The organism is Bacillus sp. MYb56 (genome assembly GCF_002976445.1).
GTDB classification, from domain to species: domain Bacteria; phylum Bacillota; class Bacilli; order Bacillales; family Bacillaceae_G; genus Bacillus_A; species Bacillus_A mycoides.
In genome coordinates this window covers 57672-115066 of sequence record NZ_PCOH01000013.1, presented here as the reverse complement: position 1 = coordinate 115066, position 57395 = coordinate 57672, and the positions used below count along the sequence as shown (strand labels likewise).

Below are 57395 nucleotides of genomic sequence, written 5' to 3'. Positions count from 1 at the left end.
CTCAAGAAACACGCGTTGTCATCGGGATGTCCGGTGGCGTCGATTCATCTGTAGCAGCTCTTTTATTAAAAGAGCAGGGTTATGATGTAATCGGAATTTTTATGAAAAACTGGGATGATACAGATGCAAATGGTGTCTGCACAGCAACAGAAGATTACAATGATGTAATTGAAGTGTGTAACCAAATCGGCATTCCGTATTATGCAGTAAACTTTGAAAAACAATACTGGGATAAAGTATTCACGTACTTTTTAGATGAGTACCGAGCTGGTCGTACACCAAACCCAGATGTAATGTGTAACAAAGAAATTAAATTTAAAGCATTTTTAGAGCATGCAATTGCACTTGGTGCTGATTATGTAGCAACAGGTCATTATGCACGCGTTGCTTATATGGACGGCGAATATAAAATGCTTCGCGGCGTTGATGACAATAAAGATCAAACATATTTCTTAAATCAATTAAGCCAAGAGCAACTATCAAAAACAATGTTCCCATTAGGTGAATTAAAGAAACCACAAATTCGCGAAATGGCGACAGAAGCTGGTTTAGCGACAGCGGCGAAGAAAGATAGTACTGGTATTTGCTTCATCGGTGAGCGTAACTTTAAAGATTTCTTAAGTAACTATTTACCGGCGCAACCAGGTGTGATGCAAACATTATCTGGTGAAGTGAAAGGGAAACATGATGGTTTAATGTATTATACAATTGGACAACGTCATGGCCTTGGTATTGGTGGTAATGGTGATCCGTGGTTTGCTGTGGGGAAAAACTTGAAAGAAAACATTTTATATGTTGATCAAGGATTCCATAACGAACTTCTATATGGTGATGAAGTTATTGCTACGAATGTAGGCTGGGTAAGTAATAAAGCGAAGGAAAAAGAATTTACGTGTACAGCGAAATTCCGTTATCGTCAAGCAGACAATAAAGTAACGGTTCAAATCGTTGATGAAAATACAGTTCGTATTCTTTGTGATGAGCCAATTCGTGCGATTACGCCAGGCCAAGCAGTTGTTTTCTATGATGGAGATGAGTGCTTAGGCGGCGCTACAATTGATGAAGTATATCATAGTGGTAAGAAATTAGATTATTTAGGATAACACGAGAAGCCTCTGCCGATTAGCGGTTAGAGGTTTCTTTTACATAAAGCGAATTTTTGTTCGCTTGGAAAATACATTCTTTGTTATAATTTGTTGTAGAGGTGAAGGATATGTCAAACAAACTTGAAACAGGTATTAAATATATGCAAGAAGGAAACTGGGAAGAAGCAGCTGAAAATTTCACAGAAGCAATCGAAGAAAATCCGAAAGATGCGCTTGGATACATTAACTTTGCGAATTTATTAGATGTATTAGGTGATAGTGAGCGAGCAATTTTATTTTATAAACGTGCATTAGAATTAGATGGTAAATCTGCGGCTGCTTATTATGGCTTAGGAAACGTATATTACGGTCAAGAGCAATTTGCAGAGGCGAAGGCTGTATTTGAACAAGCGATGCAAGTGGGATTACAATCAGCTGACGTAACATTTATGTTAGGTATCACACATGTGCAACTTGGAAATGATCGTCTTGCACTTCCATTTTTACAAAGAGCGACGGAATTAGATGAAGGCGATGTAGAAGCTGTTTTCCAATGCGGACTTTGCTTCGCACGACTAGAACATATTCAAGAGGCAAAACCTTATTTTGAAAAGGTGTTAGAAATGGATGAAGAGCATGCAGATGCGTATTATAATTTAGGTGTTGCGTACGTATTCGAGGAGAATAACGAGAAAGCTCTTACTTTATTTAAGAAAGCGACTGAAATTCAAGCAGACCACTTTTTAGCTGGTAATGGTATTCGTTTATTAGAGCAAGAAGCTGAATAAAGTGAAATTATAGTTTAATGCGCAGTTACCCCTCATCTAAAGATTGTGAAAGAGGTGGGGGATGTACTGCTCATTAAAGTGAAAAGAACTCGGAAAGGAGAGGAAATATGGGAAATCAACATGCAATGGATTTGTTTGAGGAAGAAAAAAAATTTATAAAAGCGCAAGTTCTTCATACCATTTTCCACAACGAAGAAAACCTCTATTCCGTTGTCAGTATGAAAGTCATTGAAACGAATGAAACATACGACGAAAAAAAAGTAATGATAAACGGTCATTTTCCCCGTATGCATGAAGATGAAGTGTTTACATTAACAGGTCATTTTAAAGACCACCCAAAGTATGGAAAACAATATTTAGTTGAAACGTTTAAAAAAGAATTGCCACAAACAAAAGCAGGTATGGTGCAATATTTAGCGAGCGATTTATTTAAAGGGATTGGAAAGCGTACAGCCGAAAAAATCGTGGACCATCTTGGTGAGCATGCGATTTCTAAAATTATGGATGATCCGGATGCGTTAAGTGGTGTTGTAAACAAGCAAAAAGCGCAGGAAATATATGAGACGATTATTGAGCATCAAGGGCTCGAGAAAGTGATGAGTTTTTTAAATGGTTACGGTTTTGGAACAAAACTTTCTATTAAAATTTATCAGCAATATAAAGAGATGACATTAGAAGTGATTCGTAATAATCCGTATAAACTTATTGAAGAAGTGGACGGAATTGGATTTGGAAGAGCAGATGATATAGGGCGTGCAATCGGAATAACGGGCAATCACGACGACCGTGTACGTGCAGGGTGTTTTTATACGTTAGAGAATATTTCATTACAACTCGGTCACGTGTATATGGAAAAAGGTCAGCTTGTAAGAGAAACGATGTCACTTTTAAATAATCAAGAAGGCAGAGTGACTGAGGAAGATATTGTAGGCTGCGTTGAAATGATGCAAAGCGAAGGGAAAGTCATTATAGAAGAAGAGCGAGTGTATTTAGCTTCTTTATTCTATTCTGAGAAAGGCGTTGTAAAGTCAATTCGTCGTCTTATGAATCAAGAAGAAACCCCTGCATTCCCTGAAGCAGAAGTGTTAAAAACATTAGGAGAAATTGAAGAACAGCTAAAGGTACAGTATGCGCCGCTTCAGCAAGAAGCAGTTCAAACTGCACTTCATAAGCCGATGATGTTATTAACAGGTGGACCAGGGACGGGGAAAACAACAGTTATTAAAGGAATTGTTGAAATGTATGCGTCACTTCACGGAGTATCATTAAATCCGAATGAATATAGTGATGATAATCCATTTCCAATATTATTAACGGCCCCAACTGGAAGAGCGGCGAAGCGCATGAGTGAATCGACAGGACTTCCAGCTTGCACAATTCATCGTCTGCTTGGATGGACGCCAGAAGGATCTTTTCAGCGCAATGAAACAGACCCTATACAAGGGAAGCTCCTTATTATTGATGAGTTTTCGATGGTAGATATTTGGCTTGCAAATCAATTGTTTAAATCCTTGCCGACGAACATCCAAGTAATCGTTGTAGGTGATGAAGACCAATTACCATCGGTAGGACCTGGACAAGTGTTGAAAGATTTATTAAATGCAGGTGCCATTCCAACGGTAAAACTCACAGAAATTTATCGTCAGGCAGAAGGTTCGTCTGTTATTCAGCTTGCCCATGCGATAAAAGACGGGACGCTCCCGCCAGATTTAGCACAAAATAAAAAAGATCGTTCATTTATCAGCTGTGCAGGTGCTCAAATTGTTGAGGTTGTTAAAAAGGTTTGTGAAAATGCTAAGACAAAAGGCTTTAGTGCAAGAGATGTACAAGTATTGGCACCAATGTACCGCGGACCAGCAGGTATTAATGTGTTAAATGAAGCTCTTCAAGAAGTGTTTAATCCGAAAAAAGAAAAGAGTAAAGAAATTGCCTACGGTGACGTTGTATACCGGAGAGGTGATAAAGTACTTCAATTAGTCAATCAGCCGGAAAGCCAAGTGTTTAATGGTGATATTGGAGAAATTGTTTCAGTATTTTATGCGAAAGAAAATGTCGAGCAACAAGATATGATTATCGTTTCATTTGATGGAATTGAAGTAACATATACAAAGCCGGATTTAAATCAAATTACGCATGCCTATTGCTGCTCGATTCATAAATCGCAAGGTAGTGAATTCCCAATAGTTATTATGCCAATTGTAAAGAGCTACTACCGTATGTTACGTCGTAATTTAATTTACACGGGTATTACAAGGAGTAAGAAATTCCTTATTATTTGCGGGGAGGAAGCAGCGTTTCAATCCGGTGTAAATCGCCTTGATGATGCAATGCGTCAAACGACTTTAGCTGGCCGATTGCAAGAATCACAAGGAGAAGTGCAGATGGTGACAGTTAATGGTGAAGAAATGGACGTGGAAAACATTTCACCGTATGATTTCATGTAACAAGGTGAAATTATATAGTGAACCTTTCAAACGTATAACGTTGAAAGGTTCTAGCAATGTATAAATGAATGCAGTTTGGACATAATGGCGAATAGAATCTGGGAGACTGTAAGGAGATGAAAGCCATATGTTCAGTTGTCCAAATTGCAAAGGGAAAGACATCGGAAAAATAGGTGTCAACCAATTTTATTGCTGGAATTGTTATATCGAATTATCGGTTTCAAAGGGGAAAATCCATACACATCAAGTAGAGGAAGATGGTTCATTAAGCTCTCTTGATGATTTATTTGATGATAATGAAAGAACGATCGGATAACGAAAAGGGGGATTTACTTTGAATCTACGCAATTCATTAATCGCATTAGGTGTTGGAGCTGCAGCGTATCAATATGCTCGCAAACAAGATGTATTCTCAAAACGCAATGTGAAAAAAGCACGTAAGATGATTAAGTCCTATTTATAAGGCGTAAAAAACTCCCTTTATGATAAGGGAGTTTTTTTATGCGCTTGTATGCAAATATAAAAGTCCGATTTCAGAGAAGAGATAAGATAAACCGTAGCATCCAACGCCAAGCATTCCATAATGCCATAAGTGCTTAGCTCTTTCCTTTCGTGAGGAACGAATAAAGAAGCCTTTCCAAATACCAAACCCGATACAAATCCATTCAAGAAGCATAAAAAGTGCGGATAATGCAAGCATAAATAAGATCATTATGAGCCCTCCTGATTATATTTTGACATTTTGTATTTTCAAGGGGTGGTTGTCCTTATTATGTTAAATATATGTACGTCTTTAAAAAACAGTATGGTCTGTATAAAAAGATTTTAAAACTTTTGCACATAACCTAACCTATTTATTTTCAAAATAAAGGTGGAGGAGGTTTTTCGTGTGAAGAATCTTAAAATCATTTGGATATATCGTTTAGGATTATTGTTACTCGTTTTTCTTTGTTTGCTCGTCTTTTTAAAAATTAAGCCACTATGGGCACCGATTATTTTTGTATTTAAAGTGGCGATCACACCGTTCCTTATTGCTTGTTTTATTGCTTATTTATTACACCCTTTAATTGAAAAAATCCATAAGGAAGGAATGCCACGCACACTTGCTATTTTGCTCATTTATATTCTTTTCTTTGGCGGAATTGGCTATGGAATTTATAAAGGAACGCCAGTTGTTATTAAACAGTTACAAGAAATTAATGAACAATTTCCGCAGTTTACAAAAATGTACGATTCTTGGATGGATGGAGTTACAGAACAAACAGCGAATTTCCCATCATTTATTCATGAAAAGGTAAAGCAAATTTTCGTTGGTGTAGAAATGAAGATACAAACGCTTTTAAATAAAGTTATGAGCACAGCACGTGGTGTATTGGATTCATTGCTCATTATTTTCTTAATTCCGTTCATTGTATTTTACATATTAAAAGATTACGGTGAGTTTTATCATATTTTTTGGAAACTAGTTCCGAGTAAGTGGCGTAGTACGGGTCAAATGCTTGCGAAAGAAATTGATAAGTCACTCGGAAGTTATATTCGAGGACAGTTATTTGTTTGCTTAGTATTAGGGGGAGTATCTGTTCTTTCTTTTTGGTTTATCGGTATGAAATATCCATTGCTGCTCGGCATTATTATTGGGGTAACGGATATAATCCCGTACTTTGGTCCTATTTTAGGGGCGATTCCGACGTTGATGATTGCGGCAACGGTATCAACGAGTTTACTCATTAAGGCGGGGATTACAATTGCTATTTTGCAATTTTTGGAAAGTAACATTTTATCGCCTTACATCGTTGGTAAGTCGCTTCGTATGCATCCTGTGATCATTATGTTTGCATTACTAGTAGGGGGAGAAGTTGCGGGGATTGTAGGATTACTAATATCGGTTCCTATTTTAGCGGTCATTCGGACAGTGGTCGTTCATGTGAGGCCTCTTTGGAAAAAAGAAGATGTGTAATATGATAGCCCTCTACTTATAAAAGTAGAGGGCTATCATTATTTAGAGAGTTGCTCGTGTATTTGTTGAACGAGAGAGCTTACATCATTTGTTTGAATATGTTTTATTTTTTTCCATTCATTATCGTACATAAATATAATTTGATTGCTGAAAAGACGCTTTTGCTCTTTTAGATTAGAAATGTTTGCAAAAGAGTACTCTTCAAATATTGGGTTCTTACTTACATCTGGTCCATAAAAGAAGAGCCGTTTGTTCGTTAAAATTAACAGTCCTGGTCTTGCGACGGAACGATATATAAATATATTTAATGAGCATGCTGCATAAAAAAGGATTTTTTCATCAGTTGTTAACATTTCTTTAGCTTGATTCAATAAGGTTGTCATTGTAATCGCTCCTTTATTGTTAATAATTTAATTATAACAAATAATGTAATGTTTAGAAATTTGTATAAAGTATTTTTTGAGAGGAGATTCCTATTTAGTAATAAATGCATAATATATTTAAAGGCTGTTAAGAATGAATAGTAGAATAACTATGATTAATAAGCAATTGATACAATATAAATGATTATCTACATTGACAAACTTAAGAGAATTCTATTATATTTAGTCATATAATACATTAAATCAATGACGGAACAAGTACGTTACAGTCCATTTATAGAGAGAAGCTTCCAATGGCTGAAAGAAGCTTTAAATGAAGGGTAACAGAAAGCTAATCCTGAGAGCAGCTAACCACTGCCGTCTTGCCACGTTACGGCACCATGAGGTGATGAATTGATTGTTATAATAATCAATTCATAATTAGGGTGGTATCGCGAGTTAACTCTCGTCCCTTTTATTAGGGGCGGGAGTTTTTTATATTTAAGGAGGAAAATACAATGAAACAACTAACAGGCGCACAAATTCGTCAAATGTTTTTAGACTTTTTCCAAGAAAAAGGACATGCAGTAGAACCAAGTGCATCACTAGTTCCTCATGAAGATCCATCTCTGTTATGGATTAATAGTGGTGTAGCGACATTAAAGAAATATTTTGATGGTCGTGTAATCCCACAAAATCCACGTATTACAAATGCACAAAAATCAATTCGTACAAACGATATTGAAAACGTTGGGAAAACGGCTCGTCACCATACATTCTTTGAAATGTTAGGGAACTTCTCAATCGGTGATTACTTCAAAGAAGAAGCAATTACTTGGGCTTGGGAATTTCTAACGAGCGACAAATGGATCGGATTCGATAAAGAATTACTATTTGTTACAATTCATCCGGAAGATGAAGAAGCATTCACAATTTGGAATGAGAAAATGGGTGTTCCAAAAGAACGCATCATCCGTTTAGAAGAAAACTTCTGGGATATCGGTGAAGGACCAAGTGGACCGAATACAGAAATTTTCTATGACCGCGGTGAATCTTACGGTAATGACTTTAGTGACCCAGAATTATATCCGGGCGGAGAAAACGAGCGTTACTTAGAAGTATGGAACCTTGTATTCTCTCAATTTAACCATAATCCAGACGGTTCATATACGCCACTTCCTAAGAAAAACATCGATACAGGAATGGGTCTAGAGCGTATGACATCTATCGTTCAAGATGTACCTACGAACTTTGATACAGACCTATTCATGCCGATGATTGGTGCAACAGAATCAATTTCTGGTGAGAAATATCGTAATGGCGATTTAGAAAAAGATATGGCGTTTAAAGTAATTGCTGACCATATCCGTACAGTAACATTCGCTGTTGGTGACGGTGCTCTTCCATCTAACGAAGGCCGTGGTTATGTATTACGTCGTTTATTACGCCGTGCTGTTCGTTATTCTAAGAAATTAAACATCAACCGTCCGTTCATGTTTGAATTAGTACCGGTTGTTGGAGAAGTAATGAAAGACTTCTATCCAGAAGTACTTGAAAAGAAAGATTTCATCGCAAAAGTTGTGAAGAATGAAGAAGAGCGTTTCCATGAAACACTTCATGATGGTGAATCAATTTTAGCTGAAGTAATTGCAAAAGCGAAAGAAGAAAAAACAACTGTTATTTCTGGCGTAGATGCGTTCCGCCTATACGACACGTACGGTTTCCCAATTGAATTAACAGAAGAATATGCAGAAGAAGCTGGTATGACAGTTGATCAAGCGGGCTTTGAAAATGAAATGGAGAAACAACGTGAGCGTGCACGTGCTGCTCGTCAAGACGTTGATTCTATGCAAGTTCAAGGCGGTGTACTTGGTGAAGTTAAAGTAGCGAGCGAATTCGTTGGTTACGGTACAGTTGCAACAGAAAGTAACGTTGTTGCCCTTGTGAAAAATGGTGAGTATACAGATAGCTTACAAGCAGGTGAAGAAGGACAATTAATGCTTGATGTAACGCCATTCTACGCTGAGAGCGGTGGGCAAATTGCAGACCGTGGTTACCTTCTTGCTGACGGCGTGAAAGTTGTTGTAAAAGACGTACAAAAAGCACCGAATGGTCAAAACTTACACAAAGTAGTTGTGGAAGAAGGTACATTAACGAAAGATGCGGCTGTAAAAGCTGTTATTGATACAAAGAACCGTAGTAGCGTTGTGAAAAACCATACAGCAACTCACTTACTACATCAAGCATTAAAAGATATACTTGGAACGCATGTTAACCAAGCTGGTTCTCTTGTAACATCTGAACGTTTACGTTTTGACTTCTCTCACTTCGGTCAAGTACAAGCTGATGAATTAGAAAAAATTGAGCGTATCGTAAACGAAAAAATTTGGGAAAGTATTGATGTTGCGATTTCTCAAAAAGCAATCGAAGAAGCGAAAGAAATGGGCGCAATGGCATTATTCGGTGAAAAATACGGCGATGTTGTACGCGTTGTGCAAGTAGGCGATTACAGCTTAGAGCTTTGCGGTGGTTGTCACGTTGATAACACAGCTTCTATTGGTATTTTCAAAATCGTTGCTGAGTCTGGTATCGGTGCAGGAACTCGTCGTATTGAGGCGGTAACTGGTAAGTCTGCATACGAATTAATGAACGATCAAGTAGGTTTATTAAAAGAAGCAGCAGGAAAAATGAAAACAAATCCAAAAGATATTTTAACAAGAGTTGATGGTTTATTTACTGAAGTAAAACAACTTCAAAAAGAAAACGAATCTCTTGCTGCGAAATTAAGCAATATCGAAGCTGGAAACTTAACTGATTCAGTAATGACAGTTGATGGCGTGAACGTATTAGCGGCGAAAGTAAATGTTGCAGATATGAACAACTTACGTACAATGATGGATGACCTTAAAAATAAATTAGAGTCTGCAGTTGTTGTATTAGCGTCTGTAAATGACGATAAGGTAAACATTTTAGCTGGCGTAACGAAAGATTTAATTAGTCAAGGTTACCATGCGGGTAAACTTGTGAAAGAAGTAGCTTCTCGTTGTGGAGGCGGCGGTGGTGGCCGTCCTGATATGGCACAAGCAGGCGGTAAAAACCCAGCGCAAGTAGAGGAAGCTTTAGCGTTTGTACAAGAGTACGTTAAATCTGTTTCAAAATAAAGAGATAGTAGTGTACAATGGTAGGGAGAGGAGAAGTTCTTCTCCCTATACTTACTACTTACAAGTGAGGTGCTTGAAATGGACGGTTTTGATAAGACAATGAAGTTTAGCATTCAAGATGAAAAACAGAGTGTCCATGTAAATGATGTACTTTTAACTGTGTATGATGCACTTCAAGAAAAAGGTTATAATCCGATTAACCAAATCGTCGGTTATTTATTAAGTGGAGATCCAGCATACATACCTCGCCATAAAGATGCACGAAGCATCGTTCGCAAGCTTGAACGTGATGAGATAATTGAAGAGCTTGTGAAGTCTTACTTGAAACATCATCGTGAGGAGTAGTTTATGCGGATATTAGGTTTAGATGTTGGTACTAAAACAGTCGGTGTTGCAATGAGCGATGAAATGGGCTGGACAGCACAAGGGCTGGAAACAATCAGGATTAACGAAGAACGAGGCCACTTTGGTTTTGACCGTATTTCTGAGTTGGTAAAACAGTACAATGTGGACAAAATAGTAGTAGGTTTACCTAAAAATATGAATGGTACAATCGGCCCTCGTGGTGAAGCGTGCCAGCAATTTGCAGAAAACCTGCGAAATCTGTTACAATTAGAAGTTGTAATGTGGGACGAGCGTTTGTCGACGATGGCAGCGGAACGTCTGCTCATTTCAGCTGATGTGAGCCGTAAGAAGCGAAAACAGGTAATCGATAAGATGGCTGCAGTCGTGATCTTACAAGGATTTTTAGATAGTAAATAAGAGGTGACCAAAATGGAAGAAAATCAAATTACAATTGTAGACGAAAAAGGAAACGAACATTTATGTGAAATTATTTTCACTTTTGATGCTGAAAAATTCGGCAAAAAATCTTACGTAGTCTTCTCTCCAATCGGTGAAGTAGACGAAGATGGAGACCAAATCTTCGATGCAATGGCATATGAGCAAAGTGAAGAAGAGGGCGGAACATTACTTTCAATTGAATCTGAAGAAGAGTGGGAAATGGTACAAGAAATGTTTAACACTCTTGCTGATGAGCAAGAAGAAGAATAGTAATGGATAAAAAGGCGAACTGTGTACACAGTTCGCCTTTTTTGTATTCATATGCAAAATGACAGATTTTTTGTCGAAACTACTTAATTGTTTATAGTATAATAAGACGGGTTGTATGAAAAAAGGCTTTAAATAAGTAGCTGTCACCGATTATTTAGAAATGATTGGTTTTGCTTTATGTTTGTAGGGCATTGTATAGAGGAAGTGTATACGGTCTACAATTGAATAAGGAGGAAGAATTTTGGTAGAGAATCAAGTGAAGAAGAAGCGTAGACGCATTTTTTTAATTTCGATTATCGCACTGCTTTTAGTTTGTGGATCAGTCTATGCGTATATTTCATCTGCATTAGGGCCAGTTGATAGCGGAAATAAAAAAGAGATTGAGGTAGAGATTCCAAAGGGGTCATCTACAAGTAAAATCGGTGAGATTTTAGAAGAAAAAGGTGCTGTGAAAAGCAGTACAGTTTTTAGTTTTTATACGAAATTTAAGTCGAAAAGCTTACAAGCAGGTACATATTTATTAAATCCTTCGATGAGTGCTAACGATGTCATTGAACAAATGTCATCTGGCAACGTACATCGTCCGGCTCTTTATAAAGTGACGATTAAAGAAGGGGCGCAAGTAACTGAAATTGCTGAAGTGATTGCGGCAGAATTAAAGTGGAATAAAGATGATGTTGTGCGTCAATTAAACGATAAAGCATTTATTCAAAAAATGCAGCAAAAGTATCCGAAGCTATTAACAGATAAAATTTTTGATAGCAACATTAAATATCCACTAGAAGGATACTTATATCCAGCAACGTATTCTTTCTATAAAAAGGATACAAAATTAGAAGAAATTGTAATCCCGATGCTTGAGAAAACAAATGCAATTATTGTTCAAAATGAGGCGAAAATGAAAGCGAAGAACTGGGATGTTCATCAACTTCTCACGTTGTCTTCACTTATTGAAGAAGAGGCTACTGGATTTACTGATCGCCAAAAAATCTCTAGTGTTTTCTATAATCGTCTAGCGAAAGGCATGCCGCTTCAAACGGATCCGACGGTATTATACGCGCTTGGAAAGCATAAACAACGTGTATTATACGAAGACTTGAAAGTAAACTCACCGTACAATACGTATGTTGTGAAAGGGTTGCCGGTTGGACCGATTGCAAACTCTGGTAAACATTCAGTGGAAGCAGCGTTAGATCCTGCGCAAACAGATTATTATTATTTCTTAGCTGCACCAAGTGGTGAAGTGTATTATGCGAAAACATTAGAAGAACATAATGCATTAAAGCAAAAATACATTACGAAAAAACAGTGAAATGGGGAGGGATAGCGAAAAGGGTCGCATATCCCTCTTTTTTGTGGTAAAATATATCGGGTTAAAAACTGGCAGAAGAATCGTTTTTAATATCAAAACGGGACGTACAAGCTAAGGGTGAAACTGGCTTGTATTTTTATTGCATTCTATGTGTGAAAAGACAAAGGTTGACGCGTCATAGAGGCACTTCTCCATGTAAATAAGGAGGACCAATTATGGAGGATGCAGTTAACGAGTACCTATTATCATTTATTGATCCAAAAGATAAATTAATTCTTGAAATGGAAGAGTATGCAACTGAAAACCATGTGCCGATTATGGATCGACTTGGAATGGAATTTATGCTGCAATTTTTACGTTTAATTGGACCGGAAAGTATTTTAGAACTTGGAACAGCAATCGGTTATTCTAGTATTCGTATGATGCAAGCTATTCCGAACTCTCGCATTGTGACAGTAGAGCGCAATCGTGAACGATATGAAAAGGCACTTGAATATATAGAATGTTCCTCGGTAACAGACCGTATTTCTGTTATTTACGGTGATGCTTTAGAAACGGGCGAACAAGTGAAAGAACATGGAACATTTGATGTTATTTTTATTGATGCAGCGAAAGGGCAGTATCGTCGCTTTTTTGACTTATACGAACCGTTATTAAATCCTGGTGGCGTTATTATTTCAGATAATGTTATGTACCATGGTCTTGTGACGACAAAAGAGAAAATTGAAAATAGACGTACCCGTGGTTTGATTCGTCGTATTAAGACGTACAATGAATGGCTTATGAATCATGAAGGATATGATACAACGATTTTCCCAATTGGCGATGGAGTGGCTGTAAGTAAAAAGAGAGGGTGACAAAAGTATGAAGAAACCTGAATTGTTAGTAACGCCTAGAGCGGTGGCGGATATTGAACCTCTTGCGAAAGCAGGGGCAGATGCAGTAATGGTTGGTGAACAAAAGTTTGGTTTACGTTTGGCAGGAGAGTTTTCACGTGAAGATGTGAAACAAGCTGTAAATATTGCGCATGAAAATGGTGTGAAAGTATACGTTGCAATGAATGCGATGTTCCACAATGATAAAGTAGAAGAATTAACGGACTATGTTGCCTTTTTAAATGAGGTAAATGTAGATGCGATTGTTTTCGGAGATCCAGCGGTATTAATGGCTGTTCGTGAAGTTGCACCAAATATGCAACTTCACTGGAATACAGAAACGACAGCAACAAACTGGTTTACTTGTAACTATTGGGGGCAAAGAGGAGCGAAACGCGCTGTATTAGCTCGTGAGCTTAGCTTAGATGAAATTGCTGAATTAAAAGAAAATGCTGAAGTGGAAATTGAAGTACAAATTCACGGTATGACTTGCATGTTCCAATCGAAGCGTTCACTAGTAGGAAACTACTTTGAGTATCAAGGGCGTAATCTCGACATCGAAAAGAAAAAGTATGAAGAGAATATGTTCTTATACGACCCGGAACGTAATAACAAATATCCAATTTATGAAGATGAAAATGGTACTCACATTATGAGTCCGAATGATATTTGTTTCATCGATGAGTTAGAGGAACTAATCGATGCTGAAGTCGATAGCTTAAAAATTGATGGTGTCCTAAAAAGTTCTGAGTACATTATTGATGTAACGAAGAAATATCGTAAGGCGATTGATTTATGTGTAGAAGATCGTGATGCGTATTATGACGTGAAAGATGATTTATTTAAAGAGATAGAAGAAATACAACCGGTAAATCGTCCGTTAGATACAGGATTCTTCTTTAAAGAAACGGTTTACTAAACGAGGAGGGTGTAGGAAATGACTGTACAAGAAATTTCACGAGTGATCGATGGCAAACGCGTTATTGTGAAAAAACCTGAACTGTTAATCCCTGCGGGTAACTTAGAAAAATTAAAAGTAGCTATCCATTATGGGGCAGATGCTGTATATTTAGGTGGACAAGAATTTGGTCTTCGTTCTAATGCAGGTAACTTTACGCTGGAAGACATGGCAGAAGGCGTTGAATTTGCAAAGAAATATGGAGCAAAAATATACGTAACAACAAATATTTTTGCACATAATGAAAATATGGATGGGCTAGAGGAATATTTAAAAGGGATTGAAAAAGCTGGCGTAACGGGAATTATCGTTGCCGATCCGCTTATTATTGATACATGTAAACGTGTAGCTCCTTCTGTTGAGGTGCATTTAAGTACACAACAATCACTATCCAACTGGAAAGCAGCACAGTATTGGAAAGAAGAAGGTTTACATCGTCTTGTATTAGCTCGTGAAGCAAGCTATGAAGAAATGAAAGAAATTAAAGAAAAAGTTGATGTTGAAATTGAAGCATTCGTCCATGGTGCAATGTGTATCGCGTATTCAGGGAGATGTACATTAAGTAACCATATGACAGCGCGTGACTCTAACCGTGGTGGTTGTTGTCAATCTTGCCGCTGGGATTATGATTTAGTTCAAACGGTATCACAACATAAAGATGCAAAAGAGCTTCCTCTATTCCAAGAAGAAGATGCTCACTTTGCGATGAGCCCAAAAGATTTAAATTTAATCTTATCAATTCCGAAAATGATTGAAATTGGAATTGATAGCTTAAAAGTTGAAGGACGTATGAAATCTATCCATTACGTAGCGACTGTAGCAACTGTATATCGTAAAGTAATTGATGCGTATTGTGCGGATCCGGATAACTTTGAGTTTAAACAAGAATGGTTAGATGAACTTGATAAATGTGCAAATCGTGATACAGCTCCTGCATTCTTTGAAGGGGTTCCAGGACATCAAGAGCAAATGTTTGGAAATCATAGTAAGAAAACAACGTATGATTTTGCTGGTTTAGTGTTAGATTATAATGAAGAAACGGGCATCGTAACGCTTGAGCAACGTAATCACTTCAAACCAGGACATGAAGTGGAGTTCTTTGGGCCAGAAATAGAAAACTTTACGCAAACGGTGGAGAAAATTTGGGATGAGGATGGAAACGAATTAGATGCAGCGAGACATCCGTTGCAAATCGTGAAATTCAAAGTGGATCAACCAGTGTATGTGAATAATATGATGCGCAAAAACATACTTCAATAAGAAAGAGTGGTAGTCGAATGGGGACGAATAAGCCTGTTGTAATTGGAATCGCTGGTGGTTCAGGATCAGGAAAAACAAGTGTAACGAAAGCGATTTTTGACCATTTTAAAGGTCATTCCATTTTAATCTTGGAGCAAGATTATTATTACAAAGATCAAAGCCATTTACCAATGGAAGAACGTTTAAAAACAAATTACGATCATCCGTTAGCGTTTGATAATGATTTGTTAATTGACCATTTGCAGCAGTTGCTTGCATATGAGCAAGTGGAAAAGCCTATATATGACTATACATTGCATACGCGTTCAGAAAAAATTATTCCAGTTGAGCCGAAAGATGTAATCATTTTAGAAGGAATTCTTATTTTAGAAGACCCACGTCTTTGTGAGTTAATGGATATTAAGGTGTTCGTTGATACAGATGCAGACCTTCGTATTTTACGCCGCATGCAGCGCGATATTGAAGAGCGCGGTCGTACAATGGATTCAGTTATCGACCAATACGTAAACGTTGTACGTCCAATGCATAATCAATTTATTGAGCCTTCTAAGAAATTCGCGGATATTATTATCCCTGAAGGTGGACAAAACCATGTTGCAATTGATATTATGGTTACAAAAATTGCAACAATTCTTGAACAAAAAGTAAATTTGTAATAGCATAGTAAAAGATATACGATAGGAAGGGATTTTTTCCCTTCTTATCGAATACAATGAAACATGAAACCTCACCTACCAATAGGTGAGGGCATATTTATATCAACTTTCCATACATACCTTCTTTATATAAGGAAGAATTGGAGAATAAGGGGTTGTATGTGACAACTCCACTAGTGCTACGTGTGCTAGAAACCTCCGCTATATAAGCGGAGGAGTTTTCATATGGAACTCCTCTTTTTTTCGGGGGATTGGTATATAAAAGGAGTGGAAAACATGGCAACAGAAAAAACATACCCTATGACGCAAGAGGGTAAGCAAAAACTAGAGAACGAAGTTGAACAATTAAAAACAGTAAGACGTAAAGAAGTTGTAGAGCGTATTAAGATCGCACGTAGCTTCGGAGATCTTTCAGAGAACTCTGAGTATGATGCAGCGAAAGATGAGCAAGCATTCGTAGAAGGACGTATTACACAACTTGAAAACATGATTCGTAATGCGGTTATCATTGAAGACAATGGTGAAGAGTCTACAGTTGTAACATTAGGTAAAACAGTAATATTTAAAGAGTTACCAGGTGGAGACGAAGAAGCATACATAATCGTAGGTAGCGCAGAAGCCGATCCATTTGAAGGAAGAATTTCTAACGATTCTCCAATCGCAAAAAGCTTATTAGGTAAGCAAATTGGTGAGAAGGTAGCAATCCAAACACCAGGTGGAGAAATGCAAGTAGAGATTATCTCTGTAAAATAACGTAAAAAATCACTCGTGTAAAAACGAGTGATTTTTTATTTGTATAAAAGGTGAAACACCTCGTCTAAACTACAATAGACGAGGTGTTTTTTATGAAAATGAAACGGAGAATTATAATTGTTTTAATTTGTTTTATGGGTGTGATTTTTTTATTACTTTGTCGTTTAATCCTAATACAGATTATAGATACGGAATCATTTACTGACCGAAATATCAATCTGATTGAAAAAAGTGTTACGCAACGAACACAATCACTTACAGTAGATAATGGAAGAGGGCATTTTACAGATCGAAATGGTAAGGAAATTGGTGAAGAGAAATATCCAGTCTTAATTATTTTTCCATTTTTACAAATAAAAAATGACATGTTAGAGAAAATTGCGCATATCATTGGTGTGTCGAGACAAGAGATAAGACTGCAAATGAAAAATAAGAATCAAGCATTTATATTACGAAGGGAGAATACCCCATTTCAATTAACGCTCGAGCAGATGAAGAAGGTAAATCAATTAGATATTTTAGGTATTGTAGCAGCAGAAGTTCGACTGAAGCAAATGGGAGAGGCAGATCATTTAATTGGTGATGTGGGAGAGAATGAACAGGAATTTCAAAAGCGTTATGGAGAAATGAAAAAAACTTCGAAACAAACGCCAATTGGTATTTCTGGATTGCAACAATCATTTGATGAATTTTTACTGACTGATGGAGAAGCGAAAGTACTATATCAAGTGGATCGACAAGGAGAACCGATTTTTGGGAAGCAGGCGAAATACACTTCACCAGGAAATCCATTTTATCCAGTTACTATTCAAACAACAATACATAAAACGTTGCAACGACGAGCAGAGAAGATTATAGATGAAAACGGAATAAAAAAAGGTGGGTTAGTATTACTAGACATAAAGAATAGTGAAGTTTTAGCAATGGTAAGTAGGCCTTCTTTACAGATGAATGATAGGAGGATATATAAATCTACACTTGAAAATCAAATGTTAACTCCTCATTTTCCGGGGTCTGTTTTTAAAACAGTAGTTGCAGCAGCAGTAATCGATGAGAATTTGGTGCGGTTTAATCGTACATTTAACTGTAATACGGATTTATACGGTGAAAATCTTCCACAAGTTATGATGGGGTCATTAAACTTTAAGGAAAGCTTTGCTAGAAGCTGTAATCGAACGTTTGCCGTATTAGGTGATGAACTAATGCAAAAGGATAGGGAAGTATTAGAAACGTATTTAGAGGCCTTAGGAGCAAGTGAGAAGGTAGGTTGGAAAGGTTCAGTGTTTCATACACCAGAATTTGAGCAATTGCCAGAAGAAAAGAGTGCTATTATTTGGGGAAGCGAAGAAAATAAAGATAGTAGAAAAGCGATTGCTCAAACGATGGTCGGACAAAAAGATGTACGTGTGTCACCTCTAGCTATAGCGAATATGATGGCGACAATTGCTAGAGGTGGAGAGAAGATGGAAGTGAAAGCTGTGAAAAAAATAGTGTATAAAAATGGAACCGACTTTTTTGCATTTGAAAATCATAAATTAAATGGGAAACAGCTTTCTTATGAAACGATGAAAAAATTACAACAGTTGTTAAGAGCCGTTGTAACGATGGAGAAAGGAACGGGAACCGCATTCCGTTCGTTGCCACTAACTGTCGCTGGAAAATCTGGGACGGCACAAACAGGAAAAGGAGAGAGGGTGAATCGCTGGTTTGCAGGTTATTTTCCATATGAAAACCCAAGATATGCTTTAGTTGTAGTTGATATAGAAACAGATAGTAATGAAAATGTAGTCACACCAGTTTTTGCAGAAATGGTAGAGGCAATTCATCAATTAGAAATTGAAAAGTAATCTTGCAATTATTTATGAAATGTTTTCATTTCGTGAAAATATTATTGTAAATGTTCAACCTTTCTAGATTTAATGTTACAATAGCAAGTATGAAAAACTGCATGGAGGTTTGAAGAATGGCAGGAGGATCTAGATTCCAACAGAAACAACAAAAACGTCGTCAAAACGGTGTTTTAAATATTGCAATCGCTATTGTATTAGTAGCAGTAGCTATTGTAGCATATCAATTGTTTGTTCCTGACACAAAAGAGCAAGCGTCTTCTAATGATAAAAAGGTAGCTCAGCAAACAACAAAAGAGAATAAAGCTGAGAAAGCTAAAGGTAAAGAAGAGCCGAAGAAGAATGAGCAAGATAAGACAGAGGCTAAGAAGAAGGAAGAAGAAGAGAAGCAAAAGGCTGAGGAAGAAAAGAAAAAAGCTGAAGAAGAAGCGAAAGCTAACGAGAAAGCACCAGCTGAAAAAACACAGTCACAGGCAACAGATGCTTATACGAAATCTTCTTGGAAGCCAGTAGGTACAGAGCAAGGTGCAACACCTGCGATGACGTTTAAAAAAGGTACAGCAGATTGGAATGAGATGAATCAAGCGATTTCAGCTGCAATTGACGTTCCAGTAAATCAATTAGTTATCCATAGAATTGGAAATAACGGTAAGAATAAAGCTTACGGTAACGTACAAGATAAACAATCAGGTAAAAAATATTATGTAAATATTGATTGGGTAGACAATGAGGGCTGGAAACCAGTACTCGTTCAAACTCTAAACTAAAAAAAGAGAGGCTCTTAAGAGCTTCTCTTTTTTTAGTTAGCGTAATTTCTTTAATTTAAAATGAACAACCGCACTATAATAAGGTCTTTTGCTTTCAGGATCCATAATCATTTGGTGAGAAATATGATGAACTTCGAGCATAAGTGCTTTATTATTATCAATTTGTTCGTTAATTTTTTTTTCTAGAGAAACTAAGTTTGCAGCCTCGAAAAATTCTACTTTATCTTCTAACATTTCAAAGGTAAATGACACGAAGATGCCCCCTCTCCTATGATAATCACCTATAGTGTAACAAAGAAAAGAAGGAAATACTACGTACATTTCAATTGACATTTTTAGAAAGAGAGAATATCATACTGATAAAACCGATAAGAAAAAGGGGAATTTTTATGGGAACAGAATTTAATGGTTTATTTGATGAATGGGCTCATACGTACGACTCATTTGTACAAGGCGAAGATATACAATATAAAGAAGTTTTCGCCCATTATGAGGACATTTTAGAGGATGTAGTTAACAAGTCATTTGGCAACGTATTAGAATTCGGTGTTGGTACTGGCAATTTAACAAATAAATTATTACTTGCTGGTCGCACAGTTTACGGTATAGAACCGTCACGCGAAATGCGTACTATTGCAAAAGAGAAATTACCAAAAGAGTTTTCAATTACAGAGGGTGATTTTCTTTCATTTGAAGTCCCAAATTCAATCGATACTATTGTGAGCACTTACGCATTTCATCATTTAATAGATGAAGAAAAAGACGTAGCAATTGCGAAGTATAGTCAATTGCTAAACAAAGGTGGTAAAATAGTGTTTGCTGATACGATATTTGCAGATCAAGCTGCATATGATAAAACTGTCGAAGTAGCAAAACAAAGAGGTTTTCATCAGTTAGCAAACGATTTGCAAACAGAATACTATACACGTATTCCGATCATGCAATCTATTTTTGAAAACAATGGCTTCCACGTAACGTTTACGAGATTAAATCATTTCGTTTGGGTAATGGAGGCAACTAAGCAATAGAAAGAGGGATTAGATTGAGAATTGCTGTAATTGGAGCAATGGAAGAAGAAGTACGTATTTTACGTGACAAACTAGAACAAGCAGAAACAGAAACTGTTGCAGGTTGTGAATTTACGAAAGGGCTATTGGCAGGACATGAAGTAATCTTGCTAAAGTCTGGTATTGGTAAAGTAAATGCAGCGATGTCAACGACAATTTTATTAGAAAAATATAAGCCTGAAAAAGTAATTAATACTGGTTCAGCTGGTGGATTCCATCACTCTCTAAATGTTGGTGATGTAGTTATTTCAACAGAAGTTCGTCACCATGACGTAGATGTAACAGCATTTAACTACGAATATGGTCAAGTGCCAGGAATGCCACCTGGATTTAAAGCTGATGAGGCATTAGTTGCATTAGCTGAGAAATGTATGCAGGCAGAAGAAAATATTCAAGTCGTAAAAGGTATGATTGCAACAGGTGATTCATTTATGAGTGATCCGAACCGTGTTGCAGCAATTCGTGATAAATTTGAAGATCTTTATGCAGTAGAAATGGAAGCAGCAGCTGTTGCGCAAGTATGCCACCAATATGAAGTTCCGTTTGTTATTATTCGTGCACTTTCTGATATTGCTGGTAAAGAATCAAATGTTTCATTTGATCAATTTTTAGATCAAGCAGCTCTTCATTCTACAAACTTTATCGTAAAAGTACTAGAAGAGTTAAAGTAATGTAACAAAAAGGCAACTGTCTCATATAAAGAAAATACATACAGTTGCCTTTTCTTTATTGGCAAATAAGGGGGAGAACACGATGAATGTATATCGTGGAGTTCATGAGTTGATTGGTCATACACCAATCGTGGAAATTACTCGTTTTTCACTTCCGAAAGGAGTCCGTTTATTTGCAAAGCTTGAATTTTATAACCCAGGCGGAAGCGTTAAGGATCGTTTAGGAAGAGAATTAATCGAAGATGCACTAGAAAAAGGGCTTGTTGCAGAGGGCGGAACAATTATTGAACCGACGGCTGGGAATACTGGCATTGGACTGGCACTTGCAGCGTTAGAACATGATTTACGCGTCATTGTTTGTGTACCAGAAAAATTTAGTATTGAAAAACAAGAATTAATGAAAGCGCTAGGTGCAACGGTCGTGCATACACCTACTGAGCAAGGAATGACCGGCGCAATTGCAAAGGCAAAAGAATTAGTAAAGGAAATACCAAATTCATACTCTCCAAGTCAGTTTGCTAATGAAGCAAACCCTCGTGCTTATTTCAAAACACTAGGTCCTGAACTTTGGGATGCGCTGAATGGAGAGATTAATATATTTGTTGCAGGGGCAGGAACTGGCGGTACGTTTATGGGAACTGCGTCTTATTTAAAAGAAAGAAATATTGATATTAAAACGGTTATTGTAGAACCAGAAGGATCTATTTTAAATGGCGGTAAAGCTGGTTCACATGAAACAGAAGGTATTGGTCTTGAATTCATTCCACCATTTTTAAAAACATCTTATTTTGATGAAATTCATACGATTTCTGATCGAAATGCATTTTTACGCGTAAAAGAATTGGCGCAAAAGGAAGGCCTTCTCGTTGGAAGCTCTTCAGGAGCGGCATTTCATGCAAGCTTACTTGAGGCAGAGAAAGCAGCACCAGGTACAAATATTGTAACGATTTTTCCTGATAGTAGTGAGCGCTATTTAAGTAAAGACATATACAAAGGATGGGAATAAAAAATGAGAGCAAAGACAAAGTTAATTCATGGTATTCGCATAGGAGAACCTTCAACTGGATCTGTAAACGTGCCGATATATCAAACGAGTACGTACAAACAAGAAGCAGTTGGTAAGCATCAAGGATATGAATATTCACGAACAGGTAATCCAACTCGTTCAGCTTTAGAAGAAATGATTGCAGTGTTAGAAAATGGTCATGCTGGATTTGCATTTGGTTCAGGGATGGCAGCTATTACAGCAACTATTATGCTATTCTCAAAAGGAGATCACGTCATTTTAACAGATGATGTTTATGGCGGTACGTATCGCGTTATTACAAAAGTACTAAACCGTTTCGGCATTGAGCATACATTTGTAGATACAACAAACCTAGAGGAAGTTGTAGAAGCAATTCGCCCAAATACGAAAGCGATTTATGTGGAAACACCAACGAATCCATTACTGAAAATTACTGATATTAAGAAAATATCCGCTCTTGCTAAAGAGAACGATTTATTAACAATTATTGATAACACATTCATGACGCCATATTGGCAGTCGCCAATTTCTTTAGGAGCAGACATTGTACTTCATAGTGCAACGAAATATTTAGGTGGGCATAGTGATGTAGTTGCAGGCCTAGTAGCTGTAAATAGCCCGCAACTAGCAGAGGACCTTCATTTCGTACAAAACTCAACAGGAGGTATTCTTGGACCACAAGACAGCTTCTTACTACTTCGTGGTTTAAAAACATTAGGAATTCGTATGGAGGAGCATGAAATAAATTCACGCGCAATTGCTGAGTTTTTAAATAACCATCCGAAAGTAAATAAAGTATATTATCCAGGTCTTGAATCACATCAAAATCATGAATTAGCAAAAGAACAGGCGAACGGATTTGGTGCAATCATCTCATTCGATGTAGATAGTGAAGAAACATTAAATAGAGTACTTGAGAAGTTACAGTACTTTACACTTGCTGAAAGCTTAGGAGCAGTAGAAAGCTTAATTTCCATTCCATCACAAATGACACATGCATCAATCCCAGCAGATCGCCGTAAAGAATTAGGAATTACAGATACATTAATTCGAATCTCTGTTGGTATTGAAGATGGAGAAGATTTAATTGAAGATTTGGCACAAGCACTAGCATAGTAAAAATGCACTGCTAATATAGAGCAGTGCATTTTTATTATATTAATTTGTGAAATGTTTCACAAATTAGACATACACAAATGAAATGATTTCATGTATATTGAATTCATGAAATATTATTCACGAACAAACTTGTGAAATGTTTCGCAAGTGATGGGATTCATGTAGGAAGGTAACTCTATTTTTTTACGCTAATCGGGACTTTTTATGACCTATAGGGACTTATGAAGTCCAAGATAGCAGAATAGGAGGAAATTTACATGGTAGTCAAAGAGAAAGTTGTAAATGAAATGCAAGAGGTAAAAGAGATGATTGATACGTTAGTAGATAACGGTCAAAAAGCTTTACAAGCATTAGAAAGTTTTACACAAGAGCAAATTGACAACATTGTTCATGAAATGGCGCTTGCGGGTGTCGATCAACATATGCCGCTTGCGAAGTTGGCTGTTGAAGAAACGGGCCGTGGCGTATATGAAGATAAATGCATTAAAAATATTTTTGCCACTGAATATATTTGGCATAGTATAAAGAAAGATAAAACGGTAGGAATTATTCATGAAGATCCTCATGAAGAAATAATAGAAATCGCAGAACCTGTCGGTGTAGTAGCTGGGGTAACGCCAGTAACGAACCCAACATCGACAACAATGTTTAAAGCATTAATCGCGATAAAAACGAGAAATCCAATTATTTTCGCATTTCATCCTTCTGCACAAAACTGTTCCGTTGCAGCGGCAAAAACAGTATATGATGCAGCAGTGAAAGCTGGTGCACCAAAGCATTGTATTCAATGGATTGAAAGACCTTCTGTGGAAGCAACGAAACAATTAATGAACCATGATGGTGTCGCACTCGTTCTAGCAACTGGAGGGGCTGGTATGGTGAAATCGGCTTATTCTACTGGTAAACCCGCGCTAGGTGTAGGGCCAGGCAATGTACCATGTTATATAGAGAAATCGGCACATGTAAAACGTGCTGTTAATGATTTGATTTTATCGAAAACATTTGATAACGGTATGATTTGTGCGTCAGAACAAGCCATCATTGTAGATAAGGAAATCTATAATGATGTTAAAGCAGAAATGATTGCAAATAATTGTTATTTTGTAACAGAGGAAGAGAGAAAGAAATTAGAAAAGCTTGTTATTAATGAAAATACATGTGCAGTAAATAGTGATATTGTTGGGAAATCAGCACAGTATATTGCTGAATTAGTAGGAATTACTGTACCTGAACATACAAAAATGCTTGCAGCTGAAATTAAAGGCATCGGAGCAGCGTATCCACTATCTCGTGAGAAACTGAGCCCAGTGTTAGCTTGTGTAAAAGCAAATTCATTAGAAGAAGGATTTACATATTGCGAAGAAATGTTAGAGCTTGGTGGCCTAGGGCATTCAGCGGTTATCCATTCTACAAATAAAGAAGTACAAAAACAATTTGGGTTACGTATGAAAGCCTGCCGTCTCATTGTAAATGCACCTTCATCACAAGGTGGAATTGGTGATATATATAATGGATTTATTCCATCACTTACGCTTGGTTGTGGCTCCTACGGGAAAAACTCAGTTTCCCAAAACGTAACGGCGACTCATTTATTAAATATAAAAAGGTTGGCAAATAGAAAAAAGAATATGCAGTGGTTCAAATTACCACCCAAAATTTATTTTGAAAAACATGCGACAGCATATTTAGCAAACATGCCTAACATTTCCCGCGCATTTATTGTAACGGATCCAGGGATGGTTGAGCACGGTTATGTAGATACAGTTACGCACTATTTACGTAAGCATGCAAATGATGTGAAAGTTGAAGTTTTCTTTGAAGTTGAGCCAGATCCATCAGATGAAACTGTATTTAAAGGTGCGGACATGATGAAAAGCTTTAAACCAGATGTAATTATCGCGCTTGGTGGCGGTTCAGCTATGGATGCAGCAAAAGGGATGTGGCTATTCTATGAGCACCCAGAAACGACATTCTATGGAATAAAACAGAAGTTTTTAGATATAAGAAAACGTACATGTAAGTATCCGAACTTGGGAAATAAAGCACAATTTGTTGCCATTCCAACAACATCAGGGACGGGATCAGAAGTGACGCCATTTGCGGTTATTACAGATAAGAAAAATAATATTAAATACCCGCTTGCGGATTATGAATTAACACCAGATGTAGCGATTGTTGATCCGCAATTTGTAATGACAGTACCACCTCATGTGACGGCAGATACTGGTATGGACGTATTAACACATGCAATTGAAGCGTATGTGTCTGTTCTGGCAAATGACTATACTGATGGTTTAGCATTAAAAGCAATTGATCTCGTATTTAAATATTTACCGAGAGCATATAAAAATGGAAATGATGAAGAAGCACGAGAAAAAATGCATAATGCTTCCGCAATCGCAGGGATGGCATTTGCAAATGCTTTCCTAGGTATTAATCATAGTTTAGCGCATAAAATTGGACCGGAATTCCATATTCCGCATGGACGTGCGAATGCAATTCTTATGCCGCACGTAGTTCGCTACAATGCTATTAAGCCAAGAAAACACGCATTGTTCCCAAAATATGAGCACTTTGTGGCTGATGAACGCTATGCACATATTGCGAGAATGCTAGGGCTTCCAGCAAGCTCAACAGCGGAAGGTGTGGAATCACTCGTCCAAGCAATTATTGAGCTTGGAAAAAGCTTAAATATAAATATGAGTATTGCAGGACAAGGAGTTGCTAAAGACCAATTTGAAGGGGTTGTTGGATTATTAGCAGAAAGAGCTTTTGAAGATCAATGTACAACAGCTAATCCAAAATTACCGCTCATTTCAGAGCTGAAAGAAATCTATATGGAAGCATATAAAGGCGTATAATAGATAAAAAAGAGCCGCGAGTAAGCGGCTCTTTTTTACTTTGGAAAACATCTCCCAGATTGGTTCTATTTACTTGTCTTTAAGCTTGATAGAATGTGATAAAGTGAGGATGGGAGTGATAAGCAGATGAAAGAATTACAAGAAAAAGTAGCAGATTATACCCGGTTTGCACAAGTACTTTTAGCTATAAGTACATTTTTAATGATCGGTTTATTAATTCCAAGTGGAATAAAAAGTATGGTACAGTCTTTTGTTATGATGGGGAGTATTATTGTATTTTTAGTTCTTGCTTTTTTCTTCTTTAAGCGTGTTAGAACGATGCGTGATCAATTAGAGGAGAGCGAATATGAAGAAAATTGTTAAATAGGGCGCTACGAAAAGAAGAAATCTTTTTGTAGCGTTTTTTCATTTTTGTAGAAAATGTATGCGTTTCATATTGACAATGATAATCCTTATCAATTAAAGTAGAATAGTAGTTAATGATTATTATTATCAATTAGAGGTGAAAGAATGAACAAATCTATTACGCTGTTCACAGCGATCTTATCTATTTTTTTCTTATTAATAGGTTGCAGTGCAAAAGAAAACGAAAAAGCATCCGTAACAAAAACAGACAAAGGAACAGACAAAATCGAAATTACCGATCTCTCAGACAGAAAGATAACATTCAATAAAGTTCCTGAAAGTTTTGCTACGTTGAGTATGGGAGACATGGATATTATTCATGCTTTAGGTGGAAAAATAGTAGGTCGTCCTGATACAAAATTAACTCTCCCAGAGGAATTAAAGAAAGCACAAGTAATCGGGAATGCACATCAACCGAATTTTGAGCAAATTGCTAGTTTAAAACCGGATGTACTTGTTGCTAACAATGGATTCCAAAAGAACATTCCAACGGTCGAAGGACAAGGAACAAAAGTAATCATTTCTTCAGCCAACTCTGTAAAAGATATTCAAAAGGGTATTGAAATGTATGGAACAGTAATGAAGAAAGAAGATAAAGCAAAAGAGCTTAACCAAAAAATTAATGATCAAATGAAGAAATATGAGAAAAAGAGTGATGTTAAAGCGTTGCTAGTTTATGGAGCACCAGGCACTTATTTAGCAGCATTACCAACATCTCTATCAGGGGATATTTTAGAAAAAACAGGCGGGGAAAATATCGCAGCTAGTTTTCCAGAAATGAAAGAGTATCCGCAATATGCACAGCTAAGTGTAGAACGTATTATTGAAGCAAATCCAGATGTGATTTATTTAATTACACATGGAGATCCCAATAGTGTGAAAAAAGCATTTGAAGGCGAAATGATGAAAAATGAAGCATGGAAAAATTTAGATGCAGTAAAACAAAATCGTGTAGTTATTTTACCACCAGATTTATTTGGATCAAATCCTGGGACAAAAGTTACAGAAGCGATGGACTTTATGTATAAAAGTATACAAGATGTAAGGAAATGATAAGTATGGAGAGTAGTGAAATAGTAAGAGAAAAGGAACATCCTTTTGCGAGAAAAAGGTGGATAATAACAGTTACTTTAGTCGTATTAACTGTTCTAGGTCTTTTTTATGGCCTTTTTGCAGGGAGCTTATCTTTTTCTTTACGAGACATTATAGAAGGTATACAAGATGAAGGTTCGACAGTTCATCGAATTGTATGGGATCTTCGTATACCGAGAGTGCTCGTTGGTTTTATAGTAGGAACGTGTTTAGCTGCATCAGGAGCATTATTGCAAGGGGTTATGAGAAATCCTCTTGCAGATCCTGGAATTATCGGAGTTTCATCAGGAGCAGGTCTTGTAGCAATTATAATCATGATTTTATTTCCTCAACATATGGCATTCTTACCACTAGGAGCGTTTTTAGGAGCTTTTATTACAGCAATGGTCATTTACGCACTATCATGGCAAAAGGGGGCGCCACCTTCACGAATTGTATTAGTAGGTGTTTCAATAAACGCCTTAATTGGTGCAGCGACTTCAGCGCTAATGTTATTACATAGCGACAAAGTACAATCAGTTTTACCGTGGTTAGCTGGTGGTATTGGTGGTGTTAGTTGGGCACATTTAAATATGATTATTTACTATGCGATATTCGCTATTATATTAGCTTTCTTCGGTATTAAACATATTCGAGTATTAATGCTTGGGGATGAAATGGCAAAATTATTAGGATATAACGTGGAAAGAAGTCGGTTTTATTTAATAGTAGTAAGTACAATGTTAGCTGGAATAGCAGTTAGTGTTTCTGGTCTTATTGGATTTGTCGGTCTTGTTGTACCGCATATGTTACGTTTATTAGTTGGAAATGACTATAAATATTTACTGCCATTATCATGCCTTGGCGGTGGGATATTACTTGTTTTTGCGGATGCGATAGCTCGAAGTTGGTTCGATCCAATCGAATTGCCTGTTGGTATTTTATTGTCCTTCTTAGGTGGTCCGTTCTTCTTATATTTAATCCATAGAGGAGGAAAACAACGTGATTTCCGTTAACAAAGTGTTTTACGCACATTCTGAAAGATTTCAAATGCAAAATATGAATGTACATATTAAAGCTGGAGAAATCGTTAGTTTAATCGGTCCGAATGGATCGGGGAAATCTACTTTGCTTCGTTTAATAGCACGGCTACTTAAACAAAGCGAAGGAGACATCATTTTAGATGGGGAAAATATTTATACGATGAAGAGTGCAGATGTAGCGAAGCAATTAGCGATGTTACCACAAATGTACGATCATCAATTAGATTTAACAGTGAAAGAACTAATAGAGTTCGGAAGAGGTCCTCATAAATCATGGAGTAGTCGCTTAAATAAAGAAGATGAAGAAATTGTTGATTGGGCATTGTCTGTTACAAAGCTTGAAGGGTATGAATATCGTCTTTTACAATCCTTATCAGGAGGAGAAAGGCAACGTGCTTGGATTGCAATGACGCTTGCACAACGCACAAATGTCTTACTATTAGATGAACCAACAACCTTTTTAGATATCGTCCATCAGTTAGAAGTAATGGAACTTGTTAAACGATTAAACGAAGAGTTTGGTATGACGATTGTAATGGTTTTACATGATATTAATCAAGCGGCTCAATATAGCGATCGTTTACTCGTATTAAAACAAGGGAAGATTCAGTATGATGGCGTACCAGAAGAAGTACTATGTCATCAAATGTTTCAGCGTGTATTTGGAATTGAAGTTGATATATTCCAAGGGAGTGACAAGCCATTTTTTACACCGAAACGAATTTGTGAAAAGGGAGAAGAGAGATGCAAACAGACGAGCGTATTACCACTGAGTTAGTAAGGGAATTTGTTATGGCAGCTCACGGAGATCTAGAAAGAGTACAGGAGCTTTTGGCCGAATCACCGAGCTTACTTCATGCTTCTTATAATTGGGGTGGCTCAGATTGGGAAAGTGCCTTAGGAGCAGCGGCCCATGTAGGCCGTAAAGATATTGCTCTTTATTTACTGGAAAAGGGAGCTCGGATGGATATTTTTGCAGCAGCTATGCTGGGTGAACTTGAAGTCGTACAAGCCATTTTAGTAGCACAACCAGAAGCATTACGTGCATCTGGCCCACATGGCATCTCTCTTCTTCAACATGCACGAATGGGTGGAGAAAAAGCTCAGCGTGTATTTGAGTACTTAACAGTGCTTTCTTAATGACCGCAAAGTTCTTATGTGCGGTAAACTTTCCACTCAAAGGATTGGAAGGTTTACCGCCCGTTAGAACGGGATAAGTATCTAGTATATTTGAAAATCCTACACCCCCTCAATTGTAGTTTTCTTTATACTAGTTATGATATGGATGCAGTAGACACTCTTTTGTCTACTGCTTTTTTTTGATATAATACACTTTTATAAGATTGAATTTTCTTTCTTTTTGGTAACTTTCTTGATATGAATTATTCAACACTTACGTAGTTTGAAATATGTTGTTATGTAATGAGGTTCAAAATGATGGGAGTGAATAAAAGAGTGTTCCATACAGATCGCTTACAATTTCGCAAATATACAGTGGATGATTTACCATTTTATGCTTCTTTATGGGGGGATGAGAAGGTAATGCGCTATATTGGAAATGGAACGTTAAAAACATTTATGCAATGTAAAAAAAGTTTGGAGGAGAGGGTACTTCCAAATTATAAAAATGGTCTCGGTTTATTTGTAATGATTGAAAAGGAAACAGGGATAAGAATTGGTCATGCAGGACTTGTCAAGCAGAAGGTAGATGGAAAAGAGGAAATTGAGATTGGCTATTGGCTACTTCCTAAGTATTGGGGGAAAGGGTATGCGAAAGAGGCTGCGGCGGCATTTCGAGACTATGGTTTTCAAGCATTACAAATGAATAAATTAATTTCACTTATTAATCCGAACCACCCAGCTTCAATATTTGTTGCTAGAAAAACAGGGCTTAGTTATGAGAAAACAACTTCATTTCATGAGATGGATGTTCTCGTTTATTCCATTAAGCGGGTTGGATGAAAAAAGGTGAATTGCATTTTTTGGAGAATGGTATATAAAAAATAAAGGGAGGGATTACATGTATATTTATCATAATGGACTAATTATTCGTGAAGGAACGAATGGAGTGCCAGCATATGCGATTAAGACATTATTTGAAGATGCTGGCTGGAGTAATGATAATATCCCTTCTTGGCAAATTGAAAAGTTTACGATTGCATTTGAAAATTCAACATGGGCTTTCACAATTTGGGATGAAGAAGAAATGGTCGCGATGGTTAGAGTTATTTCTGATCAAATCATGGTTGCTAACATAGTAAATTTAGTTGTGAAGTGTGAGTATAGGGGGAAAGGGTTAGGTAAGAAACTTGTAGCTCTTTGTTTACAAAAGCTTCCGCATGGCGATTGGTTTGCGCATACGTCCGCTAACAATTTTGATTTTTATAGAAGTTGTGATTTTGAAGTAAGAGAGTTATCAAGAAATGGAACATGTGCGTACTATGGGTATCAAGTGGCAAAAAAGGAAGGGCATCGATAACTTATAAGGTAATAAAGAAAAAGGATTGCTATTTTAATAATATAAACTGAACTGAGACTCATTTTGTGGTAAAATAAAAGAAAATTCAGTTTATTAAACGGGGGATAAAAATGAATGTAAAAGTTGGGGATATATTTAAATATGAAAGAAGATTTACCGAGGAAGAAGTTTTTGAATTTGCAAATATTACAGGCGATAAAGGTAGACATCATATGGAATATGATGAGAATGGACGATTAATGGTCCATGGTTTATTGACTGCTAGCATTGGGACGAAAGTAGGCGAAGAGTTACATTACATAGCGAGGGAATTAGTAAGTGAGTTTATTAGACCAGTTTTTACAGGGGATACGGTTACTTGTGAATTAACTTTAACAAATATTGAGCAAATGGAAGGATATAAAAAAGTTTCAATTGAGTCAGTTTATCGCAATCAACATGAAAAGACCGTACTAGTTGGGACGAGTTATGGAATTATAAGGGAATAAAAAAGAAGCCTGTTACGAAACAGGCTTCTTTTTTATCGTTTAGTAAACACGTTTTCGATTTTCCGCATGACTAGAGATAAGTAATAATGCAGATTCTTCACCTATATTGCGAACAATATGAGGAACGCATGCATTCCAAGAGAAAGAATCACCTTCTTCTACAATCGCAATATCTTCTCCATGTTGAACTTCTAGTTTTCCGCGTAATACAAGATGACACTCTTCACCTTCATGAGCATTTGGTGAGTTTTCTTTCGGGAATCCGGCAGAAATTTCTACTAGAGATAGGCGGAGACCACCTTGCTCCGCAACATGTTCAATTCTTTGTTCATCTTTTCCATACACACTGTATTTACGCTCTTCTTTTTTTACAATTTTTAAACGATCTTTTTGTTCTAACAATAAATATGGAAGGGGAACATTTAAAAAATTAGCGATCATTTCTAAAGTTGAGATAGATGGTGATGTTTTATTGTTTTCAACCTGACTCATAAAGCCTTTAGAAAGACCTGTTCCTTCACAAATTTGGGCAATCGTAATTCCTCTACGTTGACGAATTTCACGAATCGCAGAACCGATATTCATAAAATCATGCTCCTTTTTGTAAACAACTATTTGTATCATAGCAAAAAAAAAATATTTTTTCTCATGAAAAATGAATTGACGAATAAAAATAATTAGTGTATGTTTTGTAATGTAAATAAAAGTTTTGTATAACAAAACTATAAAGGAGAGAAAGAAATGAATCAACATATTGGTAACTTAATTATTCGTATCGTGTTAGGGGTAACGTTCTTTATGCACGGTTTAACAAAATTCCAATCAGGAATTGACAATATTGCAGGGTGGTTTACAAGCATTGGTTTACCAGGAGGACTTGCATACGGTGTAGCAACAGTTGAATTAGTTGGAGGTCTATTGTTAATTCTAGGTTTAGGCGTAAGGTATATTGGCTTATTATTTGCACTTGTTATGGTTGGAGCGATTGTGAAAGTAAAATGGTCAGCTGGTTTGTTAGGAGACGGGAAAAATCCTGGATTTGAGTTAGAACTTGCATTATTAGCGATGGGTGCTTACTTATTTGTTGCGAAAGCTAATGGTTTTGTAGATAATTTCTTAAAAGAGAAAATGTTAAAGAAGAATTAATTAAAATGGGGGTATAACAAAATGGGCTTTCCACTTCATCCCGAAACAACACTTGGGGTTGTTCATTTATATGTATCAAATTTAAAGAAATCGCTAGAGTTTTATACAGAAGTATTGCGTATGAAGGTACTGTAAGAAAAAAGTACAATCGTTACGTTTGGTAATGAGGACAATGAGCCACTTCTCATAATAGAAGAAAAGGAAGACGCTCTTCCGAAGCAAAGAGGTCGAACTGGTTTATATCACTATGCAATTTTATTACCAAACAGACAAGACTTAGCAAATATTCTTCGTCATTTTGTTGAGAGAGTACACCCATTACATGGTGGGGCTGACCATTACTTTAGTGAAGCTCTTTATTTAGCTGATCCAGATGGAAACGGGATTGAAATTTATCATGATCGCCAAAAAGAAGTTTGGCATGATGAAAATGGAGAGTTACCATTTGTTAGTAACCCGTTAGACGGCGAAGGATTATTACAGCAAGGAAATACATGGAATGGGTTCCCGGCTGGTACTGTGATGGGGCACATTCATTTACATGTAGCTGACTTAGAAGAAGCGAAACGTTTCTATGTTGATGGCCTTGGTTTTGATGTAACGATTCCAGCTCGTAATGGAGCGTTGTTCGTATCAGCAGGTGGTTATCATCACCATATCGGTTTAAATACATGGCAGGGTGAAGGTATACCACCACAAATGCCAAATTCCGTTGGTTTGAAATATTTCACAATTGTACTAGCAGATGAAAAACAAAAAGAGCAAGTGTGTGAAAGTTTAAAATATATTGGCGTAGTTGCTACGTATAAAGATGGAATATTACAGGCCAAGGATCCGTTTGGACATTGTATACATTTTAAAGTGAAAGGAGAAGCCTAAAAAGGCTTCTCTTTTTTCACTTTCTTATAATAGCTTTTTCATTTTGTAAAAATAGGTCATCAAATTGCTTTGCAAGGTCAAAATCTAGTTTCGTTAAACCTTTTGCATTCCATGATGACAAAGTAATAATGACTGCTTTATACTGGATAAGGATAAATGGGTGGTGATTATGTTCTTCTGATAGTTTGGCGGCTTCAGAGACAAATTCGACTCCTTTTAAGTAGTCGGAAAACATATATTTTCTTTCAATCCATTTTTCATCTTTCACTGTCCATTTATCCAGCTTTGTTAATTCCTCTTGTACTTCTTCATTAGTTAATCGTAGCATCATTTTTCACATCCTTTACCTGCAGTAACGCAAGACCATTGTTAATAAGACGTGTTACAGATTCTTCAGTTGTGAAAGTAGAAAGTTGTTGTAATAATGCTGCTGATGCTTCGTGTCCTTTGTTATGTTCTAAAAGCAATTCTAAAATTTCAAGACGAAGCAACCATTCTTTCGGATGAAATTTATTTAATACTTCTTGAATAGCTATTAATTGATCAGTATGAGTATCGTGTAAAATACTATCGTTACGTATATCTCGAACTGTTTGATACATACGTTCAAGCTTATTCAGTACAAGTGGATCAGGCGTTTCTTGTACTTCTTCATTCATCGGGAAAAATGCAGCCGCATCTGCCGCTCCTGGGAATACAGAAGTGATTTGTGAGCCGACAGCCATATCAAATGCTCCCCATGAAGGATCAAATAATAAGCGATCTTTATGAGTAACTGCACAATTTATAAAGGAGATAAGAGCAATTTTTTTATCATTCTTTACAATGTCTGTTACTGTTCCTTTTACATGAATGCCACTTGCAAAAGTAAACTCTGCACTGCTTCCAATTGTAATGCCTAATGATTGTAATTGTTCTTCTGTACAATTTTCTAATGCAATATCTCCATCTAGTAATCCGATTGGTGTCCCGAATCCATCGCTGTGCACAGATGTAGAATGATTTGCTAGTTGTTTATTATGAATTGCTAATGCAGTTGGTGAGCTTGTTCGTGTGTAAATAACTTCACCAGTATCATTTTTAATTGTCTCTGTAAATGTACCCGTAATTTGTAATCCACTACTTAGCTCAGTTGTAGCATGATTTTCGGAGCGGATTGCTTTTTCTAATCCTTCTGTTCCACCTGTTTTAAATGCCATCGTTGTAGAGAACTGCTCAAGGGCCTCAGTCAATTCTTCAAATGATTCACAAACAAATAGCTGTGGTTGCATTTTTGTTACATCATAAGTTGTCCCGGTGCAAGCTTCAATTGAGAATGGGACTTTCTTTACAGCGTTTGTTAAGCAATGCTTACTTTCACCGACAGAGGAAAGGAGACCAGCACCGTAAATTTTCGGATCATTTATATTGCCGATTAAGCCGTATTCCACTGTCCACCAGAATAAACGTGAAATTTGTTCTGCTTCTGATAAACCAGAAACTAAGTTTTGTTTTTCGATTACAGCATTTTCAGCAACTGCAACTTCTTCAGGTGTAGAAGTAGGGTTTTCTTTTACGATCGTTAATGTACGAACGGCTTCAAAAGCATCATGTTCTTCTTTTGTGGAGAAAGCTTTCGCTCCAATTTGTCCAAAGCGTTTCACATATTTTGCATATGTAGAATCAAGCAAAATCGGTGCGTGGCCTGCAGCTTCATGAACGATATCAGGAGCGGGTGTATACTCGATATTTTCTACTTTACGAATATCTGTTGCGATTGGTAGTAATCCATGCCCCTGAAAATCGAAGAATGCGACGCCGGGAATAAGTCCGTCAATCGTTACGGCACCCCAGCCGCTTGGTGCTAAACAGTCATTCATTTCTTCTACTTTTGGAATTGCATCTATATTAATACCAGATGATTGTAGTCCGTTGACATAGGATGGATGAGCAACATCTTTTAAGAAGCTATGGTTTTGTCTCATAATGTAACGCCAAACAGCGTGATTCACCGGTGTGTATTGATCATAATGCTGTGTGGATACGAATGGTTTTAAATGTGATGGAATTTCTGTTTTCTTTGTCATTTAGACGTCCTCCTTTTTCTCTATAAAAATGAATACCAGTTTTGTATAGCTTGTACCACCTCCTTTCAGAATTGTAAGCGCTTATAAAATTTTATCATAACATTCGAAATTCTTTAACAACTGTTTGCGTGAGAAATAGAAAAATCCCCTATCGGAAAATCCGATAGGGGCGAAAAAATCGCGGTACCACCCTATTTGTAAGTGAAAATATACTTACATCTCAACTAATGATAACGGAAAAATTCCGTCTTTTCCTTCATGCATAAAAGCACTACGAAAAAGAAGCTCCAGAATTGTAATTCGTACTTATATATGTGCTAATTCCCACCGACCATTAGCTCTCTGAAACAGGGATACAAGATACTACTGCGATTCTTTCAACGCGTATATATGAAGTTATTTAAAAGGGAAGGACGCAAAAAAGCCCCTATCGGAAAATCCGATAGGGACGATAAAAATCGCGGTACCACCCTATTTGTAAACAATTAATTGTTTACCACTTACTTTAAGATAACGGAAAGATCCGTCTTTCTCTTCATGCATAAAAAGCATTACGGGAAAGAAGCTCCAGAATTGTAATTCACGCTTGTATATGTACTGATTCGCACCAACCATCAGTTCTCTGAGACAGGGATATAAGTCGCTACTAGTATTCCTTCAAAGCCGATATATAATTCGTTCAACTAAACTATGTTTTGTATTATAAAACTATATTTAAAAGCTTGTCAACAATAATTTTATTATTTCACTTCTAAATCGACGTTTAAATTAGATTTATTTCCAGCTGCATCGGTTGCTACAATGTGGATTGTATTTTTCCCTTGTTGTAATTGATTGCGATCGAAATAAATTTCAAAGTTTTTCTCCCAATGGTTCAAGAAGGCATTTTCCCATACACCATTTCCATTAACTTCATACTGTATCGTTACTGGATGTCCTGGAGCAACCCATCCAGATTCTGTCATCCAGTCTAAAAGTATATCATCTACTTTCCCTCTAATTACAAGGTTTTCTTGATCTACTTCAGGTGATAATTTCGGTGCAGTGCGATCGACGAACACAGCTCCTGTCTGTTTCGTTTCTCCACCAGAGTTAGAAGCAACAGCTTCGATTTGGTATAAGCCATCAGGTAGAGGAGATCCGTCAGTTTTCGTACCATTCCATTTGAAAGATTTATAACCAGGTGTTTCATTTTTCCCTTGATGTATCATGCCTTGATATGCTACACGGTCTTTCGTAATTAAATTAGCATGAAATGTTACATCCTCAACTGGTGTAACTAAATAGTAATTGATCAGGTTGTCATCTAGTATTTTGTCATTATTTGGACTAAAAGTAGAATTAACGATTTCAAGGCCATCAATACGCTTGTATTCTTTCGGATCGATGCTAAATGTAAATGGAATACGCATTTCTTCAGTCTTCCCTTGCTCTTTTACATATAGATTTCCTGTATATACACCTTGTGGTAAGGAGCTATCTACAGTAATAGTAAAAGGCTTTTCAATGTTACTATTAGGTTTCATACTAATAGAAGAAGAGAAAGAAGTCTGGACTTTTGTTTTTGTATCTAGTAATTCAATACGAGTTGAAAAGTTTTTCTTTTTGTTAGAAAGATTTTGTAACGTAACATTTTGTGTTAACTTCACTTTACCGCTATTAGGTTTAATAAGACCGAAACTTACATTGTTAGGTTTCACTAATGCATCTGTTTGAGCGGCTTTTGGAATGTTAATTAAACCAGAGCCTTGTGCCATAACAGGATATGTATTTTCATTGACATCCTTTAATGTTTTTGCAGTATTGGCAAGAGCTGCTTTCAATTGTTCTGTCGTCCAATCAGGGTGCATTTGACGGAGTAGGGCAACAGCTCCTGTTACTTGCGGCGCAGCCATACTTGTCCCGTTGTGAGATTCATAGCCACCTCCCGGCACTGTACTAGTAATTTTCACTCCAGGTGCAACAATATCAGGTTTTATAAGCCAACTACCTTGAGATGGTCCTCTTGAACTAAAGTTACCAATAAGTTCTGTTTGCTTTGGTTGTCCAATTTTTATATTTTTCTTTCGTTTTGTAATTAAAGTTTTTAACTCTTCGCCATTTGTATTTGATAGTTGCATAACTGGAAGAGCTACATCTTCACGTGCAAAATATTCGGGCATAAGATTAATTTCTTTTTCGTTAGAAATTAGTAGCACGCCGAGAGCGCCAGCTTGTTCTGCTTTTACTAACGTGCTCGAAGTTCCTTGTAAAACAAGGGCGAACTTCCCTTTCACATCTTGTTTAGCGTAATCGCTTGGATTACCGTAGCCAACATATACAAGCTGAGCATCGTTCCCTACTTGGAAATCTGCTTTTGATAACGGTAATCCTTGGTAAGATTTATTGGAACCAGCTACTTGGAATGTTGGAAATGGAATAGAAACTGTAGATGCACCAACAGAGATGACACTACTTGCGTTACCAGGAGCGTCAACAGACCAAGGTTTTGGTCCATCATTTCCATTTGAGACGACTGCAGTAACACCAAGTTTTGCTGCGCGTTCTAACGTCATTGTTACAGGTTGATCAGGTACATTCAAATCTTGACCAAGAGATAGATTTAAAACATCGGAACCATCTTGAATAGCGCGCTCAATACCTTGAATAATATCTTCGGTCGTACCAGTACCACCATCATTCATGACACGGTAAGCAAGTATAGAAGCATTCGGAGCGATCCCCTTTATTTTTCCGTTACCAGCGATAATTCCTGCAACATGGGTACCGTGAACGTTTCCATCCATCGGATCATTATCCTCATCGACTGCATCATAGCCACCGATATAATTTGTTTGTAAATCAGGATGGGTATAGTCTACACCTGAATCGATAATAGCGACTTTCATCCCTTTCCCATCAAGGGGTTTACCAGTTGGATCTTTTAAGTTCCAAGCTTCAGGTGCACCAACTGTAGGGCCTCCAACGTTTGGTGTTTCTTGATCTGCTAGGCTTTTTGACGTTTCATGTAATTTATATGTTAAGTTCGGATAAATTGCTTTTACTTCAGGTAAAGAAGCTAGAGCGGCAATTTGATCCCCTGGGATAGAAATAGAAAATCCAGAAAATAACGTACTATATGTTTCTTTTATGGTTGCTTTCGGTGCTTTTTCTTTTATTTTCTTTGTTGTATCCTCTTGTGCTTTTTTTAGTTGTGCATGGTATGATTGCACATTGCTATTTTGTAGGTCCGGAGCATGTTGAATGTTACTTTGTGAAGCGAGTGGAGCATGCTGCAATTCTACAATAACTGAAATTTCTTTTGATGTTTTTGTTTTCTCCCCATTGTTCAATATTTACTTTTAACTGTGGACTAAATTGCTTCTCTTTTTGCAGTGATTCAGCATGGGCGCTTAATGCTCCAAAGCTCGAAAAGACGAGCGCCATACTTAATAGTGTTGATGTAGTTTTCTTCATTGAAACTCCCCTTGATAAAAAGTGCCAATTTTCTGAAAATAAATATTACATTTTTATCGTTAATTATAGGAACGGATGTTGGCTAAACTATACATTCGACATAATTCATACCAATCCTCTTTGAATTAAAAATTTCTTGGGAAATTTTTTGGAATTATGTCGAATGGATAATATTTGCATATAGTAAGCGGAATATGAGGAATGCTAAAGGGGGAAATGGGGGTGCTATATAAAAAGGTTTATAGTAAGTGGAATCGTGGTTTTGTTCCTTTTTTTCTATTCAAGTTCTATTACTAGCGCAGAAAACAATGGAGTAAAAGTTGCCTTTATTCGTAATCATAATCTATGGATTAAAGTCGGTGAAAAAGAAAAACAAATTACAAAAGGAGAGTACATAACAGGACCGAAATGGTCACATAATGGAGAATGGCTTGCATATGCAAAAGGAAAGAAGCGAAATCACTTTGAACTGTATCGGCTAAAAGATGGAAAGAAAGTTAGACCATCTCAATCAGAAGTATCGAATTATCAATGGTCACCAACAGAGAATATAATTGCATTTGTATTTGCACGCACATTAAATACATTTGATGCTGAAAAAAAGAAAGCAGATTTTGAAAACATAGCTAATGGTGTAGGTGACTATGCATGGTATCCTGATGGTAAGAAGTTTCTTGTATCATCAGAAGCGTACTTGCTTCCAACAGGATGGACAGGTGCTCAGTTATATGAAATACAAAAGGATGCAAATATGAATCCTCATAAGATGAAGCATTTATCTGCACTACCGAATGAGCATGATGACTTTTCAGCATTATTTGGAAGTGGATTTAATTGGTCGCCAGATCAAAAATGGATTTCGTTTTTGGCAGTACCAACAGCTTCTTTGTCAGCTGATAGTAATACCCTTTGCTTAATTCGATCAGACGGCAGTCGTTTTGAAACAGTAGATCAAATGTTATTAAACACACAATGGTTCAAATGGGCGCCATCAAAAAATATATTAGCCTATATTGAAGGAAGCGGGAGAGTTGCTTTAGAGAATAAGCATTTAAAAATAAAAGAATTGCCGGCTCTCCAGCAAAATACATTTACTCCAAAAGGCTATGTTGATTGGGATTTCACATGGAAGAACGAGAATGTAATTATCGTTTCAAGGGCAAAGGAAGCAGAGCTATCGGTCCCTCTAGAAAAAAGGCCACTACCATCTTTATATGAAATAAATAGTACAACAGATGAACAACATCAAATTACAAAGCCATCCAATAGCCAAGGCGATTATAACCCTATTTTTAGTAAGAAAAGCAACCAATTAATGTGGCTCCGTTCAAATCGTAAGAAAGTTGATGTATGGCTTGCTCATAACGATGGAAAACATGAAAAGAAATGGATTGAAAATATAGATGTACCAGAGTGGTATTATGAGAAATGGAATTGGGAAGATGTCGTTTCGGTTAAAGACGAGTAAAAAAACCTGCCTGAAATATAATTTCCAGGTAGGTTTTTCAATGTTATTTATGTGTTTTATTTGGCTTTTTTTTCGCAGGGTTTCCGTTCCCTTGGCGCTTTCTATTTTGTTCATCTTTTGCTTGTTTTTCATGTAATGTATCTAAAAAGTCATTTGAGTTACTCATTTTTATATCTCTCCTTTTTTCATTGCGTCCTAGTTACTATAACCATTTAGGAGGATAATCATGAGCTAAAAGTTAAGCGCTTAGTTTTCTTCGGTAGTATAAGTAAAATAGTCCATACGTAATGAATAACATAAGTAAAACTTGTAACTCTACATTTTCTTTTAAAATAGTTGCGACAGAAGATGGTAAGTAAGGTGATGTATCGCTCGTTCCTAAACCTAACCATTTGTTTAAGAGGTTAATGATACAAAATATGAAAACACCGGACCAGCTTGCGATAATTGCTTTTTGTTTAATTTTTGTTTCACGCTCATCATCTGTAATCCAAGGATTAGCAGTTTTATCACTATTAAAAAAGCCATTTATGTATCCCCATATGATCATTCCCATAAAGACGATAATCCATTTCATATTTGTAATCCTCCTCTTCTTGTAAAAAATATTTTACATATATAATTGTAATATTTTCCAAACGTTGATGTCAAACACTTTTTACATTCTACTTTTTAAAATAGCAGGAGTAAAGAAAAAAATAGGGAAGAAATATGTGAGACCATTTTCTAGTGAGAGGAAGAGGAGAATGAAACTTATTTTTGTTCGGCATGGTGAAGGTGAACATACGAAAGATTTACCATTAAGTTTACAAGCAGTGAATCCGCCATTGACGGGCGTGGGAAAGAAGCAGGCTGAATTGCTTCAGTGCGATGTACCATTACAAGAAAAGGATATATTAATCGCTAGTCCTACACTTCGAACTTTACAAACTGCGACAATATGGAGTGCGGAAGTTGCTTGTCAAAAAATTGTTCACCCATATATATCCCCGCGTATTTTTCCTTATCGGGAATCCGCCAAAACATTACCGTGCGATCAATTGTTAGATCGAAAGATAATACAAAAATTATTTCCACATTTTTCATTAGAAGAAAGTAGAAATGAATTGTTATGGAATGAGGGAGTCAATATCATCTCGGAGATGGAATTTCAGCAAATAGTAGATGAATTTCTGCACTGGTGCTATCAGTTAAAAGCAGAAAAAATTTGTATCGTTGCACACGATGGAACAATTACAGCGTATAGGCAATATTTACAGAAAGTCGCTTTAACTAGAGCTGATTTTTTGAAAGAAACGGATATATATGAAATGGACTTATAGGAGAGGAAATTTGTAATGGAAGAGTTAGGAGAAGATGTGTACGACTTAAATGAGCCGAGAGTATACTTTAGCGTAGCGGAAATTAAGTAATATGCAAAATTGCATATTACACATATTGTAAATGGTTGGTATAAGTTTGGGGAGTTGAAACTAGTAGAATCCTTTTTACATAGTGGTGTAAAATCATATGTTGGATTGATAGATTATGTAGATGGAAATGTAGCAATTATGTTTACAATACGCCTATTTTACGGGTTTATTAACCATGACAAAACGTTAGAAGAAGTTGTTCGAGAAGCGAGATTAACCGATGAGGAGACATGTACATTTCGAGTATATAAACAATATGAAACGGATTTATTCTATATTCGAATGAATGCGTTTCACATTTAACTCAAAGTTTTTTTACATTTTCTTCAATGAAAATGATTATCACCTGTGGTATGATATGTTCAAGTTTTTACAGGTAATGAAAGTTACTATATAAACGTTAGTATTTAATGTTTTTTATGTATGTCACAAATTATTCACGATTAACGTTTTAAAAGTAAGCAACTAATGTTATTATATTATCTGTAACTGACTTAATTACAACTTTAGGAGGAAGATATGATTATTCAATTTTTAAGAGAAAACAAAGCAGTTTCTTTTGTATTAGCGATAATTCGAGTGTATCTTGGTTACACATGGGTAATGGCTGGAATCGGTAAACTACAAGGAAAAGGCTTCGATGCAACTGGTTATTTACAAGGTGCAATTGAAAAATCTAAAGGAGCACAACCAGCTGTTCAATCTTGGTGGGCATCATTCTTACAAGATTTTGCAATTCCAAACGTTGATTTATTTAATACACTTGTGACGTGGGGAGAAATTTTAGTCGGAATTGGTTTAATTGTAGGCTGTTTAACAAAAACAGCGGTCTTTTTCGGTCTTGTAATGAACTTTTCCTATATGTTTAGTGGGTCAATTGGTGTAAACCCTGAAATGGTTATCTTATCCATGTTCGTTCTTGTTTCTGGTATGAATGCTGGAAAACTTGGAATTGATGGCTTAGTTATTCCAAAAGTACTAGGATCAAAAATTCAAAAACGCCAAAAGCAAGCTGCTTAATATATGAAAACGGGTATCTCAAAATGAGATACCCGTTTATTTTTCAGCACTTATAGGATTTTTCTCGAAGAAATCTTTTACATACCCTACAAATTCTTGTGGCTCTTGACGAAATGGAGCATGATAACCTTTTTCAATAATATGGAAAGTGCTATTTTTTAAGAATTGATGATAAGCTTCTCCTTCTTTCCAAGAAACGCTACTATCATTTCTTCCCCATATAATTAAAGTTGGTTGCTTGATTTCAGTTGCATTGATTTGAAGACGCCTAGGCCATAATTTCATTTTATTATAATGCTCTTCATCATTACGCTTGAATTTAACTTTGCTCTCATCATAATCTGCAATAGAAGAAACGGCACTTAAATCAGTCGACAACTTTGGTTTTGGTGAACCTTGTTTATTAACGAACGTATGAGGGCCGCCTGTAGCATCAGTTAAAATAAGGTGGGTAACCGCTTCGGGGTATAAATATGTTAAATTAAGAGAAATTTCTCCGCCCATAGAATGTCCCAGTATTGCGAATGAGTCATACCCTAATTTTTTCATTAACTTATAATACAAATTTGCATGAGTTGGGAAAGAATAATAAAAATCCATCGGTTTAGAGGAACGTCCGAATCCTAAAGCATCAACAGAAATAATCGTATGATCTTTTGCTAAATCTGAGTAAACCTTTTGAAAACCATCGGATGATCCTCCAAATCCATGGATCATAAGTAAAGGTGGTTTTTCATCACCAATCTTTTTAAAGTAAATCGTTTGACCATCTATCTCTACCATTTTTTCCTCGGTAGCTAGTTTCGCTGTAATTGTATTTTTAACTTGTTTTACTTGTTCTACTGGCTTTTCTGCTGCACTACATCCTACTAATAGTGTAAGAGTAAGACAACCTACCATAAAATAGCTAAATCGCTTCAATTAGGTGTCCCCTTTCTAACATAACGCTGCATCTATCATAGCAAATAGTATATTACGATTTCCAGGAAGTTGATTACCGTTCTTTATCATAAGAGGTGAAAGGAGCGTTTCCTGGAAATTTTCTGTTTGAAGAAATTGACGGAAAATGAATTGTGAGTGCGGAACATCAATGCGTATCGTCCCATTCCACGAGTTGCAAATTATTTCTAATAACTGAATAGCGTCTTTTTCTTTTTTTGAAATAAGTGGAGTGATACATAGTACATCTCCTTTTTGTATGCATAAAGCAAAAGCATCTATTTGATTATCCCGCTCTATTTTAAAGGAGTAAGTTGCTCTCGATAGTAGTGATAAATAAAGCTTAGAACGATCTGCACCAGTCGCAGTTTGATCAAGAAAAATGAGAGATTGAAGATCGGCTTGCTGAATTTGTTTTATGGGAAAAGAATTTGTACTTATACGAGCCGCTTGTTTTTCGAAACGATGAATTGTTGTTATTGATTGAAATCCATAAGATTCATATAAGGATTCACCAGCTTTTGTTGCAATGAGCGTAATAGGGAGCGATGGATAAGTTACTTTTAAGCTATTGTTTAACAAAATACGGCCAATTCCTTTTCTTTGAAAATCAGGATGCACGATTAACATACCGATAGAAGAAAATCCAGGGGCAAACGAAAAGACCCCGCCCGCTGCAATAAGTTTATTCTCATGTACATAGCCAAAAATTGTGCCAATGGAAAGGTACATATGGAATTGCTCTTTCATAAAACTCTCATGCTGTAACCACCCGACTGATTTGCAAAGAGAGAGTAAATCTGGAATGGAAGATGCGTCTAGTTTTACTGTTTTCATAAAGTTCACCATATTTCTATTTAAATTAGAAAAAATAAGAATAATATTACGAAATGTAAAATAATAGGTTCGTATTAAAAGAAATCCAACATGTTTATATTTATCTTTGTAAAGGGGAGTATGCTTGATATGAAAAGACAAACTTATACAAATTATAACTTAAATTTACATAAGTTAACAAAAAATTTACATATAACTCATTTTCTCTTAACAGTCTTCTATTAAATTTGATAGTGGGAAATGAATAACCTAATTAGGGGGACAAGACAGTGAAAAAGTTTGTGAAAAAAGCATGGCCATTTGCAGTTGTGGCGTCGTTAGCAGTTACTTCGGTAGCAACATGGAATTTTACGCGTTCTAGTGAGGTTAATGCAGATGAGAACGGAAACAATGCAAAAATTAAAAATGTCATTGTATTAATTGGGGACGGTATGGGGCCTTCATATATGACAGCTCATCGTTATATGAAAGATAATCCAAAAACATTTGAGATGGAATCTACAGAATTTGATAAGCATCTTGTAGGAACACAAAAAACATATCCAGAAGATGAACATGAAAATATTACAGACTCTGCATCGGCAGCTACTGCGATGTCAGCAGGTATAAAAACATATAACGCAGCTATTGCAGTAGATAATGATAAAGCTGAAGTGAAAACAGTATTGGAGCAAGCGAAAGAAAAAGGGAAGTCAACGGGACTCGTTGCAACTTCTGAAATTACGCATGCAACACCAGCTGCATTCGGTGCACATGATATTAGTCGTAAAAATATGGACGCAATTGCAAATGATTACTTTGATGAGAAAATTAAAGGTAAGCATAAAATAGATGTTATGCTTGGCGGGGGCGTAAAGAACTTTGTTAGAAAAGACCGCAATCTTACAGAAGAATTTAAGAAGTCTGGTTATAGTTATGTAACAGATCGTAATCAATTATTAAATGATAAAAGCGATCAAGTTCTTGGCTTATTTGCACCAGGTGGTTTAGACAAAATGATTGACCGTACTGACAAAACACCTTCATTAGAAGAGATGACAAATGCAGCGATTGAGCGCTTGAACAAAAATAAAGACGGTTTCTTCTTAATGGTCGAAGGTAGTCAAATTGATTGGGCTGGACATGATAATGATATTGTCGGTGCAATGAGTGAAATGGAAGACTTCGAAAAAGCGTTTAAAGCAGCAATTGAGTTTGCGAAAAAAGATAAGAACACATTAGTTGTTGCAACTGCAGATCATTCTACTGGCGGATTATCTTTAGGTGCGAATGGTGAGTATAATTTTAAAGTAGATCCGATTAAAGCTGCGAAACGTACGCCAGACTTTATGGCAAGTGAGATTGTAAAAGGTGCAAATGTAGAAGAAACATTGAAAAAGTATATTGATCTACAATTAACACCAGAAGAAATTAAAGCTGTAAATGATATAGCTCCATCAAAAGATGTAACAAAGATTGATAATGCAATTGAAGATATCTTCAATAAGCGTTCGGTTACAGGTTGGACAACGGGTGGACATACAGGTGAAGATGTGAACGTATATGCATTCGGACCAGGTAAATACTTATTCTCTGGCGTTCAAGAGAATACAAATATAGCTAAACGTGTCTTTGACATCGTTGGCGGCGGCGATCCGAATAAAGGAAGACGCTAATTATAAATGAAAGTGAGGCAAAATGCCTCACTTTTCTTTTTAGGAGATGGAAAGATGAGCGTTTTTTTAGGGAAATTAAGATTCCTTCTAGTATTCGTATTATTGCTAGTTGGATGTCAATCTCAAGAGAATAATATACAACAAAAATCTGCTGGGAAAACTGAGGAAAAGGTACATATGACGAAAGAAGAAGAGAAATCCATTCAAGATGTTATTGAGGCATTTGTACGGACGACGAATGAAAAAAATCTTGCTGAGCATATGGAGTTATTTTCAAAGAAGATGCCTAGTGCTGAAGACTTAAAAACACAAAAGGAAGCTGCATTTCAAAAGGGAAATAAGAAAATAGAATTGGAACATATGAATATGAAAGCTCTTAAAGGTGGGCTTGTTATTGTTGAAACGGAGGAAAAAGAAGTAGATGGAGGGGTTACTCTTCAGAAGAAAATGCAGTACGCACTTGGAAAAGAAGAAGCAGGGTGGAAGATTGAAGAGGTTCGTACGATAGAGAAGAAATAAAGTGAAACTTTAATCAGTGGGAGTCTTACTGCCCGCAAATAGCGGGATAAAAAGGTTCTCATAGGAGAGAACCTTTTAAAGTGGTAATAAAATTTGATTTGAACATGCTTCAATGTCATCAATATCTTGACGGATTGTTGCCATCTTATTATCGAGGTCTTCAGCTTTCATAGCAGCGTCATGTAGTTCATCTTTCAAATAGTCAGGTATATTTCCTTCATATTTGTAGTAAAGCTTATGTTCTAAACTTGCCCAAAAGTCCATGGCAAGAGTACGTAATTGAATTTCTGCAAAGACATCTTTCGTACCAGAATTTAGTGACAATGGATATTTAATAATCATATGCAAACTTTTATAGCCATTTCCTTTTGGATTAGCAATATAATCTTTTACTTCTACAATTTCCATATCTCCACGATTTTCAATAACTTCTTTTAAATGATAAATATCTTCTACAAAGCAACATGTAATACGGATGCCAATAATATCTTGTAATTGTGTTTGAGCATTTTCAACTGTTGGTGATAAGTTTTTACGCTCAAGCTTCCTAATGATACTTTCGGGTTGTTTAAGTCTTGTTTTTATATGTTCAAACGGGTTGTAGTCTTCTAAAAATTGAGCTTCCCGGTTCATAATTTCAAATTTAGTTTTTAACTCTTCTAAAGCAAATGTATAAGGTAATACAAAAGCTTTCCAGTAGTTAACGTTTGATTGGTTATATTCCATTTATATACACACCTTTTCTTATTTACAAGTGAAGTTGTTATTATACTAAACACCAAATCATGTAGGCGCAAGCAGCAAATGATGAGATCATAAAGCGATATTTAGTTTTCATCTTTTCAACCCCTTTCAAATGAAATTATATATGAATAAACGTCATTGTTAGTAATTTCACTATGTACAATTCTTATAGTAATAGATTCATGTGAAATTCGTATGAACTAATTGTTTCAGCTTTTTGTCTTTTTGCTAATGACTTTTGGTTTTGTTTGTTATAATTACCTTAAATTGTAATAAAGGAGAGGGTATGATGAATCCAAAAGATAAAAAAAGAAAAGAGCAAGTGGCCCATATTATTGAAATTCCAGATGAATATAGGCTTGTTGTAGATGATCAAGAAGGAGTGGATGATCCGTATCATCTATTATGGTGGGGGCATAAAGAGGATGAGGAGAAAAAGATACAAATTACATTAAATAGGCATACTGGTAATTTATTTGAACTCAGGATAGATGATGAAAATTATTTTTCGAGTGATAAAGAAGTGATAGAGGAGAATAAGGCAAGAGAGATTGCAAATGTATTTATAAAAAAATATGTGGAAGAAGAATTAGAATTTTATACATATGTGTCAGTTAAGGATGACTGGCGTGGTTGGAAAGAAATAAATTATATGCAGGAAGTGAATGGATATCCATTGCCGAATACAGGATGTGTTGTGCGAATTCATCCTTCAGGTAATGTTGTGCATTTTCATTACAATGGACAAAAAGCTATAGAGAAAAAACCGTTATGGCCAATTGAAATTGTTGAGGAGAACGTCGTTTTAGAAACTTTGAGAGCTAGACAAGATATGAGACTTGTATTTGTGGATTTAACACATTCTTCATGTAAATATGAAAATGGTGAGGAAGTAAAAGGCTATCATCTTGTATATGAACCAGAACCTAGTCATGCGTTTATTGATGCAAGTACAGGTAAAGATTTATTCGACCCAGATCATTATAAATTGCCTCCAACTGTAGCTGTTGAAAAACCGAAAAAAGTTAGTCAACAAGATGATATATTCGATTTATTTGACTGGGATAAAGAAAGTTTTACAAAAGTGGCTGAGACAGAAAATGAAGATGGAATAAGGATGAAATTTGTTTCGAAAGAGGAATTACAAAAACAGAAAGAAGAAAAGAATCCATATTTAATGAATGAATTCTTTAAAAAGCATTTACCGATGTTAAAATATAATAATTTAGTTGGCATTACGATTGATAAATCAACCAATGAATTAATTGGTTTTATAAAACTGGCAGACGATAAAGAAGTAAAACAAATACTGTCTAGAGAGGAATGTTTACAAAAAGCACTTCAATTTTTAGAACATGTTATTCCAGATGTTACACAATATCTTCGCCTTTGGGATGAACGTGACGAAGATGAAGGGATTGAAAGATTTGTCTTTTCAGTATATGTGAATGAAATTCCGGTAGAGTATAGGGAATTCATGGTCAACATTAATACAGAAAATGGTGCTGTGATGCACTACTCGGGAAAACCTAGCAATATAATAGAAGAGTTACTTGCACATGAAACAGCACAAAAAGTAACAAAAGAAAAAGCGTTAGAAATATATAAAGAGGTCATTCGAGTAAAATTAGAATGGTGTATAGATCATGATGCAGAGGAAATGAAATATAAACTGCTGTATAAACAAACGAGGAGTGAAAATCAGAAAGAATCCGTCGATTGTAGTCGGAAAATTCGTTACATAGATGCGCATACTGGAGAGAAAATTTGGAGTGAATATTAGTAAAAGCCAATCGATACGTTTCGATTGGCTTTTACTATGTTTATAGAAAAATTTAATGATTAGCGTTGAGTGGTTTAAGAATGCCATTAAGTTAAGAGTTCCATATTTACATCGTACAGACACAAACAACCTCATGCCCACATACACATAGTAAAGACCACTATTTTGGCGGAGGTGAAAGGTTTGAGTCTATTCGCCGCAATTGGATATATGGTTCGAGAAGTGTTTGTATTTGTTTCTTATGTGAAGAACAATGCGTTCCCGCAGCCGTTATCATCAGATGATGAGAGAAAGTACTTAGAGTTAATGGAGCAAGGTGATGCTCAAGCGAGAAATCTTTTAATTGAACATAATTTACGGCTTGTAGCTCATATTGTTAAGAAATTCGAAAACACTGGTGAAGATGCAGAAGATTTAATTTCAATTGGTACCATTGGGCTTATTAAAGCGATTGAAAGCTATTCAGCAGGGAAAGGAACTAAGCTTGCAACATATGCAGCACGCTGTATCGAAAATGAAATTTTGATGCATTTACGTGTGCTGAAGAAAACGAAAAAAGACGTTTCACTTCATGATCCGATTGGGCAAGATAAAGAGGGTAATGAAATATCGCTTATTGATATATTAAAATCAGAATCTGAAGATGTAATTGATATGATTCAGCTTAGTATGGAGTTAGAAAAAATTAAAGAGTATATCGATATTTTGGACGAACGAGAGAAAGAAGTAATTGTGAAGCGTTTTGGACTTGGGCTTGATAAAGAGAAAACACAGAGGGAGATTGCGAAGGCACTCGGTATTTCAAGAAGCTACGTATCGCGAATTGAAAAGCGTGCTTTAATGAAAATGTTCCATGAATTTGTGCGGGCTGAGAAAGAGAAAAAAGCAAAAGAATAATGTGTATTGTAAGCAGCTACACTTTAAAAGTGGCTGCTTTTCTTTCGGGAAAACGGAAAGAAAACGAGCTGTTCTAAGAAGAAATACATGTTCACTGTTGAAAATGGCGGGTTCTATCTGTAATATTAGAAGGTGCTAAACAATTTAAGAATAAAAATTATACTTAGTTTTTCTTCGTGTATAACGAGACGGCTCCATTCTATATGTGGGAATAAGAACCAATTTTACATATGATATAGAGAGAAAAGAAGGGGAAACTAAAGTTATAGGCTGATTAGGAGGTTTCGTAATTTGCGACGGACATTATATCGACTTATGATCGAACTTACAAATGGTCGTTTTACTTCTTATATATTACGTAAATTTGCACAATCTCGTTTGAGCTCTATCATTATTCCATCGTATGTGAAAGTTTTTCAAATTAATCAAGATGAGATGGAAAAGGGTTTGAAGGAATATGGAACATTGCATGATTTATTTACACGTAGGCTAAAAGAAGGAAAGCGTAGTATTGATACTGATGCATCGAGTATCGTTAGTCCTGTTGATGGTGTTTTTGCTGATCAAGGTCCTATTGAGGATACAAAAACATTCGATATAAAAGGAAAGCGTTATTCAATTGTGGATATGCTAGGTAATGAAGAGCGTGCAAAGCGATATGCAGGCGGTACATATATGGTGATTTATTTGAGTCCAAGTCATTATCATCGCATTCATAGCCCGCTTTCTGGCTCTGTGACTGAAAGATTTGTACTCGGTAGAAAATCATATCCGGTAAATGCAGCGGGTATGGAGTATGGGAAAGAACCATTGTCAAAAAATTATCGCTCTGTTACAGAAGTAAATAGTGACGGCGAACATATGGCACTTGTAAAAGTAGGTGCTATGTTTGTTAATAGTATCGAGCTCCTTCATGAAAGAAGTACTGTTCAAAAAGGTGAAGAGATGGCATACTTTACATTTGGCTCAACAGTTGTTTTATTATTTGAAAAAGATATGATTAAAGCAGTGCAGGAATTGACAAGTGGGCAAGAGCTGCGTCTTGGTGAAAAAATTGCAACCCGAGTATCTCATAAGTAAAGAAAAGGTTTTATAATATACTTATGAAGCTCTAATTAAGAAATGTGGACAAAGATGCTTAATGAAGAAATCCCCTAGATGGGAGTACTTGTTTATTCGAGAGCCATCGCAGGATGGCTCTTTTTACAGGTCAATCAGCAATCTATATGTACTCAAGAAGATTTGACGAGCTTGTCCTCTAACGAGCGTCTAATAATTTCTTGTTTTATAAGTAAAATGAAGTCGGGATTTAATTTTAGTTCTTTTGCTTTATAATAAGACTCAGTGAGTAAATCAGTAGATAACTGTTCCATATGTTTTGTTTTCAAGGTGAGTCACCTCCTAATAATATAAGGATTGATTCGTTGTTGCATTTAATGTACCAAAAAAATATGACAGTCACAAACAAGAGGTTATCCACATAACTCAGTGGATAAAATGTGGATAGATTGTTAGTAAATTCCAAATTGACTGAAAAATTAACGTGGAAAGTGTGTACAAGTTTATCCACAGGTTATCTATCGAAAAATGTTGTCGAAAAATTTTATGAAAAATCCTCAAAGAGGTGAAAGAAATTGAAGTTATTTTTACCAAATGAATATGTGAAAAATATATATCATATTCAACCAGAAGATTTGAAAAAACGTGGAATTAAAGGAGTTATTACTGATTTAGATAACACTTTAATTGAATGGGATCGTCCAAATGCAACGCCACAGCTTGAAGAGTGGTTTTTGAAAATGAAAGAAAATGATATTCAAGTAACGGTCGTTTCAAATAACAACGAGCAACGCGTTAAAGACTTCGCTGACCCATTAGGTATTCCGTTTATTCATAGTGCGCGCAAACCGTTTGTTCGCGCATTTAAGCGTGCGATACATGAGATGCACCTGCAGCCAGATGAAGTTGTAGTAATTGGAGATCAGTTACTAACGGATGTGCTCGGCGGGAATCGTGTGGGACTTCATACAATTTTAGTTGTACCGGTAGCGCAAACGGACGGATTGGTGACACGATTTAATCGGAAAATTGAACGAAGAATTATGAGAAACATGAAGAAAAAAGGCTTAATTAACTGGGAGGAATAAAGTTTGACTGAAACAATTAAATGTATTGGTTGCGGTGTAGAAATTCAAACAGAAAATAAAAATGAAGTAGGATACGCTCCTGTATCATCTTTAGAAAAAGAACAAGTAATTTGCCAACGTTGTTTTCGTTTGAAACATTATAACGAAATTCAAGATGTATCTTTAACAGATGATGATTTCCTTCGTATTTTGAACGGAATTGGACAATCAGACGCACTAGTGGTTAAAATCGTAGATATTTTCGATTTCAATGGTAGCTGGTTACCGGGCTTACATCGTTTTGTAGGGAACAATAAAGTATTACTTGTAGGGAATAAGGCTGACTTAATTCCAAAGTCAGTTAAGCATGATAAAGTAAAACATTGGATGCGCTATAGTGCAAAGCAACTTGGTTTAAAACCAGAAGATGTCTTTTTAATTAGTGCAGCTAAAGGACAAGGAATCGCTGAACTTGCTGATGCAATTGAGCATTACCGCGAGGGTAAAGATGTTTATGTTGTTGGATGTACGAATGTTGGTAAATCAACATTTATTAATCGTATGATTAAAGAGTTTAGTGATGAGACTGAGAATGTAATTACAACATCACATTTCCCAGGAACAACGCTTGATTTAATTGATATCCCATTAGACGAAACGTCATCTTTATACGATACACCAGGTATTATTAATCATCATCAAATGGCGCATTATGTTGGGAAACAAAGCTTAAAGCTTATTACACCGACTACAGAAGTTAAGCCAATGGTATTCCAATTAAATGAAGAACAAACATTATTCTTTGGTGGATTAGCACGATTTGATTATGTAAGTGGGGGCCGTCGTGCATTCACTTGTCATTTCTCAAACCGTTTAACAATCCATCGTACAAAGCTTGAAAAGGCTGATGAATTGTACGAAAAACACGCTGGAGAATTATTGAATCCACCGACACCAGAAGAATTAGAAAATATGCCTAAGTTTGTGAAATATGAATTTAATATTCGTGAGCCGAAAACGGATGTTGTATTCTCTGGATTGGGCTGGGTTACTGTAAATGAATCAGGAGCGAAAATTGTTGCTCATGTACCAAAAGGAGTAAGTGTTTCATTACGTAAATCTTTAATTTAATATGGAGAGGGATTTATGAAACAATTATATGGTGTAATCGGAAATCCAATTGGACATTCATTATCACCCGTTATGCATAACGATGCATTTGAACACTTGAATATGGATGCCCATTACCATGCGTTTCTTGTAGAAGAAGAAGCGCTAGGGGAAGCAGTAAAAGGTTTGAAAGCATTAGGTATTTCAGGATTTAATGTAACGACTCCGCACAAAGTTGCAATTATGGAGTACTTGGATGAGATTGCCCCGTTAGCAAGGCAAATCGGTGCGGTAAATACAGTAGTTCATCGAGATGGAAAATTGATTGGGTATAATACAGATGGAATTGGTTTTGTTCGTGCCCTGCAGTCAATTAGTGAAGATCCACTTCAAGAGAAACGTATTTTATTAATCGGTGCAGGTGGTGCTAGCCGAGCTATTTACTTCTCGCTTGCCGATGTAGGTGTGAAAGAAATTGATATTGCTAATCGTACGAGAGATAAGGCGAAAAACCTTATCTCTGGGTGCATGGCAAATGTTAATTCGCATGCTCTATCGTTAGAATGTGCAGCAGAAAATCAAGGGGAATATGATATTATCATCCAAACAACAACGATAGGTATGCATCCACATGTTGAGTATACGCCGCTGGAAATTCGTTCATTGAAACAAGGAACGATTGTTTCTGATATTATTTATAATCCATTTGAGACGAAAATTTTAGGCGATGCGAAAGAACAAGGTGCAATAATTCAAAATGGAATCGATATGTTCGTTTATCAAGGTGCACTTGCATTTGAAATGTGGACAGGGTGTGTGCCGAATATTGATAGAATGAAACAATTAGTAATGAGAGAGCTTGGAGGCTAATTATATGTTAACAGGAAAACAAAAAAGATTTTTACGTGCAAAGGCACATCATTTAACACCGATTTTTCAAGTTGGAAAAGGTGGCGTGAATGAAAATATGGTGAAACAAATTGGAGAAGCATTAGAAGTTCGTGAACTATTTAAAGTGAGCGTATTACAAAACTGTGAATTTGATCGTAGTGAAGTTGCAGAAGAGCTTGCACAAGGTGCACGAGCTGAAATCGTTCAAGTAATCGGAAGCACAATTGTTTTATACAAAGAATCAAGAGAAAATAAGCAGATTAAGCTTCCTCGATAAAAGATATACATGAGTTATTTTGTAATGGACGCTTGATATGTAGAAAGCGAAACCAATTGAACTTTTATTAACAGTGGGCTCTCTTCGAATATGTATGGGGAGAGTTGCTGTATGTAAAAGGAAGGGGCGTTTCTTTTGAGAAAAATTGGCATTATTGGTGGCACGTTTGATCCACCTCATAATGGGCATTTGTTAATTGCAAATGAAGTGTATCATGCTTTAGGGTTGGAAGAGGTATGGTTTTTGCCGAATCAAGTTCCACCGCACAAGCAAGGACGTAACATTACGAGTGTGAAAAGTCGATTAAACATGCTGCAAATAGCGATTGAGGAAGAAGCATACTTTTCAATTTGTTTAGAAGAGCTAGACAGAGAAGGCCCATCTTATACGTACGATACTATGGTACAATTAACGGAGAAGTATCCGGATGTGCAGTTTCACTTTATTATTGGCGGAGACATGGTTGAGTATTTGCCGAAGTGGTATAACATTGAAAAGTTACTTAAGCTTGTGACTTTCGTTGGAGTTGCAAGACCAGGTTATACATTACATACGCCTTATGATATCGTAAAAGTGGAAATTCCGGAGTTTGCAGTTTCTTCTTCTCTGTTACGTGAGAGATATATGACGAAGAAAACGTGCAAATATTTACTCCCCGAAAAAGTACAGGTATATATCGAGAGGAATGGGTTGTATGAATCGTGAGGAAGCACTTAGTATTGTCAAACAACAAATGCATGAAAAACGTTATATACACACGGTTGGTGTAATGGAAACAGCGATTGAACTTGCCCGATTATATGGTGTAGATGAGAAAAAGGCAGAGACGGCTGCTATATTTCACGATTATGCAAAATGTAGAGCGATTCCAGAAATGGAAGAGATTATTAAGAGAGAAGCTTTGCCAAAGGATCTACTGCACTATAACAAAGAGTTATGGCATGCACCTGTTGGGGCATACTTAGTAGAAAAAGAAGTAGGCATTACTGATCCTGAAATTCTACAAGCTATTACATATCATACAAGTGGTCATGAAAAAATGACAATGTTAGATAAAGTTATTTATGTAGCAGATTACATTGAACCAGGACGTAAGTTTCCTGGTGTGGAAGAGGCGAGGAAACTCGCATATAAAGATATAAATCAAGCTTTACTGTTTGCTTTAAAGCGAACAATTCAATTTTTAATGGAAAAAGATCAAACGATTTATCCATTAACATTCCAAACATACAATGAAGTTATCAAGGAGGAAATTAATAAATGAAAGATAAAGAGTTATTAGTATTAGCGGCAAAAGCAGCTGATGATAAGAGAGCAGAAGATATGGTTGTACTAAATATGCAAGGTATTTCACCGATTGCAGACTATTTTATTATTTGTCACGGAAATTCAGACAAGCAAGTACAAGCAATTGCACGTGAAATTAAAGCGAAGGCACATGAGTTCGAAATTAACGTACAACGTATGGAAGGCTTTGATGAAGCACGTTGGGTTTTAGTAGACCTTGGTGATGTGGTTGCTCATGTATTCCATAAAGATGAGCGTAATCACTATAATTTAGAGCGTCTATGGGGCGATGTGCCGCGTGAAGATATTGCAGATGAGCTAGATCAATGAAATACGAACAATTTGCTTTGCTGTATGACAAACTGATGAATGATGTCCCTTATGATAAATGGGTGGAATTCACAGAGGAAAGTTTACAACAGGCATCTATGAAAGAGGCAAGAATCCTTGACGTAGCATGTGGAACTGGTAACGTAACACTTCCGCTTGTGCGAAAAGGTTATGACTTAATTGGTGTAGATCTTTCGGAAGAAATGTTAACTGTCGCGCAGCAAAAATTGGGGGGAGAAGGATATTTTATTCCTTTTTACCAACAAGACATGAGAGAGCTCGATGTTCCTGGTGAATTTGATTGTGTGACAATCTTTTGTGACTCATTAAATTACGTATTGCAAGAAGATGGAGTGCAAGAAACATTTAGAAGAGTTTTCCACCATTTACGTCAGGATGGCTTGTTTTTATTCGATGTACACTCTTTATATAAAATACATCACGTATTTCAAAATGAAACATATACAGTGAACGGCGAAGAAATATCACTTATTTGGAACTGCTTCCCTGGAGAAGAATCAGATAGTGTGGAACATGATTTGACATTCTTTGTACAAGATTCAGAAGAAGATGTGTATCATCGTTTTGACGAATGTCACGTGCAACGTGCGTATTCGGTTGAAGTGTTAACAAAATGGCTTGAAGAAGCTGGGTTTACAGTGCTTCGCGTCACAGGTGACTTTGAACGAATTGAAGTGACAGAACAAACAGAGCGCATCTTTTTTATGGCGAAGAAGAATGGATAAAAGAAAAGCAACCGATAAGGTTGCTTTTGTTTTATAGAAAAGATGTAGTTTTAGTTCTAGAAAAATAAAAAGATGATATGTGTAAAGTGTAAAAATGCTAGTTTTAGTGAAAATGTAGCATGAAAAAGATAAGTATTAATAAAAAGGGTTTGGGATTAAGATGGCGTATTTATTATGTGTGTTTATTGAATTGCTGCTCAACGCATTTTAAGTCTTCATCAAATTTCTCATGTGTCCGTTCGATTAATTTATGAAACATATCCCCAACGTGCTCTTCTAAAATACGAATACCTTCTCC

At 36.3% G+C, this 57395-nt stretch carries 61 protein-coding genes, 3 pseudogenes and 3 other annotated features (2 of these 67 cut by a window edge); of the genes and pseudogenes, 50 read left to right on the top strand and 14 right to left on the bottom strand.

The window, feature by feature from the left end; translation table 11 throughout:
• The 5 genes from mnmA to CQ058_RS17040 all read left to right on the top strand — a co-directional run.
• On the top strand, positions 1–1103 hold the 3' portion of the coding sequence (gene mnmA / locus CQ058_RS17060) for a tRNA 2-thiouridine(34) synthase MnmA (RefSeq protein WP_002088752.1). It extends 13 nt beyond the left edge of the window; 1103 of the gene's 1116 nt are visible here — the last part of the coding sequence; its start codon lies off the left edge, out of view; it ends in the stop codon at positions 1101–1103.
• A 110-nt stretch (positions 1104–1213) separates the two neighbouring features.
• A complete protein-coding gene (locus CQ058_RS17055) occupies positions 1214–1873 on the top strand; it encodes a tetratricopeptide repeat protein (protein ID WP_002088750.1) in 660 nt (219 codons plus the stop codon).
• 107 nt (positions 1874–1980) lie between these two features.
• A complete protein-coding gene (gene recD2 / locus CQ058_RS17050; RefSeq protein ID WP_002190744.1) occupies positions 1981–4317 on the top strand; it encodes an SF1B family DNA helicase RecD2 in 2337 nt (778 codons plus the stop codon).
• Between the two features lie 127 nt (positions 4318–4444).
• Positions 4445–4633 carry a hypothetical protein gene (locus tag CQ058_RS17045; protein ID WP_002015288.1) on the top strand — a complete coding sequence of 63 codons (189 nt, stop codon included), beginning with the start codon at positions 4445–4447 and terminating at the stop codon, positions 4631–4633.
• 18 nt (positions 4634–4651) lie between these two features.
• Complete coding sequence (locus tag CQ058_RS17040) at positions 4652–4780, top strand: YrzQ family protein (protein WP_002015286.1); 129 nt, start codon at positions 4652–4654, stop codon at positions 4778–4780.
• Positions 4781–4816: 36 nt separating this feature from the next.
• On the opposite strand, the gene CQ058_RS17035 is transcribed toward CQ058_RS17040, so the two are convergent.
• Complete coding sequence (locus tag CQ058_RS17035; protein ID WP_002015285.1) at positions 4817–5029, bottom strand: hypothetical protein; 213 nt, start codon at positions 5027–5029, stop codon at positions 4817–4819.
• 177 nt (positions 5030–5206) lie between these two features.
• On the opposite strand from CQ058_RS17035, the gene CQ058_RS17030 reads away from it, so the two are divergent.
• The gene (locus tag CQ058_RS17030; RefSeq protein WP_002192481.1) at positions 5207–6274 is read left to right on the top strand and encodes an AI-2E family transporter; all 1068 of its coding nucleotides are present in this window, start codon (positions 5207–5209) and stop codon (positions 6272–6274) included.
• 38 nt (positions 6275–6312) lie between these two features.
• On the opposite strand, the gene CQ058_RS17025 is transcribed toward CQ058_RS17030, so the two are convergent.
• The gene (locus tag CQ058_RS17025; RefSeq protein WP_002190741.1) at positions 6313–6657 is read right to left on the bottom strand and encodes a PH domain-containing protein; all 345 of its coding nucleotides are present in this window, start codon (positions 6655–6657) and stop codon (positions 6313–6315) included.
• A 237-nt stretch (positions 6658–6894) separates the two neighbouring features.
• Positions 6895–7113 (top strand) — a binding site (T-box leader).
• A 41-nt stretch (positions 7114–7154) separates the two neighbouring features.
• On the opposite strand from CQ058_RS17025, the gene alaS reads away from it, so the two are divergent.
• The 12 genes from alaS (at position 7155) to CQ058_RS16965 (ending at position 19278) form a co-directional block, all read left to right on the top strand.
• On the top strand, positions 7155–9797 hold the full coding sequence (gene alaS, locus CQ058_RS17020; RefSeq protein ID WP_002190740.1) for an alanine--tRNA ligase: 2643 nt from the start codon (positions 7155–7157) through the stop codon (positions 9795–9797).
• A 78-nt stretch (positions 9798–9875) separates the two neighbouring features.
• Positions 9876–10142, top strand: a complete 267-nt coding sequence (locus CQ058_RS17015) for an IreB family regulatory phosphoprotein (protein WP_000348591.1) — start codon at positions 9876–9878, stop codon at positions 10140–10142.
• A gap of 3 nt (positions 10143–10145) precedes the next feature.
• A complete protein-coding gene (gene ruvX, locus CQ058_RS17010; protein WP_001221204.1) occupies positions 10146–10559 on the top strand; it encodes a Holliday junction resolvase RuvX in 414 nt (137 codons plus the stop codon).
• Between the two features lie 12 nt (positions 10560–10571).
• A complete protein-coding gene (locus CQ058_RS17005) occupies positions 10572–10850 on the top strand; it encodes a DUF1292 domain-containing protein (RefSeq protein ID WP_002034112.1) in 279 nt (92 codons plus the stop codon).
• A 241-nt stretch (positions 10851–11091) separates the two neighbouring features.
• Entirely contained in the window at positions 11092–12162 is a 1071-nt protein-coding gene (mltG, locus tag CQ058_RS17000) for an endolytic transglycosylase MltG (RefSeq protein WP_002015278.1), read from the top strand.
• A 215-nt stretch (positions 12163–12377) separates the two neighbouring features.
• Complete coding sequence (locus CQ058_RS16995; RefSeq protein WP_002034114.1) at positions 12378–13019, top strand: O-methyltransferase; 642 nt, start codon at positions 12378–12380, stop codon at positions 13017–13019.
• Positions 13020–13026: 7 nt separating this feature from the next.
• Positions 13027–13956, top strand: coding sequence for a peptidase U32 family protein (locus tag CQ058_RS16990; protein WP_002190739.1), 930 nt, complete (start codon positions 13027–13029; stop codon positions 13954–13956).
• Between the two features lie 18 nt (positions 13957–13974).
• Positions 13975–15255: a peptidase U32 family protein gene (locus CQ058_RS16985; RefSeq protein ID WP_002190738.1), complete on the top strand. Its 1281-nt coding sequence runs from the start codon at positions 13975–13977 to the stop codon at positions 15253–15255.
• A gap of 17 nt (positions 15256–15272) precedes the next feature.
• Positions 15273–15911: a uridine kinase gene (gene udk / locus CQ058_RS16980; protein WP_002015274.1), complete on the top strand. Its 639-nt coding sequence runs from the start codon at positions 15273–15275 to the stop codon at positions 15909–15911.
• A gap of 276 nt (positions 15912–16187) precedes the next feature.
• A complete protein-coding gene (gene greA, locus CQ058_RS16975) occupies positions 16188–16664 on the top strand; it encodes a transcription elongation factor GreA (protein ID WP_078213491.1) in 477 nt (158 codons plus the stop codon).
• A 92-nt stretch (positions 16665–16756) separates the two neighbouring features.
• Complete coding sequence (locus tag CQ058_RS16970) at positions 16757–18511, top strand: peptidoglycan D,D-transpeptidase FtsI family protein (RefSeq protein WP_105589887.1); 1755 nt, start codon at positions 16757–16759, stop codon at positions 18509–18511.
• Positions 18512–18627: 116 nt separating this feature from the next.
• Positions 18628–19278 (top strand): YrrS family protein, encoded by a 651-nt coding sequence (locus CQ058_RS16965; protein WP_002138429.1) that lies wholly within the window; start codon positions 18628–18630, stop codon positions 19276–19278.
• Between the two features lie 36 nt (positions 19279–19314).
• On the opposite strand, the gene CQ058_RS16960 is transcribed toward CQ058_RS16965, so the two are convergent.
• Positions 19315–19530 (bottom strand): YrzA family protein, encoded by a 216-nt coding sequence (locus CQ058_RS16960; protein ID WP_002015268.1) that lies wholly within the window; start codon positions 19528–19530, stop codon positions 19315–19317.
• Between the two features lie 137 nt (positions 19531–19667).
• On the opposite strand from CQ058_RS16960, the gene CQ058_RS16955 reads away from it, so the two are divergent.
• The 13 genes from CQ058_RS16955 to CQ058_RS16895 all read left to right on the top strand — a co-directional run bounded on the left by CQ058_RS16955 (position 19668) and on the right by CQ058_RS16895 (position 31509).
• Positions 19668–20306 carry a class I SAM-dependent DNA methyltransferase gene (locus tag CQ058_RS16955; protein WP_002190736.1) on the top strand — a complete coding sequence of 213 codons (639 nt, stop codon included), beginning with the start codon at positions 19668–19670 and terminating at the stop codon, positions 20304–20306.
• A 14-nt stretch (positions 20307–20320) separates the two neighbouring features.
• A complete protein-coding gene (mtnN, locus tag CQ058_RS16950; protein ID WP_002015266.1) occupies positions 20321–21016 on the top strand; it encodes a 5'-methylthioadenosine/S-adenosylhomocysteine nucleosidase in 696 nt (231 codons plus the stop codon).
• An 82-nt stretch (positions 21017–21098) separates the two neighbouring features.
• Positions 21099–22022, top strand: a complete 924-nt coding sequence (locus CQ058_RS16945; RefSeq protein WP_002190734.1) for an O-acetylserine dependent cystathionine beta-synthase — start codon at positions 21099–21101, stop codon at positions 22020–22022.
• Positions 22023–22025: 3 nt separating this feature from the next.
• Positions 22026–23159, top strand: a complete 1134-nt coding sequence (locus tag CQ058_RS16940) for a bifunctional cystathionine gamma-lyase/homocysteine desulfhydrase (protein ID WP_002034121.1) — start codon at positions 22026–22028, stop codon at positions 23157–23159.
• Positions 23160–23419: 260 nt separating this feature from the next.
• Positions 23420–26023 (top strand): bifunctional acetaldehyde-CoA/alcohol dehydrogenase, encoded by a 2604-nt coding sequence (gene adhE / locus CQ058_RS16935; RefSeq protein WP_002190733.1) that lies wholly within the window; start codon positions 23420–23422, stop codon positions 26021–26023.
• Positions 26024–26149: 126 nt separating this feature from the next.
• On the top strand, positions 26150–26386 hold the full coding sequence (locus CQ058_RS16930; RefSeq protein ID WP_002190732.1) for a YrhC family protein: 237 nt from the start codon (positions 26150–26152) through the stop codon (positions 26384–26386).
• 147 nt (positions 26387–26533) lie between these two features.
• Positions 26534–27481, top strand: coding sequence for a helical backbone metal receptor (locus tag CQ058_RS16925; protein ID WP_002190730.1), 948 nt, complete (start codon positions 26534–26536; stop codon positions 27479–27481).
• A gap of 5 nt (positions 27482–27486) precedes the next feature.
• On the top strand, positions 27487–28515 hold the full coding sequence (locus tag CQ058_RS16920; protein ID WP_002015259.1) for a FecCD family ABC transporter permease: 1029 nt from the start codon (positions 27487–27489) through the stop codon (positions 28513–28515).
• Positions 28502–29320 (top strand): ABC transporter ATP-binding protein, encoded by an 819-nt coding sequence (locus CQ058_RS16915; RefSeq protein WP_002190728.1) that lies wholly within the window; start codon positions 28502–28504, stop codon positions 29318–29320. The genes CQ058_RS16920 and CQ058_RS16915 overlap by 14 nt, the downstream gene beginning before the upstream one ends.
• Positions 29287–29682, top strand: a complete 396-nt coding sequence (locus CQ058_RS16910; RefSeq protein WP_002129192.1) for an ankyrin repeat domain-containing protein — start codon at positions 29287–29289, stop codon at positions 29680–29682. Before CQ058_RS16915 ends, CQ058_RS16910 begins: the two co-directional genes overlap by 34 nt.
• 294 nt (positions 29683–29976) lie before the next feature.
• Entirely contained in the window at positions 29977–30504 is a 528-nt protein-coding gene (locus CQ058_RS16905; RefSeq protein WP_002190727.1) for a GNAT family N-acetyltransferase, read from the top strand.
• Positions 30505–30562: 58 nt separating this feature from the next.
• On the top strand, positions 30563–31021 hold the full coding sequence (locus CQ058_RS16900; protein ID WP_002015252.1) for a GNAT family N-acetyltransferase: 459 nt from the start codon (positions 30563–30565) through the stop codon (positions 31019–31021).
• Between the two features lie 110 nt (positions 31022–31131).
• Positions 31132–31509 carry a hotdog family protein gene (locus CQ058_RS16895; protein ID WP_002015250.1) on the top strand — a complete coding sequence of 126 codons (378 nt, stop codon included), beginning with the start codon at positions 31132–31134 and terminating at the stop codon, positions 31507–31509.
• A 39-nt stretch (positions 31510–31548) separates the two neighbouring features.
• Here the strand turns inward: CQ058_RS16895 and CQ058_RS16890 are convergent, their stop codons facing one another.
• Positions 31549–32094 (bottom strand): helix-turn-helix domain-containing protein, encoded by a 546-nt coding sequence (locus CQ058_RS16890; RefSeq protein WP_002015249.1) that lies wholly within the window; start codon positions 32092–32094, stop codon positions 31549–31551.
• A 156-nt stretch (positions 32095–32250) separates the two neighbouring features.
• On the opposite strand from CQ058_RS16890, the gene CQ058_RS16885 reads away from it, so the two are divergent.
• Positions 32251–32655, top strand: coding sequence for a DoxX family protein (locus CQ058_RS16885; protein WP_002015248.1), 405 nt, complete (start codon positions 32251–32253; stop codon positions 32653–32655).
• 21 nt (positions 32656–32676) lie between these two features.
• Positions 32677–33534 (top strand): annotated as a pseudogene (locus CQ058_RS16880) (VOC family protein).
• A gap of 16 nt (positions 33535–33550) precedes the next feature.
• On the opposite strand, the gene CQ058_RS16875 reads toward CQ058_RS16880, so the two are convergent.
• The 3 genes and pseudogenes from CQ058_RS16875 to CQ058_RS16865 form a co-directional block, all read right to left on the bottom strand.
• Entirely contained in the window at positions 33551–33865 is a 315-nt protein-coding gene (locus CQ058_RS16875; RefSeq protein ID WP_002143198.1) for a 4a-hydroxytetrahydrobiopterin dehydratase, read from the bottom strand.
• Positions 33846–35600, bottom strand: a complete 1755-nt coding sequence (locus CQ058_RS16870) for an aromatic amino acid hydroxylase (protein WP_105589886.1) — start codon at positions 35598–35600, stop codon at positions 33846–33848. Before CQ058_RS16870 ends, CQ058_RS16875 begins: the two co-directional genes overlap by 20 nt.
• 162 nt (positions 35601–35762) lie before the next feature.
• Positions 35763–35990 (bottom strand) — a binding site (T-box leader).
• A 51-nt stretch (positions 35991–36041) separates the two neighbouring features.
• Positions 36042–36270, bottom strand: a binding site (T-box leader).
• Between the two features lie 70 nt (positions 36271–36340).
• Positions 36341–39056, bottom strand: a pseudogene (locus tag CQ058_RS16865) (S8 family serine peptidase).
• Between the two features lie 229 nt (positions 39057–39285).
• Here CQ058_RS16865 and CQ058_RS16860 point away from each other — a divergent pair.
• Complete coding sequence (locus tag CQ058_RS16860) at positions 39286–40524, top strand: TolB family protein (RefSeq protein ID WP_033728156.1); 1239 nt, start codon at positions 39286–39288, stop codon at positions 40522–40524.
• A gap of 43 nt (positions 40525–40567) precedes the next feature.
• On the opposite strand, the gene CQ058_RS16855 is transcribed toward CQ058_RS16860, so the two are convergent.
• Together CQ058_RS16855 and CQ058_RS16850 are read right to left on the bottom strand one after the other, a co-directional pair.
• Complete coding sequence (locus CQ058_RS16855) at positions 40568–40690, bottom strand: DUF4023 domain-containing protein (RefSeq protein WP_000071861.1); 123 nt, start codon at positions 40688–40690, stop codon at positions 40568–40570.
• A 72-nt stretch (positions 40691–40762) separates the two neighbouring features.
• Positions 40763–41101 (bottom strand): hypothetical protein, encoded by a 339-nt coding sequence (locus CQ058_RS16850; protein WP_002167648.1) that lies wholly within the window; start codon positions 41099–41101, stop codon positions 40763–40765.
• 169 nt (positions 41102–41270) lie between these two features.
• Between CQ058_RS16850 and CQ058_RS16845 the strand changes: the two genes are divergently transcribed.
• The 3 genes and pseudogenes from CQ058_RS16845 to CQ058_RS16835 all read left to right on the top strand — a co-directional run bounded on the left by CQ058_RS16845 (position 41271) and on the right by CQ058_RS16835 (position 42956).
• The gene (locus CQ058_RS16845; RefSeq protein ID WP_002190722.1) at positions 41271–41846 is read left to right on the top strand and encodes a histidine phosphatase family protein; all 576 of its coding nucleotides are present in this window, start codon (positions 41271–41273) and stop codon (positions 41844–41846) included.
• A pseudogene (locus tag CQ058_RS16840) lies at positions 41847–42239 on the top strand (hypothetical protein); the annotation flags it as partial.
• Between the two features lie 216 nt (positions 42240–42455).
• Entirely contained in the window at positions 42456–42956 is a 501-nt protein-coding gene (locus tag CQ058_RS16835; protein ID WP_002015237.1) for a DoxX family protein, read from the top strand.
• A 36-nt stretch (positions 42957–42992) separates the two neighbouring features.
• Here CQ058_RS16835 and CQ058_RS16830 read toward each other — a convergent pair whose 3' ends face one another.
• Both CQ058_RS16830 and CQ058_RS16825 read right to left on the bottom strand, forming a co-directional pair.
• Positions 42993–43877 carry an alpha/beta fold hydrolase gene (locus CQ058_RS16830; protein WP_105589885.1) on the bottom strand — a complete coding sequence of 295 codons (885 nt, stop codon included), beginning with the start codon at positions 43875–43877 and terminating at the stop codon, positions 42993–42995.
• Positions 43878–43892: 15 nt separating this feature from the next.
• Positions 43893–44732, bottom strand: coding sequence for a GNAT family N-acetyltransferase (locus CQ058_RS16825; RefSeq protein WP_002190720.1), 840 nt, complete (start codon positions 44730–44732; stop codon positions 43893–43895).
• Between the two features lie 269 nt (positions 44733–45001).
• Here CQ058_RS16825 and CQ058_RS16820 point away from each other — a divergent pair, with 269 nt between their 5' ends.
• Positions 45002–46387 (top strand): alkaline phosphatase, encoded by a 1386-nt coding sequence (locus tag CQ058_RS16820; protein ID WP_002190719.1) that lies wholly within the window; start codon positions 45002–45004, stop codon positions 46385–46387.
• Between the two features lie 54 nt (positions 46388–46441).
• Positions 46442–46906 carry a hypothetical protein gene (locus CQ058_RS16815; protein WP_002190718.1) on the top strand — a complete coding sequence of 155 codons (465 nt, stop codon included), beginning with the start codon at positions 46442–46444 and terminating at the stop codon, positions 46904–46906.
• Positions 46907–46981: 75 nt separating this feature from the next.
• On the opposite strand, the gene CQ058_RS16810 is transcribed toward CQ058_RS16815, so the two are convergent.
• Positions 46982–47632: a GTP pyrophosphokinase gene (locus tag CQ058_RS16810; RefSeq protein WP_002190717.1), complete on the bottom strand. Its 651-nt coding sequence runs from the start codon at positions 47630–47632 to the stop codon at positions 46982–46984.
• 304 nt (positions 47633–47936) lie between these two features.
• Between CQ058_RS16810 and CQ058_RS16805 the strand changes: the two genes are divergently transcribed.
• From CQ058_RS16805 to CQ058_RS16795, 3 genes are all read left to right on the top strand, one after another.
• Positions 47937–49433, top strand: a complete 1497-nt coding sequence (locus CQ058_RS16805; protein WP_002190716.1) for a YcdB/YcdC domain-containing protein — start codon at positions 47937–47939, stop codon at positions 49431–49433.
• Between the two features lie 183 nt (positions 49434–49616).
• A complete protein-coding gene (sigK, locus tag CQ058_RS16800; RefSeq protein WP_000051382.1) occupies positions 49617–50330 on the top strand; it encodes an RNA polymerase sporulation sigma factor SigK in 714 nt (237 codons plus the stop codon).
• A 291-nt stretch (positions 50331–50621) separates the two neighbouring features.
• Positions 50622–51410 carry a phosphatidylserine decarboxylase gene (locus CQ058_RS16795; RefSeq protein WP_002129166.1) on the top strand — a complete coding sequence of 263 codons (789 nt, stop codon included), beginning with the start codon at positions 50622–50624 and terminating at the stop codon, positions 51408–51410.
• Between the two features lie 152 nt (positions 51411–51562).
• Here CQ058_RS16795 and sda read toward each other — a convergent pair whose 3' ends face one another.
• Positions 51563–51718, bottom strand: coding sequence for a sporulation histidine kinase inhibitor Sda (sda, locus tag CQ058_RS16790; protein WP_002015226.1), 156 nt, complete (start codon positions 51716–51718; stop codon positions 51563–51565).
• A 246-nt stretch (positions 51719–51964) separates the two neighbouring features.
• Between sda and CQ058_RS16785 the strand changes: the two genes are divergently transcribed.
• The 8 genes from CQ058_RS16785 (at position 51965) to CQ058_RS16750 (ending at position 57097) form a co-directional block, all read left to right on the top strand.
• On the top strand, positions 51965–52477 hold the full coding sequence (locus CQ058_RS16785; protein ID WP_002015225.1) for a YqeG family HAD IIIA-type phosphatase: 513 nt from the start codon (positions 51965–51967) through the stop codon (positions 52475–52477).
• A gap of 3 nt (positions 52478–52480) precedes the next feature.
• Positions 52481–53587, top strand: coding sequence for a ribosome biogenesis GTPase YqeH (yqeH, locus tag CQ058_RS16780; protein WP_002015224.1), 1107 nt, complete (start codon positions 52481–52483; stop codon positions 53585–53587).
• Positions 53588–53602: 15 nt separating this feature from the next.
• On the top strand, positions 53603–54436 hold the full coding sequence (gene aroE, locus CQ058_RS16775; protein ID WP_002015222.1) for a shikimate dehydrogenase: 834 nt from the start codon (positions 53603–53605) through the stop codon (positions 54434–54436).
• Positions 54437–54440: 4 nt separating this feature from the next.
• Positions 54441–54734 (top strand): ribosome assembly RNA-binding protein YhbY, encoded by a 294-nt coding sequence (yhbY, locus tag CQ058_RS16770; protein WP_002015220.1) that lies wholly within the window; start codon positions 54441–54443, stop codon positions 54732–54734.
• 135 nt (positions 54735–54869) lie between these two features.
• Positions 54870–55439, top strand: a complete 570-nt coding sequence (locus tag CQ058_RS16765) for a nicotinate-nucleotide adenylyltransferase (protein ID WP_002015218.1) — start codon at positions 54870–54872, stop codon at positions 55437–55439.
• Positions 55429–55998 carry a bis(5'-nucleosyl)-tetraphosphatase (symmetrical) YqeK gene (gene yqeK / locus CQ058_RS16760; protein WP_002143180.1) on the top strand — a complete coding sequence of 190 codons (570 nt, stop codon included), beginning with the start codon at positions 55429–55431 and terminating at the stop codon, positions 55996–55998. Before CQ058_RS16765 ends, yqeK begins: the two co-directional genes overlap by 11 nt.
• A complete protein-coding gene (gene rsfS / locus CQ058_RS16755) occupies positions 55995–56351 on the top strand; it encodes a ribosome silencing factor (protein WP_000653209.1) in 357 nt (118 codons plus the stop codon). Before yqeK ends, rsfS begins: the two co-directional genes overlap by 4 nt.
• On the top strand, positions 56348–57097 hold the full coding sequence (locus CQ058_RS16750) for a class I SAM-dependent DNA methyltransferase (protein ID WP_002190713.1): 750 nt from the start codon (positions 56348–56350) through the stop codon (positions 57095–57097). Before rsfS ends, CQ058_RS16750 begins: the two co-directional genes overlap by 4 nt.
• A 172-nt stretch (positions 57098–57269) precedes the next feature.
• Here CQ058_RS16750 and comER read toward each other — a convergent pair whose 3' ends face one another.
• On the bottom strand, positions 57270–57395 hold the 3' portion of the coding sequence (gene comER, locus CQ058_RS16745) for a late competence protein ComER (RefSeq protein WP_002190712.1). Its footprint extends 702 nt past the window's final position; only the last 126 of its 828 coding nucleotides appear in the window; the start codon falls outside the window, past its right edge; it ends in the stop codon at positions 57270–57272.

What these genes read in the sequence shown, in the direction of transcription:
- CQ058_RS16930 (WP_002190732.1), top strand. Translation starts at nt 26,150, where the DNA reads ATGAAAGAATTACAAGAAAAAGTAGCAGATTATACCCGGTTTGCACAA.
- CQ058_RS17035 (WP_002015285.1), bottom strand. Translation starts at nt 5,029, where the DNA reads ATGATCTTATTTATGCTTGCATTATCCGCACTTTTTATGCTTCTTGAA.
- greA (WP_078213491.1), top strand. Translation starts at nt 16,188, where the DNA reads ATGGCAACAGAAAAAACATACCCTATGACGCAAGAGGGTAAGCAAAAA.
- ruvX (WP_001221204.1), top strand. Translation starts at nt 10,146, where the DNA reads ATGCGGATATTAGGTTTAGATGTTGGTACTAAAACAGTCGGTGTTGCA.
- adhE (WP_002190733.1), top strand. Translation starts at nt 23,420, where the DNA reads ATGGTAGTCAAAGAGAAAGTTGTAAATGAAATGCAAGAGGTAAAAGAG.
- CQ058_RS16910 (WP_002129192.1), top strand. Translation starts at nt 29,287, where the DNA reads ATGCAAACAGACGAGCGTATTACCACTGAGTTAGTAAGGGAATTTGTT.
- CQ058_RS16995 (WP_002034114.1), top strand. Translation starts at nt 12,378, where the DNA reads ATGGAGGATGCAGTTAACGAGTACCTATTATCATTTATTGATCCAAAA.
- CQ058_RS17045 (WP_002015288.1), top strand. Translation starts at nt 4,445, where the DNA reads ATGTTCAGTTGTCCAAATTGCAAAGGGAAAGACATCGGAAAAATAGGT.
- CQ058_RS16970 (WP_105589887.1), top strand. Translation starts at nt 16,757, where the DNA reads ATGAAAATGAAACGGAGAATTATAATTGTTTTAATTTGTTTTATGGGT.
- yhbY (WP_002015220.1), top strand. Translation starts at nt 54,441, where the DNA reads ATGTTAACAGGAAAACAAAAAAGATTTTTACGTGCAAAGGCACATCAT.
- CQ058_RS16945 (WP_002190734.1), top strand. Translation starts at nt 21,099, where the DNA reads ATGAATGTATATCGTGGAGTTCATGAGTTGATTGGTCATACACCAATC.
- CQ058_RS16955 (WP_002190736.1), top strand. Translation starts at nt 19,668, where the DNA reads ATGGGAACAGAATTTAATGGTTTATTTGATGAATGGGCTCATACGTAC.
- CQ058_RS16900 (WP_002015252.1), top strand. Translation starts at nt 30,563, where the DNA reads ATGTATATTTATCATAATGGACTAATTATTCGTGAAGGAACGAATGGA.
- CQ058_RS16810 (WP_002190717.1), bottom strand. Translation starts at nt 47,632, where the DNA reads ATGGAATATAACCAATCAAACGTTAACTACTGGAAAGCTTTTGTATTA.
- aroE (WP_002015222.1), top strand. Translation starts at nt 53,603, where the DNA reads ATGAAACAATTATATGGTGTAATCGGAAATCCAATTGGACATTCATTA.
- udk (WP_002015274.1), top strand. Translation starts at nt 15,273, where the DNA reads ATGGGGACGAATAAGCCTGTTGTAATTGGAATCGCTGGTGGTTCAGGA.
- CQ058_RS16825 (WP_002190720.1), bottom strand. Translation starts at nt 44,732, where the DNA reads ATGAAAACAGTAAAACTAGACGCATCTTCCATTCCAGATTTACTCTCT.
- alaS (WP_002190740.1), top strand. Translation starts at nt 7,155, where the DNA reads ATGAAACAACTAACAGGCGCACAAATTCGTCAAATGTTTTTAGACTTT.
- CQ058_RS16870 (WP_105589886.1), bottom strand. Translation starts at nt 35,600, where the DNA reads ATGACAAAGAAAACAGAAATTCCATCACATTTAAAACCATTCGTATCC.
- CQ058_RS16965 (WP_002138429.1), top strand. Translation starts at nt 18,628, where the DNA reads ATGGCAGGAGGATCTAGATTCCAACAGAAACAACAAAAACGTCGTCAA.
- CQ058_RS16885 (WP_002015248.1), top strand. Translation starts at nt 32,251, where the DNA reads ATGAATCAACATATTGGTAACTTAATTATTCGTATCGTGTTAGGGGTA.
- CQ058_RS17005 (WP_002034112.1), top strand. Translation starts at nt 10,572, where the DNA reads ATGGAAGAAAATCAAATTACAATTGTAGACGAAAAAGGAAACGAACAT.
- CQ058_RS17025 (WP_002190741.1), bottom strand. Translation starts at nt 6,657, where the DNA reads ATGACAACCTTATTGAATCAAGCTAAAGAAATGTTAACAACTGATGAA.
- CQ058_RS17015 (WP_000348591.1), top strand. Translation starts at nt 9,876, where the DNA reads ATGGACGGTTTTGATAAGACAATGAAGTTTAGCATTCAAGATGAAAAA.
- CQ058_RS16940 (WP_002034121.1), top strand. Translation starts at nt 22,026, where the DNA reads ATGAGAGCAAAGACAAAGTTAATTCATGGTATTCGCATAGGAGAACCT.
- CQ058_RS16845 (WP_002190722.1), top strand. Translation starts at nt 41,271, where the DNA reads ATGAAACTTATTTTTGTTCGGCATGGTGAAGGTGAACATACGAAAGAT.
- CQ058_RS16985 (WP_002190738.1), top strand. Translation starts at nt 13,975, where the DNA reads ATGACTGTACAAGAAATTTCACGAGTGATCGATGGCAAACGCGTTATT.
- CQ058_RS16990 (WP_002190739.1), top strand. Translation starts at nt 13,027, where the DNA reads ATGAAGAAACCTGAATTGTTAGTAACGCCTAGAGCGGTGGCGGATATT.
- CQ058_RS16925 (WP_002190730.1), top strand. Translation starts at nt 26,534, where the DNA reads ATGAACAAATCTATTACGCTGTTCACAGCGATCTTATCTATTTTTTTC.
- CQ058_RS16855 (WP_000071861.1), bottom strand. Translation starts at nt 40,690, where the DNA reads ATGAGTAACTCAAATGACTTTTTAGATACATTACATGAAAAACAAGCA.
- CQ058_RS16890 (WP_002015249.1), bottom strand. Translation starts at nt 32,094, where the DNA reads ATGAATATCGGTTCTGCGATTCGTGAAATTCGTCAACGTAGAGGAATT.
- CQ058_RS16920 (WP_002015259.1), top strand. Translation starts at nt 27,487, where the DNA reads ATGGAGAGTAGTGAAATAGTAAGAGAAAAGGAACATCCTTTTGCGAGA.
- CQ058_RS16750 (WP_002190713.1), top strand. Translation starts at nt 56,348, where the DNA reads ATGAAATACGAACAATTTGCTTTGCTGTATGACAAACTGATGAATGAT.
- CQ058_RS16805 (WP_002190716.1), top strand. Translation starts at nt 47,937, where the DNA reads ATGATGAATCCAAAAGATAAAAAAAGAAAAGAGCAAGTGGCCCATATT.
- CQ058_RS16905 (WP_002190727.1), top strand. Translation starts at nt 29,977, where the DNA reads ATGATGGGAGTGAATAAAAGAGTGTTCCATACAGATCGCTTACAATTT.
- CQ058_RS16875 (WP_002143198.1), bottom strand. Translation starts at nt 33,865, where the DNA reads ATGATGCTACGATTAACTAATGAAGAAGTACAAGAGGAATTAACAAAG.
- CQ058_RS17055 (WP_002088750.1), top strand. Translation starts at nt 1,214, where the DNA reads ATGTCAAACAAACTTGAAACAGGTATTAAATATATGCAAGAAGGAAAC.
- rsfS (WP_000653209.1), top strand. Translation starts at nt 55,995, where the DNA reads ATGAAAGATAAAGAGTTATTAGTATTAGCGGCAAAAGCAGCTGATGAT.
- recD2 (WP_002190744.1), top strand. Translation starts at nt 1,981, where the DNA reads ATGGGAAATCAACATGCAATGGATTTGTTTGAGGAAGAAAAAAAATTT.
- CQ058_RS16835 (WP_002015237.1), top strand. Translation starts at nt 42,456, where the DNA reads ATGATTATTCAATTTTTAAGAGAAAACAAAGCAGTTTCTTTTGTATTA.
- CQ058_RS16815 (WP_002190718.1), top strand. Translation starts at nt 46,442, where the DNA reads ATGAGCGTTTTTTTAGGGAAATTAAGATTCCTTCTAGTATTCGTATTA.
- CQ058_RS16850 (WP_002167648.1), bottom strand. Translation starts at nt 41,101, where the DNA reads ATGAAATGGATTATCGTCTTTATGGGAATGATCATATGGGGATACATA.
- yqeK (WP_002143180.1), top strand. Translation starts at nt 55,429, where the DNA reads ATGAATCGTGAGGAAGCACTTAGTATTGTCAAACAACAAATGCATGAA.
- CQ058_RS16895 (WP_002015250.1), top strand. Translation starts at nt 31,132, where the DNA reads ATGAATGTAAAAGTTGGGGATATATTTAAATATGAAAGAAGATTTACC.